Here is a 57671-nt window from a genome sequence, read left to right as displayed (position 1 = left end):
TTCCGTTTGATTGGTGTGCAATTTTTGTTGCCACAGCTTCATCAATTTGATAATTTTTTAGTAAAGCTCCCTTAATAACGTTTTCAGCCAAAGGGGGAAAATGTAGAATTTGACAACGAGACCTAATAGTATTAATTATTTGCTCTTCATCTTCGGTAATTAAAATGAAAATGGTCTTATTTGGTGGTTCTTCAATAAGTTTTAAAAGTTTATTGGCGCAGGGAACATTCATTTTTTCTGCCATCCAAATAATCATTATTTTAAAGCCGCCTTCATAAGATTTAAGAGATAAAGCTTTTATAATATCTAAAGCTTCATCAACCCCAATTTGCCCTTGTTTATTATCAACTCCAAGCAGTTTATACCAATCAAATAAATTTCCGTAAGGCTGTTCTTTTAATAATTGCCTCCATTCTTCAAGGTAATGACTAGAAACAGGATGACTTTTGGCTTTATCTGTTGTTGTTACTGGAAAAGCAAAATGTAAATCAGGATGTGATATATTTTTAAACTTAATATTGCAAGATTCATTTCCTGTATTGTTTTCTCCACTAGTGTTGCCGCATAAAAGGTATTGCGCATAGGCCAATGCCATGGGTAAAGTACCACAACCTTCTTTACCAACAAAAAGTTGGGCATGTGGAATTCTACCGTTATCAACACTTTGTGTCAAGTGGTTTTTAATATGGTTTTGTCCTAAAATATCTTTAAAAAGCATAGAACAAATATAGTAGAAAAGCTAAATGTTTATGTAATAGAGCTAATTAAAAGGTTGATTATCGAATTTAATAGGGCTTAAGAGTATTTTATAATAAGTTTGAGTCCCTCATTAATCTATTAGTTTTTAATTGTTTAACATTAAAACGCTATGAATAAAACTACTATTTCATTATTATTTATTATTGTGGGTGCGTTTTATTTAAGTGCACAATCCGCAAAGCAAGGCTTTGATGATAAAGCGGAGGATAATTGGAATTATTCGTCTAATATTCCTTTTTATTCTAACAACGGTAATACGGACATTTGGAGAAATCAGTCCAACGCTAATGGCAGAATAGCTGGTCCTTTTTCAGGATCAAATTATTTGGCTGGACGAGATTTAGATAATGAATACTCTGAACAACAAACAGGACAGGCTTCGCCAGAGCATATTCTTTATTTTGACGAAGTAAATATTGGCGGTATGGAAGCAGAACTGTCTTTTCAAGTTCAATATATAGGTTTAGATAAAGGTGATTATATATATTATGAATTAAGATACGATAATGCTACAGATTGGAATACCGTTGATTTCAAAGAAGATGTTTTTAAAACAGGCTCTAACGGTAATTTTAATTCCGTTGGCTGGAAAGAATTTAAATTTACCATTCCTACTGGTTATGATTATGTTAGAATGAGATTAGTAGTTTATCAAAATGGTAACGAGTATTTAGGATTTGATGATTTTAAACTAGAGACTTCAACCCTGTCTAATAAAGACAACTTAATTAGTGGGTTTTCTTTTGGACCCAACCCAACTAGAAATCACGTTAATTTTAGAGCAAATGTGATTTTAGATGAAGTTGCTATCTATAATGTCTTAGGCAAAGAACTAGTAAGAAGAAAGCTTAATACAAGAGAATCTTCAATAAACTTAGCAAATTACCCAAGTGGAATTTATTTAATGAGAATAGAGGCCGATGGTTTAGTCCAAACCTCAAAAATTATTAAAAAGTAGAGTTTTAATTAATTAGAGATATTATAAGAAACCGAATAGCTTCTAAAGTTATTCGGTTTCTTATTTATATTTGTAATCTAGGTTTTATAAAATGACTCAAAACGCTATTCTTTTTATTCCAGATATTTCTGGATTTACTGAGTTTGTTCATCATACAGATATTAGCCATAGTAGGCATATTATTTCTGAGCTTTTAGAACTTTTGATTGATAGTAACACCATGGGTTTGGAGCTGGCAGAAATTGAAGGCGATGCGCTGTTTTTATATAAGCTTGAAGAGGAAGTTGACGTAACCACAATTGAGAAGCAAATAGAAGCCATGTATTTGGCATTTCATTCGCATTTAAAGCGTTATGAGTACCAAAGAATTTGTCATTGTGGTGCATGCTCATCTGCTTATAATTTAAAAATTAAATTTGTAGTGCATTATGGTGAAATAGAGTTTATTAAAGTTAAAGATTCAAAAAAACCCTACGGAAGTAATGTAATACAAGTTCATAGGTTGCTTAAAAATGATGTACCAATTGATGAGTACGCTATTTTTACTGAAAGTGTAAAAGCTTTAAATGAAAATTCACAAAAATTAAAAGCTACTTACGATTTTGGCGAGATTGTATTCACTTTCAACCAGCTATCTCATTTAAAAGAAAATCTACCTGAGATTGACCCTATACCAAAAGATGTTCCAAAAACTTGCTTGCTTAAAGAAACCCTTGAGGTTAAAATTTCGGCTTTAGAGCTTTATGAAATTCTAAGTAATTTTGATTACAGACTACTTTGGGTAAAAGGAATAAATAAACTTGAATACGATAAGAATAAAGTTAATAGAGCAGGTTTAAAACATAAGTGCTTGGTTAATAATCAGGAAATTGACCAAACAACTGTAACTAAAGATGTCAATAAAAATCAGCTTGTATATGGTGAATCAACAACCAATTTTCCTTTTACAAAACGCATGAGTAATTATTTTGTTTTGGAAGAAAAAGAAACTGACTTAACTCAAGTTTATATAGAACTTTTTGCAGATTTTAAGCCATTTAGAATTATAATGAAGCCACTATTAAAGAAAAAACTTAAAAAGGCCATTTTAGAAAACTTCAATTACCTTATTTCTTTAATTGATTCTGGATTTACGTTTAAATCTGATGCCAAAAACTAGTTTTTCAAAAAATCTTTCCTACTTCAAACGTTTTCGTGAAAAAAGGCATTTTTTTATGCTGTTTTATTGGTTACTTTTGCTGGACTAAATAGTTAATACAATAAAAATGAAGACTCTAAACGATTTTAATTTCGAAAATAAAAAAGCCTTAATCCGTGTTGATTTTAATGTACCATTAAATGAAAATTTTGAGGTAACAGATGCTACCAGAATTGTATCTGCAAAACCAACAATCATAAAAATATTAGAAGATGGTGGAAGCTGTATTTTAATGTCGCATTTAGGGCGCCCCAAAGGATTTCAAGATGAGTTTTCGTTAAAGCATATTGTAGAAAAGGTTCAGGATGTTTTAGGAGTTGAAGTTAAGTTTGTTCCAGATTGTGTTGGAGCAGACGTTGAAGCTGCTGCTGCAAGTTTAGAACCAGGTCAAATTTTATTATTAGAAAACCTTCGTTATTACAAAGATGAAACTGCTGGAGATAAAGACTTTGCAGAAAAGCTTTCAAAACTAGGAGATGTTTATGTGAATGATGCCTTTGGTACTGCTCACAGAGCTCATGCATCAACAACTATAGTAGCTCATTTTTTTCCTGAAGACAAATGCTTCGGAAGCTTATTAGCTCAAGAAATTGATAGTATTAAAAAAGTAATGGAGACTGGAGAAAAGCCAGTTTTAGCAATTCTTGGAGGCGCTAAGGTGTCTTCAAAAATTACAATTATAGAGAATATTCTAGATAAAGTAGATCACCTAATCATTGGTGGTGGTATGGCATTTACTTTTGTTAAGGCACAAGGTGGTAAAATAGGAAATTCTATTTGCGAAGATGATAAACAAGAATTGGCTTTAGATATTTTAAAGCAAGCTAAAGAGAAGAATGTACAAATACACATCCCTGTTGATACTATTGCCGCAGACGATTTTAGTAACGACGCTAACACGCAAATTGTTGACATTAACGAAATTCCTGATGGTTGGGAAGGTGTAGATGCAGGACCAAAATCAAGAGTACAATTCCATGATGTAGTAATGCAATCTAAAACTATTCTTTGGAATGGTCCTTTAGGTGTTTTTGAAATGGAAAGTTTTGCCAATGGAACTATAGAATTAGGAAATTCTATTGCAGAGGCTACTAAAAATGGAGCATTCTCACTAGTTGGTGGTGGAGATTCAGTAGCAGCAGTTAAGCAATTTGGTTTCCAAGACAAGGTTAGTTATGTAAGTACTGGTGGTGGAGCAATGTTAGAAAGCTTAGAAGGGAAAACCTTACCGGGTATTGCTGCTATTTTGGAATAATTTGAATTAAGTTTTCAAATTCACATAAAAAATACGATTTTAGCCATACTATCATTCATATTGAATAGATATTATGGCTTTTCGGTTTTATATACTATTAATTTTTTTAGGCTTTTCGGTTTATCTATCTCAAGCTCAAGACGCTGTTATACCTTCGATTGAACACCCAAAAGACTCCATTGTTGATGGAGAAAACCTACTTCCGCCTATAGAGGCAGTAGCCGATAGCACCAACATTAAGAAATTAGAAGACCATGAATTAGCAGCTAGTTTTGATGAAAAATGGTTTCAAGAATTATACAGCAATAACCTGTTTGATTCAATCTACAAGACTGTTTCTGAACTGGATTATAAAGAGGTAGATTACCCAGAGTTACCAACAGATACTTTAAAAGCAAGGCTTGAAGCCCTTAATGCTAGAACACCTTTTAATGTTGAGTATAACCCTTCATTAGAAAGTGTTATTAAGTCGTATTTAAAACATAGAAGAGATCTTATTCAAAGACTTTTAAAATTGAGTGATTTCTACTTTCCAATGTTTGAGCGTGAGTTAGATAACAGTAACATTCCACTAGAAATTAAGTATTTAGCTATAGTAGAATCGGCATTAAAACCAAGAGCAAAATCTAGAGTTGGCGCTACTGGTTTATGGCAGTTTATGTTTAGCACCGGGAAAATGTATGGGCTTGATGTAAGTAGTTATGTTGATGAACGAAGTGACCCTATTAAATCAACAAAAGCAGCCACAAAATATTTGGCAAAATTATATGAGATTTTTGGTGATTGGGATTTGGCTTTAGCAGCCTATAACTCAGGACCGGGAAATGTTTCTAAAGCTATCAGACGTTCCGGAGGTTATAAAAATTATTGGAATATTAGGCATAATTTACCAAGAGAAACAGCAGGATATTTACCGGCGTTTTTAGCCAACATGTACATTTTTGAATATGCTGAAGAACATGGTTTTCATAAAACCAAGCCTGAGTTTAGGCTTGTTGAAACAGACACCGTGTTGGTGAAGAGCATGATTACTTTAGACCAAGTTTCAGAAATAACAGGTACGCCTGTTGAGCAGCTGCAGTTTTTAAATCCTTCATATAAATTAGACATTATTCCTGTCATTAAGGGAGAGAATTATTATTTAAGATTGCCTAGAGAAGCTGTTGGCACTTTTGTAAATAACGAAGAAAAAATTTACGCTTTTGTAAAAGAGGAATTCGCAAAAAGAGAAAAACCACTACCGCAATTTTTTAATGCTAATGATAGAGTTAGATATAAAGTTCGTTCGGGTGATTATTTAGGGAAAATTGCTAGACAATATGGTGTAAGGGTGAGCCAATTAAAAAGTTGGAATGGCTTACGGAGTAATAATTTAAGAATTGGACAACGCTTAACTATTTACCCAAGAAAGCCTTATACCCAATCAGTGGCCTCTACAACAACTAAAAAAACTTCTATTACTAAGCCAATTTCTGGTGATGTAATTATCTATACTGTAAAAAGTGGAGATTCCTTATGGAGTATTTCTCAAAAATTTTCTGGAGTTTCTATACAAAATATTAAAGATTGGAACGGTATTAGTGGTAGTAAACTAAAACCAGGAATGAAGCTTAAAATATCTAAAGGGTAAATTCCTTAATTAAATAAAATATTAGATGAAAAACATTCTTTTATCAACCTTAGTTTTATTGGTTGTAATGTCTTGTAAAGATAAAAACGCAACTAAAGAGAGATACCTTTATGATTCAAATGGTAGTATAAATCATGTTTCTGTAGTTGTTGAAAATGAATTGTGGGATGGTAGAGTTGGAGAAGCTATTAGAGATGTTTTAACCAAGCCAACTTATGGTTTACCTCAAGATGAACCTTTGTTTACTTTGAGTCAAATTCCTCCAAAAGTATTTTCTGATTTTGTTACAAAAAACAGAACAATTCTAAAGCTTGAAATGAATAAAGCCCCTTCAATAGTATTTAAGGATAATGTTTATGCAAAACCACAAAAAGTTATTGTTGTTTCAGGTAAAACGAGGCAAGATATTATAGATGTGATTTCTGAAAATGGGGATAAAATAGTTGAGGTATTTAGAGGTATGGAAATAGCTGAAAGGCAGCGTCAAATGGCAAAATCTCAACATAAGTACATCTCTATTAAAGAAAAGTTAGGGTTAACTGTTCAATTTGCTTCAATTTATGAATTAGCAAAAGAAAGAGACAAATTCTTCTGGTTTAGAAAAGATATTACCACTGGGCATTCACATATTATGATTTATGAATTGCCCTATGATGCCATAGAAAAGAATGACAGTACGGTTACTCAAATAATTAAAATACGAGATTCTATCGGGCAAGCCTATTTTAAAGGTAGGCTTGATGAAACTGTTGATGCTGATGGTAATAAAGTGAGCTCGTTTATGGTTACCGAAGATGCTTATACACCATTTCATGAAGAAACTATTATAGATAATAAACCAGCTTTTGAAACCAAAGGAATTTGGGAACTAACGAATGATTTTATGGGAGGGGCTTTTATAAACTATACTATTGAAGATAAAGTAAACAAGCGTTGGGTTGGTTTAGAAGGGTTTGTCTTTGCGCCATCTGTAGAAAAACGAAATTATATGCTGGAGCTAGAAGCTATTATTAAATCAGTCAAAATTGATTAATTACATAGAGAAATAATAAAAAAGACCAACACATTGTGTTGGTCTTTTTTTATGAATAAAATAAAGTGTTATTCCTTTTTGTTGTTTTCAGCTCCTTCTTCCTCTTTACTAGCGTCTTTAAACTCTTTAATTCCACTTCCAAGACCTCGCATTAACTCAGGTATTTTTTTACCTCCAAATAACAATAAAACAACAACAACAATTAATGCTATTTGCCAAGGTCCAATAGCTAATGGTAACATATATAAGTTCATAATAATTATTTTAAACAACAAAGTTAATAATTAAAGTTTAATAAAATCGTTTTGAACATAACTTTAGTATATACAAAAACTAGTTTGCAATTATTTTAATTAATTTTGCTTTCAATGAAGAAAAAAAAGGAACCTAAAAAAATAAAAAGAAAACTACTTGACAAGTACAGACTTGTTATACTTAACGAGCTTACTTTTGAAGAACGTTTATCTATTAAATTAACAAGATTAAATGTTTTTGTTTTAGGTTCAATCTCTGCTTTATTACTGATAGTTTTAACATATTTATTAATAGCTTTTACGCCACTTAGAGAATATATTCCTGGATACTCTTCAACCAGGTTGAAGAAGAGAGCTACTGAGCTTAGTTTTAAAACAGATTCCCTACAGCAAGTAATAGCCATGAATGAACTGTATTATGGCTCTATTAAAAAGGTGTTGAAGGGAGATGTAAGTACGGTAGACTTTAACAAAGATTCTATTATTGAGGCGGTAAAGTTAGAAGCTGGAGAAGTAGATTTAGCTCCCATAGCAGAGGATTCCCTACTAAGAGAAAAAGTAGATAAAGAAGATAAATACAATTTATTTGAATCTGCCACATCTGCTACTAATTTTGTGTTATTCCCTCCAGTGAGCGGAACTATTAGTGAACCATATAACTTGGAAGAAAAGCACTATGCTGTTGATGTTGTTGTAGCAAAAGACACCCCTGTTAAGGCAACCGCAGATGGAATTGTTATTTTTTCAGAGTGGACCGTAAGCACAGGTTATGTGATTATTTTAGAACACAGCTACGGCCTTATTTCGGTATATAAACACAATGCAGAACTTTCTAAATCTCAAGGAGACTTGGTGAAAGCAGGAGAAGTAATTGCCATTGCGGGAAATACTGGAGAACTTTCAACAGGCCCTCATTTACATTTTGAACTTTGGAACGATGGTTACCCCATCAATCCAACAAATTTTATCGATTTTAAATAATGCTATCCATAAAATCTGCCCTCGCTAAACCATTCGCAAAACGTATTTACAGAAGTGTTCAAAAATGGGCTAAAAACCCAGTTAAAACGCAAGAACAAGTATTTCAAAAATTAATTTCTAGTGCTACTTCAACACAATTTGGGATAGATCATGACTTTATCAGCATCAATTCTCATGATGATTTTGTGAAACGAGTTCCTGTTAGAGATTACGAAGGACTTAAACATTACGTCGAACGGGTTGTTGCAGGAGAAGAAGATATTCTTTGGAAAGGAAAACCCATTTATTTTGCTAAAACCTCGGGAACAACATCAGGTGCAAAATATATTCCCATTACAAAAGAAAGTATGCCTAGTCATACTGAGGCTGCTAGAAATGCTATTTTGCTGTATATTCATGAGACCGGAAATACAAAATTTATTGATGGGAAAATGATATTTCTTCAAGGAAGCCCCATTTTAAATGAGCAAAATGGTGTGAAACTTGGTAGGCTTTCTGGGATAGTTGCCCATTATATTCCTAAATATCTTCAGAAAAATAGGTTGCCTTCGTGGGAAACAAACTGCATTGAAGACTGGGAGACTAAGGTAGATGCAATAGTTGAAGAAACATTGCCTGAAAACATGACAATAATTTCGGGAATTCCTTCTTGGGTGCAAATGTATTTTGAAAAACTTCAGGAGAAGACAGGAAAAAAAGTAGGTGAAATTTTTAAGAATTTCAATCTGTTCATTTTTGGAGGTGTAAATTATGAGCCCTACAGAGCTAAATTTGAAAGTTTAATAGGAAGAAAAGTTGACAGTATAGAGTTTTATCCTGCAAGTGAAGGTTTTTTTGCATATCAGGATAAACAGAATGAGAAAGGGATGTTACTTCAGTTGAATTCTGGGATTTTCTATGAATTTATAAAAGCCGATGAGTTTTTTAATGACAATCCAAAACGAATCACAATAAAGGATGTTGCTATAGGTGTAAATTATGTGATGATAATTTCTACAAATGCTGGTCTTTGGGGTTATAATATTGGGGATACGGTTGAATTCACTTCAATAAATCCATATCGCGTTATCGTTTCAGGCAGAATAAAACATTTTATTTCAGCTTTTGGTGAACACGTAATTGGTAAAGAAGTAGAACAAGCCATTCAAGAGGCTACAGCAGACACCAATATTAGGGTTTCTGAATTTACAGTAGCACCTCAAATTAACCCTAAAGAGGGATTGCCATATCATGAGTGGTTTATTGAGTTTGAAAATGAACCTAAAAATCTTTCCGATTTAGCCAAAAAAATAGATGAGTCACTTCAAAAGCAAAATTCATATTATTTTGACTTAATTAAAGGCAGTGTGCTTCAAACACTTAAAATAACTCGGGTTAAGAAGGATGGATTTAAAAACTACATGAAATCCATTGGGAAATTGGGAGGGCAAAATAAGCTTCCAAGATTATCTAACGACAGAAAAATTGTTGAGGATTTTCCGTACACGTATTAAGTCAAATAGTATTATCTTTGGCAAGGAAAAAATGGCAAATGAGTAATAAAAAACATCATGAGAGAACAAGGGCTCAAGAGAGCTCCAATGCTATTGAGAGGATGTATATTACTATGCGCCATTTATTTATCCGTGGATTTTATAAACCAATGGGGATATCTGGAGAAATGCTCCGTAATTCCTTGTTGCTTTTACGTCCAGAAATTTATGGGTCAATAGGTGAAGAAAAAGCCGAATTAGAGGGCTTGCTATATGTTATTGACAGACTCCCTGAAGGTATTGAAGAATGTACTTTTATCAATTTAACAAGCGATGAAGGCTATTCAAACTCACATTTTAAGCCAATAATACCAGAAAAAAGACGCAGAAATTGTTACAGAATTGATTCTGAACAAATGAATATTGAAATTACCAGAGGGCGTTCTGAAATCTATGATATTTTAACACATCTTACATTTCTGTTTGTAGAATCTCATAAAATTAGCAATCGGGTATTAATAAATGAAGATGAAGGATTAACTACTAGAGATTGGGAAAAACTAGAAAAGGCAGTTTTAACTAAAAAAAAGTTAACCAAAGAAGAGCGTGAAATAGCTATTACTCATACAGCGAATATACTTGGTAGAACTTTTGACGAGCTCAGAGCTGTCTACAAAGATTTTGCTGCACCAAAACAACCAGAAAGGTTATTGCATATTGTTTATTGGTTGGGAAAACTAGCTATAGAAGAACAGGTAAACAATAATAAAAGAACCATTACTTTTAGTCCCGTATTACGCGAGCGTATAGGTCACCACATTCATGGTGAGATATGGGCAGACAATATTAAAGAGGTACTGTTTAAAAATAATTTATTAGATAGACCAATTCATATGATTAGTGCTAATATGCATAGTGTTATGAATACGCTTTTTGTTCCATCGGCTTTAAAGACATCTGCTGCTAAAAAGGATATATTTGAGGTTTATGAATCTTTAAGCAATAAAGAAAATGAACCTTTACGCAATAAAGTAGGTGCTGAAGCGTTGCGAAATGGAATGACATATATTAAGGATACTTCGGGTACTAATATTGATGTTCAAGTCTTTGATACAACAAAAATTGATGCTGCAAAGGTAGATATAGATATTGATGAGGTTATTTTAGTTGAAAAGAAACCGATTATTTTGGTAATGGATTATGCTTTTGGAGAACAGGCGTATGAAACAATTGATGAGTTGTTAAAACCTTATAATAGGAACGGAGAAAAAATCCATATAAACGTGGAGTCAATTTCTATTATGGGTAAAGCCGGTATATTGGAAGGAGGTAAAGGAGATATTATGATACCATCGGCACATATTTTTGAGGGGACAGCGGATAATTATCCTTTTAAAAATGAACTAAAAAAAGAACATTTAGACGACCAAGGTGTTGATGTTTATGAGGGATCTATGATTACTGTTTTAGGAACATCCCTTCAAAATAAAGATATTTTAAAGTTCTTTTACAATTCAACATGGCAGGTTATTGGCCTTGAAATGGAAGGAGCCCATTATCAAAAAGCCATTCAAGCGGCTTCAAAAGTAAGAGGAAGCATTAATTCAAATGTAAAAGTGAGGTATGCCTATTACGCTAGTGATAATCCTTTAGAAACGGGAGCTACATTAGCTTCTGGCGGTTTAGGAACTACTGGTGTAAAACCTACATATTTAATAACAAGAACTATTTTAAAACAAATATTAAACTAACACTATATAATTATGAGTAAGGATTCACAGCAATCTGAAGAGGTAGATTTAGGTCAGTTATTTCAGTTGATTGGAAATGCTTTTAACAGGTTGTTTTCATTTATTGGAAGCATGCTAAATAAATTATTTTTAGCATTTGTTTGGTTCGTATTTTTTATAAAAAAGCATTTTATAAAGTTTGTTATAGCTGGTGTTTTAGGGATTGGGTTAGGTATTATTAAAGAAAAAACCTCGGAACCTGTATATAAATCAAACATTACAGTTAAACAGAATTATCAAACGGGTGAAAACCTATCTAATTCAATTAATTATTACAATGAGTTGGTTGAACAGGGAGATGTTAATACATTATCTAGAGTTTTAAATATAGATTCTTTAAACGCCTCATCAATTTTAGGTTTGGAAATGGAGTCTGTTATCAGTGAAAATCAAAAATTAGAGAGATATGATGAATATTTAAAAGGGTTAGATTCTGTTTTAGCTTCAACTATTGAGTACAAAACGTATTTAGAAAATGAAAAGGACTATAATCATTCTATGCAACAAATAACAATTAAGTCTAGAGAAAGAAATAATTTCAAGGGGGTATTTAATGAAATTGTTAATAATATCAATTCAAACTCTTATTTCGTTAGGGAGCAACATAAGGATACTTTAGAACTTCTTAATAGAATGAGTTCCCTAAAGCAAGCATTAATTAAGTCCGATTCTTTACAGAGCACATATAAAAGGGTTTTGGAAATGAGAGAAACAGAAGAGGGATCTTCTCAGACAAGTGTGACCATAAAAAATGCCGATGATGTAAATAAAACTAGAGAGTTTGATTTGTATAAAAATGATTTGGAATTACAAAGAGAAATCGTTGAATTAGAAAGACAATTAGAGGATAAAAAATATGTTCTAGAAGTTATTTCTAGTAAACAAGATAGTGGTAGCGTTGATAATAGAATGAGGCTATTGAGTTTAGATTTGAGTCCAAAACTGTTTTATGCAATTGTTTTTGAATTAATACTATTTTTTGTTTTAATAGGCTTGACTTTTATTAAATTCCTTGAACGCTACAAAGACAAAGTGTTGTAAATGACAATTTTAGTAACAGGTGGAGCCGGTTTTATAGGATCAAATTTTATAGTTTATTTTCTTAAACAATATCCTTCTGTTCAAGTTGTAAATCTTGATAAGCTGACTTATGCTGGGTCACTTTCAAATTTAAGGGAGATTGAAGAAAACAGTAATTATACTTTTCTAAAAGGAGATATTTGTGATAGAAATTTAATTGAGAGTTTATTTAAAGAGTTTGACTTCCAAGGAGTTATTCATTTTGCGGCAGAGTCCCATGTAGATAATTCTATTAAGAGACCCAATGAATTTATAAATACTAATGTTTTAGGAACCTTTAATTTAATCGATGTAGCAAAAGACCATTGGATGGCATCTACAAATAAAATAAAAACGGAGTATAAGAATGCACGATTTCACCATATATCAACTGATGAAGTCTATGGCACACTAGGAGAAACTGGGTTATTTACAGAGAATACACCCTATGCGCCTAATAGCCCCTATAGCGCATCAAAGGCCTCATCTGATTTTATTGTTAGAAGTTATCACCATACTTATGGAATGAATGTTGTAACTACTAATTGTTCTAATAATTATGGACCAAAGCAGCACGATGAAAAATTAATTCCAACTATTATTAGAAAGGCTTTGGCAGATGAACCTATACCAATTTATGGAGATGGTAAAAATGTTAGGGACTGGTTATATGTAGATGATCATTGCATGGGAATAGATTTGGTTTTTTCAAAAGGAGTTCCAGGTGAGACATATAACATTGGAGGGTGTAACGAAAGAAATAATTTATATATTGCTAATACAATATGTGGGATTTTGGATGAATTAAAACCCAAAAGTAGATCTTATAAGGACCTAATTACTTTTGTTAAAGATAGGCCAGGTCATGATTTCAGGTATGCTATTGATGCCTCAAAAATTGAAAAACATTTAGGGTGGAATGCTGATGAAAATTTTGAAACAGGTATAGTAAAGACGGTCGATTGGTATATAAATAAATATTGTAGTTAATGAAAGGCATTATATTGGCTGGAGGTTCGGGAACAAGGCTCTATCCGCTTACAAAAGTGGTTAGTAAACAGTTGATGCCAATTTACGATAAACCCATGATTTATTATCCTTTAACTACTTTAATGGCTTCCGGTATTAAGGATATTCTAATTATTTCCACATCTAAAGATATTTTAAGGTTCCAAGAACTTTTAGGAGATGGATCTAGTTATGGCTGTCAATTCCAATACGCTATTCAAGAAGAGCCTAAAGGGTTAGCAGAAGCATTTTTAATTGGTGAAAAATTTATTGGAAAAGAAAGTGTAGCTTTAATCTTAGGAGACAATATCTTCTACGGCTCAGGTCTTCATAAAACCTTGCAATCTCTTTTAAATCCTATTGGAGGGGTAATTTTTGCGTATCATGTACACGACCCGCAACGTTATGGTGTTGTAGAATTTGATGACAGTAACAAAGTCATTTCGCTTGAAGAAAAGCCTACCAACCCTAAATCTAATTACGTAGTACCAGGTATTTACTTTTATGACAATCAGGTTATAGAAATTGCAAAAAGTATTAAACCAAGTAGTAGAGGAGAACTTGAAATAACCGATGTTAATAAGAAGTATTTAGAGTTAGGCAAGTTAAATGTTCAAATTTTAGATAAGGGTACAGCATGGTTAGATACAGGAACCTTTCAGTCTTTAATGCAAGCATCCCAGTTCGTTCAAGTTATAGAGGAGCGTCAAGGACAAAAAATAGGGTGTATTGAAGAAGTAGCCTATAAAATGGGGTATATCAATAAAGAGGAACTTAACAACTTAGCATTTCCCTTACTGAAAAGTGGTTATGGTGAATATCTTAAACAATTAATATAGCATTCATGATAGTTGAAGAGACCACTTTAGAAGGCTGTTTGCTTATCAAACCTAGTATTTTTAAAGATGATAGGGGACTTTTTCTTGAAAATTTCAATGAAATACTTTTTGAAGAGAAAACAGGAGTTAAACCTAATTTTGTTCAAGACAATTTATCTATATCTGCTAAAGGAGTATTGAGAGGGCTTCATTTTCAAACGGGCGAATTTGCTCAAGCAAAACTTGTTAGTGTCATAAAAGGTAGGGTTTTAGATGTATGCGTTGATATTCGAGAAAACTCTGAAACATTCGGCAAGCATTTTTCAATAATTCTTGATGATGTAGAAAAAAGGCAATTATACATTCCCAAGTGGTTTGCACATGGGTTTTTAGCCTTAGAAGAAGGTACAATCTTTTCATATAAATGTGACAGTTATTATAACAAAGCTTCAGAATCTGGAATACTGTTTAATGATGAAAAATTAAATATTGATTGGGGCGTATCGCATAATCAACTAATTGTTTCAGAAAAAGACAAAAATCTACCAACCTTAGAGACTTTGTTAAATGCCTATTAAAGTTTTAGTTACAGGTGCTGATGGACAATTGGGCAAGACATTCCAAGATTTAGCTCCAAAATATAAGGAGTTGATTGATTTTTATTTTGTTTCAAAAGAAGAATTAGATATATCTAAAACAGATAATCTTAAAAAGGACTTTAATTCTAATGAATTTGATTACTGTATCAATTGTGCAGCTTATACTAATGTGGAACAAGCTGAAAAGACACCTGATATCGCTTATAAGATAAATGCAGAATCAGTTAAGAATTTAGCACAGGTTTGTAAAAATTATAATGTGATTCTCGTTCACATTTCTACGGACTATGTGTTTGATGGTGCTAAAAAATCGCCTTATACCATAGATGATATTCCTAATCCCATCAATGAATACGGGAAATCTAAATTACTGGGTGAGCAACATATTCAAATGACTCTAGACAAGTATTTTATTGTTAGAACCTCATGGTTATATAGTAAAAAGTATGGGAAGAATTTTTATAGGTTTGTTTTAAATGAGGTTAGTAAAGGAAACAAACTATCGATTACCACAGACCAGAAGGCGAATCCAACGGATACTGTTGATTTGGCAAATTTTATTATTAAATTAATCCAGACAAATTCGTCTGATTATGGGTTGGTTCATTTCTCAGGATCAAAAAGCATGACTTGGTATGATTTTGCCAAATTAATAGTAATTGAGAACAAAATTGAAAATGTTGAATTAGTCGAAGTAGATTCATTTAACACTTTAGCAAAAAGGCCTAAATATAGTGCCTTGGGATAACAAGTGTTTTGCGCAAATTTGGTTACTTTTGAAATAGATGGAAATAAAAAACTTAAAAATTGCCGTAGTAGGTTTAGGATATGTTGGTTTGCCTTTAGGAATTGAATTTTCAAAAAAGGGATTTGATGTTGTAGGGTTTGATGTAAACGAATATAGAGTTAAGGAATTAGAAAAAGGGATAGATACTACTTCAGAAATATTGAAGAGCGATTTTTTAGAAGCAAAAGCAATTAAATTTTCCTTTAAAGAAAAGGATATTGAGGATGCGGATATTTATATTGTAACCGTGCCAACACCAATTGATGAGTTTAATAGACCAAACTTGAATTTTTTAATTGAAGCTAGTCGGACCGTTGGTAAGTATCTGTCAAAAGGGAACATAGTTATATATGAATCAACAGTTTATCCCGGCTGTACTGAAGAAGTATGTGTGCCGGAGTTGGTACAATCTAGCGGACTGAGGTTTAATATAGATTTTTATTGTGGCTATTCTCCTGAAAGAATTAACCCTGGAGACCCTGTAAGGAAGGTTCATAATATTGTTAAGATCACCTCTGGGAGTACACCAGAAATAGCAAATATAGTAGATAGTTTATATAAAAGTATTGTAACTGTTGGCACTCATAAAGCTTCAAGTTTGAAAGTAGCGGAAGCTGGTAAAATAATTGAGAATATTCAGAGAGATTTAAATATTTCTTTAATGAATGAACTAGCACTAATATTCGATAAGCTTGATATAGATACCCTAGAAGTTTTAGAAGCAGCCGGCACAAAATGGAACTTCTTACCGTTTAGGCCAGGTCTAGTTGGCGGCCATTGTATAGGTGTAGACCCTTATTATTTAACTCATAAAGCTGAAAGTTTAGGTTATCATCCTGATGTTATTTTATCAGGAAGACGTGTAAATGATAATATGGGAGTTCATGTGGCAAATAAGGTTATTAAATTATTGGTGGATAGGGGAAGTATTATTAAAGGTGCTAAAATTTTAGTACTTGGAATTACATTTAAAGAGAATTGTCCAGATATTAGAAATTCCAGAGTTATTGATGTGGTAAGAGAACTTCATGGTTTTGGAGTTGAAATAGATGTTTATGATCCATATGCAATTGAGGAAGAGGTGAAAAAGGAATATGATTTAGATTTGATTAAGAAGATAAACTATAGTTACGATGCTGTTGTACTTGCCGTGGGACATGATGCTTTTAAATCTATTGACTACAACCAATTTATTCAAAGAGGAGACTGTGTCATTTATGATGTAAAGAGTGTTTTGCCTCGAGATGTTATTACCGATAGGCTGTAATTGTTTATTAAAAACAACGAATTGAAAAAGAGAGACATTATATTGAAAAGGGTTTTTGATATATGTTTGTCTATACTAGGGCTGATTGTTTTATGGTGGCTCATTGTTCTTTTAGCATTTATTGCTTTTCTAGATACCAGACAAAAAGGAATTTTTAATCAGATTCGAGTTGGAAAGGAAGGAAGGTTATTTAACATTTATAAGATTAGAACCATTAAAACTAACTCTAAAAATTCTGAAAGGATATCTAGTTTAGGTAAATTTTTAAGAAAATCAAAGTTAGATGAATTACCCCAACTTATAAATGTTCTAATAGGTGACATGAGTTTTGTTGGGCCTAGACCAGACTTAAAAGGGTTTGCTAATAACTTGTCAGGAGAAGATCGAATCATTCTTACTGTAAGACCAGGTATAACAGGAATAGCTTCGTTATATTTTAGAGATGAAGAAGCTACGTTAAATCAGAAGAGGAATCCTGAGAAATATAATAGAACAGTAATTTGGCCTAAAAAAGTGGAATTGAATAAAGCTTATATAGAAAATTATAGTTTTATAAATGATTTGAGAATAATACTTAGAACTATTTTGGAAGTATGAGTTCAAGAATTAGATTGTCATCTCCTCATATGGGAGGAGGTGAACTTAAGTATATTAAGGAGGCGATTGACACCAACTGGGTGGCGCCAGTTGGAGCTAATATATCTAATTTTGAAAAAGATTTAGAAAACTATTTAGGAGAAGGAAACCATGTTACGGCCCTATCTTCAGGAACTGCAGCAATACATTTAGCTTTAATATTGGCGGGAGTTGAGAAGGGTGATGAAGTAATTTGCCAAAGCTTAACGTTTGCAGCTTCTGCTTTTCCAATATTATATCAAGGAGCTATACCAGTATTTGTGGATAGTGAAAGGGAAACTTGGAATATGTGTCCCAATTATCTCGAGGAAGCTATTAAAGACCGAATTAAAAAAGGAATAAAGCCTAAAGTAATTATTTTAGTGCATATTTTTGGTATGCCAGCAAAAATGGATGAAATAATAAGGATTTCTAAGAAATATGGTATTCCAATTATTGAAGATGCTGCCGAAGCATTAGGTTCAGAATATAACGGTCAAAAATGTGGTACGCTTGGAGATTTTGGGATATTCTCATTTAATGGTAATAAAGTAATTACCACTTCGGGCGGTGGAGCTCTAGTTACAAAAAGTAAGCCGCTTAAGGAAAAAACGATTTATTTGGCTACGCAGGCTAAGGATAATTTACCTTATTATCAGCATAGTCAATTAGGGTTTAATTATAGAATGAGCAATATTTCGGCAGGTATTGGAAGAGGACAAATGGAGGTTTTAGATGGTTATATTTCTATAAGAAGGTCGAATAATAAGTTTTATTATAATTTATTTAAGCCCTATAAATTTATAGAAGTTTTTTCAGAATATAATTCCAAAATAAAGTCGAATCATTGGCTAACGTGTATTTTATTAAAAAAAGATGAACCTATTGAGGATGTAAAGAGATTGTTTGATCTTTTCAAAACAAATAATATAGAGTCTAAATTAATGTGGAAACCTTTACATATGCAGCCTATTTTTAGTAGTTATTCATTTTATGGAAATAGGATTGCCGAGTCAATATTCGAACAAGGGTTATGTTTGCCGTCTGGCTCTAATTTAACAAAAACAGAGAAGGAAACCATTGCAGAGGTTGTATTAATGCATATAGATGATTAGGTATTATTAGTCTAGGATTATAAATTGGAGGAAGGTCTAAAATAAATAAAACTTGAATAACTTCCTTAATAGTTATGATGAGAATATTTAAGTATTGAAATAACCATTATTGTTTAGCTTGTCAACACGAACATTTATATTAGATTTGCAGGATATAAAAATTTATATTTATAAAATAATATGTTTGATTTAAAAGGAAAATCTATTTTAATAACAGGGGGTACGGGATCCCTTGGAAAAGCACTAACCAGTCATATTCTAAAAAATAATCCAGAAGTTAGGAGGCTAATAATTTATTCTCGCGATGAGCAGAAACAATTCCAGATGGCTCAAGAATACCCTGACACTAAATATCCTCAAATACGTTATTTTATTGGTGATGTAAGAGATAAGGAGCGACTGGTAAGGGCTTTTCAAGGGGTGGATTATGTAATTCATGCTGCAGCAATGAAACATGTTCATATAGCTGAATATAATCCTGATGAATGTATAAAGACCAATATAGGTGGTGCTGAAAATGTTGTAGAAGCATGTTTTAAGACTAAAGTACAGCGCGTTGTAGCACTATCTACAGATAAGGCATGCGCGCCAATAAATCTATATGGTGCTACTAAACTAACCTCTGATAAGTTGTTTGTCGCTGCCAATAATATTAAAGGAGAAAATCCAATAAAATTTTCGGTAGTCAGATATGGAAATGTAATGGGGTCTAATGGTTCTGTAATACCATTTTTTATCAATAAAAAGAAAGAAGGAGAATTACCTATAACAGACCCAAATATGACAAGGTTTAATATATCACTTCAAGGTGGTGTAGATATGGTAATGCATGCCCTAGAACATGCATGGGGTGGTGAACTTTTTGTTCCAAAAATACCTTCATATAAAATTATGGATGTAGCAAATGCCATTGGACCAGAATGCGAAAAGCCTATAGTAGGTATTAGACCAGGTGAAAAAGTGCATGAAGAAATGATAACACCTTCAGATTCTTTCTATACTTATGATTTGGGCAAATATTACACTATTTTGCCGGCAACCCATAACTGGAAACTAGATAATTATATTGAATCCTTTAAAGCAAAAAAAGTAGAGTTGGGATTTAGCTATAATTCTGGAGACAACACAGACTGGGAGACAGTAGATACTTTAAGAAGTTTGATAAAAGAACACGTAGATAGTAATTTCAAGGCATAATGCAAGCAATACCTTACGGAAGACAGAAAATTGATCAAGAAGATATTGACGCTGTGGTGTCTACTTTACAAGCAGATTTTTTAACCCAAGGACCTAAAGTTAATGAATTCGAAGATAAATTCGCAAAATATGTAGGCGCAAAATATGCTGTTGCTGTAAATAATGCAACATCAGGTTTACATATAGCTGTTTCTGCATTAGGATTAAAAGTTGGGGAGCGCGTTATAACTACACCTATTACCTTTGCTGCGTCAGCAAATTGTGTACGCTTTGTTGGTGGGGAAGTATGGTTTTCTGATATAGACCCGGACACTTTCCTATTATCCTTAGAGCACACTAAGAGATTAATTGAAAGTAAACCAAAAGGGTTTTTTAAGGGCATAATACCTGTGGATTTTGCAGGATTACCAGTTAATTTGGAAGGTTTTAGAGAATTAGCTGATAAACACGGGCTTTGGATTATTGAAGATGCATGTCATGCTCCAGGTGGTTACTTTACCGATTCTAAGGGTAATATACAAATGTGTGGTAACGGTAATTATGCCAATATTGGAGTGTTTTCTTTCCACCCTGTAAAACATATTGCCTGTGGTGAGGGCGGAATGGTGACTACAAATTCCGAAATGCTCTATAAAAAACTAGCATCATTAAGAACCCATGGTATTTCCAAGGATAACATGAGCGAAAACCATGGCGGTTGGTTCTACGAAATGCAAGAATTAGGATACAATTACAGATTAACCGATATACAATCTGCTTTGGGTATAACCCAATTGGCGAAAAACGATAAAGGAGTTGTTAGGCGAAACGAAATAGCAAACACCTATAAGAATGCTTTTAAAGGAAAAATTAACTATCAAGACCAGCCTAAAGGAGCCTATAACGCACACCATCTATTTGTTATAGAGGTAGAAGACAGAAAAGGGCTGTACGATTTTTTGAGAACACATCGTATTTTTGCTCAAATACATTACATACCCGTACATACATTGCCTTATTATAAAGATATAGGATATGAAAGTGCAGATTTAAGCAATTCTGAAATGTATTACTCTAAATGTATTAGCTTGCCCATGTATCCTAGCTTAACAGATGAAGAACAGAGATTTGTTATTGAGAAAGTGTTATCGTTTGTATATGGCTAATTTAGCAATAATTCCGGCAAGAGGAGGTAGTAAGCGTATACCTAAAAAAAACATTAAGTCTTTTTTGGGAACACCAATTATTGCATATTCTATTAAAGCTGCGATACAAAGTAATTTATTTGATGAGGTTATGGTATCTACCGATGATGATGAAATTGCAAAAATAGCTTTAGAACATGGTGCTAAAGTACCTTTTTTAAGAAGTAAAGCAAATGCCAACGATTATGCGGTCTTAGCAGATGTTATAGAAGAAGTGGTCTTTCAGTACAAAGAAAATAACCAAATATTTAATAATGTTTGCTGTATTTTGCCTACTGCGCCTTTTGTTACGCCTTCTAAAATTACCGAGGCGTATAATACACTTGCAAACAATAATTTTGACAGTGTTTTTCCCGTGCTTGAATTTTCGTTTCCAATACAGCGTTCGCTAAAAATAGAAAACCAAAAAGCAGAAATGGTATGGAGCGAGTATATGAATTCGCGATCACAAGACTTAGAACCAAGGTATCATGATTCTGGACAGTTTTATTGGGTTAAAGTTTCGTCTTTTATAAAAGAAAAAAAACTTTTCACAGCTAACTCAGGAGCTTTGGTCATATCTGAGTTATATGCACAAGATATTGATTCGGAAACTGATTGGCGATTAGCTGAAATTAAATATAAATTGATGCTTAATGGGCAAGAAAATAATCTTTAGGGCAGATGGAAATTCCAAAACAGGATTAGGGCATCTTTATAGATTATTCAGTCTGGTAGAAATTGTTAAAGGCACTTTCGATTTTGTGTTTTTAACACATGAAACTTCAACTAATTCTGTAATACCTAAATTATATAATATAGTAAATATTCCAAAATCCATTTCTATTAAAGAAGAACCTGAATGGCTTGCTACTAATTTTCTACCGCAAGCACATATTATTGTTGCAGATGGTTATCAATTTACATCATCTTATCAAAAACAGGTAAAAGAAAAAGGATTTAAGTTAGTATATATTGATGATTTAGCAAAAGAGCACATGTATGCCGATGTGCTTGTAAACCATTCGCCGTACATTCAGAAAAAAAACTATTCCAAAGAACCTTACACTAAATTAGCACTAGGCACCCGATATGCGATGCTACGACCCCTATTTTTAGAAGAAGCTAAAAAGGTCAGAACCATAAGTGTACTTGATTCTGCTTTTGTATGCTTTGGAGGTGCAGACCCTTATAATTTAACCTTAAAAGCCGTTAAGGACTTATTACTAATACCTCAATTCAAAAAGATTCATGTTGTTTTAGGGGGTGCTTATAGGCACAATGAAATTTTTGATTTGGAGGAATTCTATTCTGATAAAATAAATACACACAGGAACCTTTCAGAACAAAAGATGATTAATGTAATGCAACAATGTAATTTTGCTATTGCGCCGGCAAGCACTATTTTGTATGAACTTTCTTGTGTTAAAATGCCAATTTTAAGTGGATATTATGTAGATAATCAAGAATTAATTTACAATGGGTTTTTAAATAGCAAAGCAATCTATAAAGGAGGAGACATGCAAAACTATGAAGTTGGTGAGTTTAAAAGCCATATAAAAGCACTTCTTATTAATCATAAATTTTGTCATCAAATAAAAGCTCAAAAATCATTGTTTGATGACAAAATTGCCTCTCGGCATTTGAACTTAATTAATGATTTATGTTAACACTTGGCGTACTATGTAGTGGCGGTCTGGGATTGGATACGCTTACAAAAATTGCGAAAGAAAATAGGATAGAGTTTATTTTAACAGATAATAATTCCTCTGGTATTATTGATTTTGCTACTAAAAGCAATATTCCGTTTTATGCAGGAAACCCAAGAAAAGGCAAAGGGTTTAATTTTATAAAAGATTTTAACGTAGATGTAATAGCCTCAATTAACTATTTGTTTTTAATAGAAGAGGATATTATTTACCATTCTAATATCTTAACATTTAATATACATGGCTCCTTACTGCCCAAATATAGAGGAAGAACTCCACATGTATGGGCAATTATAAATGGAGAGAAAAAGGCAGGAATTACGGCACATGTTATAGATTCTGGTTGTGATACTGGAAAGGTTATCCATCAAATAGAAGTGCCAATTGAGCCTAATGATACAGGAGCGATAATGCTCGAAAAGTATGCCGAAAAATACTACCCGTTGGTTAAAAAAGTGTTTGATGACATAAAAAATAGTAATTTAAATTTAGTACTGCAAAATGAGGAAGAAGCCACCTATTTTGGAAAGAGAACACCGGAAGATGGCGAAATAAATTGGAATTGGACAAATGAAGCTATAAGAAATTGGGTAAGAGCCCAAGCTTATCCTTATCCGGGAGCTTTTACTTTTTATAATGGAAAAAAAATTATTATTGATAAGGTGTCCTTTTCAAATGAAAAAACCAAAAGCAGTCAATCCAGTGGCGAGATAATTAAATTAACCCCCCAAACAGTAGTAAAAACAAAAAACGGTGCGCTTGATTTACGAATATTAAGGACAGAAAATTGTACTTTTACTGTTGGAAATAGATTTGGCAATGAAAATAGGAAATAAAGAAATAGGAGGACATAACCCCTGTTTTATTATAGCGGAGTTATCGGCAAACCACAATGGAAACTTAAATGTGGCTATGGAAACCATTAAAGCTGCAAAAAAGGCAGGTGCCGACGCAATAAAGCTTCAAACATATACACCAGACACTTTAACTATAAATTGTGACAATGAATATTTTAAAATAGAAGGAGGAACACTTTGGGATGGCAAAACTTTATATGAATTATATGGTGAGGCTTATACGCCATGGGACTGGCATAAAAAACTTTTTGAAGTTGCAGCAGAAGAAGGTTTAATCTGTTTTTCTTCTCCTTTTGACTTTACTGCCGTTGATTTTCTCGAAACGCTGAATGTCCCTGCATACAAAATAGCCTCTTTTGAAATTCAGGACATACCTTTAATAGCTTATACCGCATCAAAGGGAAAACCTATTATTATATCCACAGGTATTGCCGAGGAAGTAGATATAGAATTGGCGGTTGATACCTGCAGAAAGGCAGGTAATGATGAAATTATTCTACTTAAATGCACATCTTCATATCCAGCTCCTTTAGAGCTGGCAAATCTAAAGACTATTCCAGATTTAAAAACACGTTTTGGTGTTGAGGTTGGCTTTAGTGACCACACTTATGGTTGGTTGGCTCCCTCAGTTGCCACAACATTAGGTGCTAAGGTAATAGAGAAACACTTTATTTTAGACAAAACTATTGGTGGACCAGATGCCGATTTTTCTTTAGATGTAAACGAGTTTGCTGAATTAGTAAACAAAGTTAGGGATACCGAAAAATTATTAGGAATAGTATCTTATGAAGTTTCTGAAAAAGTGAAAAATAATAGAAAATTTGCTAGATCCTTGTTTGTTGTTGAGAACGTTAAAAAGGGAGATTTTATTACCAGTGAAAACATTCGTTCTATTAGGCCAGGTTATGGTTTGCATCCAAAATTTTACCAAGAACTAATAGGAAAAAAATTTAGAACAAATGCTAACCGAGGAGAACCGTTAACCATAGAAATGATTAAAGAATGAAATGTTTTAATCAATAAAAAAAGAAACTTATTATATTGAAAACAAGTATTTATAATATTTTTTTTAGAGGCTTAACACTTTTATCTAAGTTTCTTTTTATAATTTTTTTAGGCAAGTTTTCAGTTGATGAAACTAATCTAGGAGTTTTCGGTATTTTCTCTACCTCTATTGCATTATTAATTTATTTTATTGGATTTGATTTTTATGTTTTTAACACAAGAGAAATCTTAAAAGCACCAAATGAAATTATTGATAAATTAAGGAATCAATTATTTTTCCACTCAATAGGCTACATAATAGTTTTACCGATCTCTTTACTTTTTATATTTAGCTTCGGATTTATTACCATGGAATATTTGTGGTTATTTATATTTTTGATTATTTCAGAACATTTAGGTCAAGAATTATATAGGCTTTTTACAACTTTAGAGAAATCTGTAAAGGCTAATATCATGCTGTTTTTAAGGTCCAGTGTATGGGTTTGGTGTGTTTTTATAGATTATTTCGTTTTTAACAATCCGATTAGTTTAAAAAGATATATTATAATTTGGGCTATTTTTTCATGGAGTACGTTTCTTATTTTTACTATTTATGCCATAATAGATATCGGTATAAAAAATATGTCTTTTAAACACCCTGATTGGAGATGGATAAAATCAGGGTTTAAAACAGCTAGTTTTTTTTTGATTGGTTCAGTGTCTTTTCAGATAATACAACTTTCAGATAGATTTATGATTGACTATTTTTTTGGAAAGAAGCTGGTTGGTGTATATACGGCTTATGCACAATTTTCTAATGCTATAGATGTTTTTACTTTTAGCGCAATTACTATGATTGCATATCCTAAAATGATAAAAACTTTTAGTGATAGTTCAACATACAAAAAAATAAAGAAAGCACTATTAATGAGTTTGGTTGGTATGTCTTCATTGTTAATACTTGTAACATGTTTTCTTGGGCCGATAATTTTCCGATTCCTTGAAAAGGATAGCATTTTGGATGAAATAAACACTTTTTATGTCTTGCTATTATCTGTGTTTTTACTGATTACTTCTAATGCATTTCATTATGATTTGTATGTTAAGAATAAAGACATATTGATAGTTAAAATTGCTGTTTTTAGCATGCTTATTAATGTGGTATTGAATTTAATTTTAATACCAAAACATGGTATTCTAGGTGCTTCAATAGCAACATTAGTAACTTTTTTGATAATTTTTATTCTTAAATTTTATTTCAGTTTTAAAACAAAAGTAGATGATAGTATTTGATTTAATCAATGACGAGGCTCCTTTATTTATTGAAGGGGTAGAGTACTTGTCTAATAAAGACTTAATAGCTAAAAATGAAGTAATAGGTATTACGGAAGGAAATAGGTGGCATGAAGAAGCAAAACGTTTGAAATGTACTAATAGATTACATTATTTTGATCAACTGGATTCGGAGAAGATTAATATTAAAAAAGAACTTAATAGAATTTCAAAAACATATGATAATTTTAATTTATACGCGTGCGACCGTTATTTAATTAAAAAAGACACTAATTACCAGCAAAAAATGGTGGTTTATACGTATCTTTTTTATGAACAGTTATTTACCCAAGGTGTTTCTCATTATTTCACAACAGGAATTGCTTACACTTATAATTTAATTTCTTATCAAGTAAGTAAACGTTTTAAGGTAAAACATATTTCCTTTTATGGAACAAGAATTCGAAATAAAACTGCAATTTCATTAGATGTATCAAATACCTTTAATTTTGTATCAATGCAATTTAAAGAATTTGATATTAGTAAAGTAACTCAAGAAATGTATAAGCCAATAGATACCTTTGTTAATAAACCAAAACAACCTCTATACATGAAAAATGCAATAAACGCATCAACAATAAAGGGAGTTTTTGTAAAGGAGTTTTTCATTAGGTTCAATAAGTTCTATTTCAAGGGAAAACATAAATATGACCTATTTACTAGAAGCCCTTTTGAGCTAAGCCTTTTTAAATTAAAAAAAATCTTAAATGCTAAGAAGATAAACTTACTACATGATTCAATCTTCGAAAAACCAAATTATAATGAAAAATATTTTATATTTCCTTTACATATGCAGCCAGAAGCAAGTACCTTAGTCTTGGCTCCCTTTCAAGTTAACCAAAAGACAACAATTATTAATATTAGTAAACTAATACCTCCAAACATAAAGATTTATGTAAAGGAACATAAAAGTGCTCTTGGGCAGCATACAATGTCTTTTTATAAGGAATTAAAGCAATATCCTAATATTAAGATGATTTCACATAATGAGAATATGTTTGATTTAATTAAAGGCTCTTTAGGAACAATTAATTTATCAAGTACAGTTGGTCTAGAGTCATTATTTTTAAAAAAACCATCAGTAGTATTAGGAAATGTGTTTTACAATGATTCGGGTCTTACTTTTAAGGTTAATTCGTATAAAGAATTAGGAGCTATAGTTAACCAGTTAAGTAAAGATGATTTTGATATAGAAGATAAATTTAAAAACTATAGTGCAAAATTAGCCTATTATATTTACTGTTTAGAAAGAAATTCTTATCCTTTTGAGTTTAACGTAGCTAAGCTTGACACGAAAAAGAGAGTGTTAGCTAGTGAAAATATTGAAGGATTTGCTAATTGTGTTAAGAGTTTTTTGAATCTATAAAAATTGAGAAATTTTGTTTGATAAGTAAGAGGGTATACTATATGTTCTGAAGGATGATTAAAGATAAATAATACTAATGATAATAGCTTTTATATTCTATACTTTATTTTCTTATTTTTTCATATCTAAAAGAATTATTAATATATGTACTTTATCCCTTATATATATTTTAGCAGGAATTTATGTAGGAGAAAGCACAATTAAATTTAGCTCTCAGTGGGTTAGATTTGATGATTTAAGTTTTTTTGATGAAAGTTTGTTTTATTTAAAGACAGGGTATTATATATTACTTTTGGTATTTCTTTTTCTACAAGTTATATTTAAGGAAGGGAAGCTAAAAAAGTCCAATAACATTAATGTTGAACCACTTTTTTCTATTAATGTTTCTTGGCTCTTAGTTCTTACATTAGCATTGCCTTTATATGTTGTTTATTTGAATATTTACTTCCCCGTTTTTCAAGAAAAGACATTTATATCCAAATATTTCCAAGATAGATTAGAGGATTTTATTCCCTTCAGGCCTTATTATACTTTGGCTATTAATGGTCTCTCTACACTGCTTTTTCTCCAGATTAATTACTTCCTTTTTTCCTACAAGAAAGTTAGCCCTATAAAATTGTTGTTGAACAAAAATTTCATAAAACTTGTATTTATAACAATGTCCTTGTTTTTTACAGCTAAGAGAGGGCAATTGTTTTTCCCAGTTTTTATATCTATAATTTCATACCTTATTTACAAGAGAAAAAGTTTAAGGCTTGCAATTGTAGGTAGTGGGTTTTTAATAATTGCTGCAATTTCAAGAAATTTTTCAAAGCTAATAAATGGGCAATTTAATTTAGAGGATATTACAATGTCCCTTTCAACATCATTTTTTGTTTCAGTTCGAGAGCTAACAAGAGTTCTTTATTTTTTTGAAAGTGGGAGCAATTCATTTTTATACGGAAAAACATATATTGCCGGATTATTTAGTTTCATCCCAACAAGTATTAACTCCTTGAAAGCAGATTACAGTTATATGAGATATACATCTATAATATCAAATCAAAACCCTGATGATTTTGGAGGAATGAGATCCACATATCTAGGAGAAGCATATGTTAATTTTGGTTTTTTGGGAGTAATTATTTGTCCAATAATTTTTGCTTTGATTATTTATATGTTTCATCTTTTTATCAAAAAATATACATTTAATAAGTTTGTCTACTTTCTTGCTACATTATGGATTTTTAAAATGGTTATTTTACCAATTTATGAAAACGGGAGTTCTATGTTTTTGTTCTTTTTGATAACAGTGATATTTATGGTAATCCCATCCCTAAAAATAAGTTTGAAACAAGACAAACTGATTTTACAAATTTTATTTTTAAATAAACGTAAGAATGCATAGAATATTGAGAATTAAGTTTGACGAATTTTTTCTTGGAATTATTCTGTTAACTGTCCCTTTTTCTAATGATTTTAATTCTAAAATAATAATAATTTCAGTACTGTTCTTCTTGTATAAGAATGTTAAAAATAATTCATGGCAGAATTTAAAATTTTTCTGGATATCCTTTATGCTTTTTGGTGTTCAGTTTTTGTCTTTTTTAAACAGTTCTAACTTTTATGAGGCAAGTAAAAAGATGGTATTGTTTATACCATTTATAGCTTTCCCCTTTTTATTTAGCTCCCTTTTTGAGAAAAAAGTAAACATATATATTATATTTAGTTTCCTTTTGTATGGATCTCTTCTAATTATTTTATATGCATGGGCAGGAGTTTTGTATGAAGTTTTTGTTTTAAATCAAAAATTTGACTATGGAAGAGGATTAGCCTTGTTTTTAAAATACGCGCCTCATCATGTTTATTTGTCTATATTCATTTTAATTACAATATATTCAAATATAAAGGGGGTTGCGAAGTATAATTTGAGGGAAGCAAACCTATTTGTTATTCCTATTTTGTATTTTATGATTTTTTTCTTGGGTTCAAGATTAGGAGTACTTATTGCTATTTTATTATTACCTTATCTTTTATATAGAGAATTAAAAAAAAGATACAGTAAAAACATAATTAAGAGAGTATTTGTATTATTCTTGATGATAACGATTTTAGGCTTTTTTAACAAGTTTACTAGGGAAAAAGTGTTATTTACATTTTACGAGATTGTAGATATATCTACAGTTGATAAATTCACAAACAAGAAGCCTTTTGATGGAGTAGGGTTTAGAGCCGCAATATGGAAATCATCTGTTCAGGCAATTAAAGAGTCTCCTTTTTTTGGCTATGGAATTGGAGACGCCCAATATGTGTTGAATTCAAAATACAGTAATAATAGTACCTACGATGTTATAGGAATGAATTCTCATAATCAATACTTACAATTTATGGTTTATTATGGAGTTATTTTGTTTTTGATAATTATGGCCTCATTATTTTACATCATTAAAAGAATAATAAAAATTAAAGATTTGTTTTTATTTTATGTATGGTTTGTGTTATTGTCCTTTTGTTTTACAGAAAGTATTCTTAATAGGCAATGGGGAGTAGTTTTATTTGCATTTTGCTTAAACATTTCAATTTATAAATTATATGAAAATCAAATACCCAATTAAACTTATTCTGCTTTTTTTTGTTATAAGTTCTTGTAATTTCAAAAAAAGTAATGTTGTTTACAATTCCTACCAAGGAGATAAAACGCTGGCTTTTTATTTAACATTTAATGGTGAAAGTGAAGATAAGTCTAGTTCAAATTATAAAAAGAAAACAGGAGAAACTCTGTTTGAAAAAGATAGATTTGGAAACGAGAATAGTGCGGCTATTTTTTCAGAAAAGAGTTTTATATCTTATGGAGATATTTTGGATTCAGTTTTTGCGGGAGAAAAAAGAAGGTTTACTTTTTCGTTTTGGATAAAACCATTAAAGAATGATAAAAATGTTTTTTTAATTGCTAAAAACTCAGATTCAAATTGTAATGAAGGGGAAAGGCAGTTTGGAGTTAAATTTACTTCAGAGGAGAGAGTTCAGTTTTTATGGTTGTATAACAACGAAAAGTATAATGGATGGAGAATGTTTGAAAGTGTAAATAAACTAAAACTAAACAAATGGCAAAGTATTATTATTACTTATGATGGATTTTCTAATGGAGGAGATGGCGCTTTTAGAACAAATCTTTATGTTAATGGTAAACATGAAAAGTTTAAATCAATAAATAAAAGAGGGAGGTTAGGGTTTATTGAAGATAAAAAGGCTCATTTTTCCATTGGAACCATGGTTAGTAGTTTAGGGGAAGTTTGTTCAACTAATTTTTTTTCGGGTAGTTTGGATGATTTAATGGTTTTTGAGCGAGTTTTAACTGGGAACGAAATTGAACATATAAGTTCATTAAAGAAATAGAAGTTTGAAATCAATTATTAGAAAAGAGAGTTTATTGTTTTATGGCTCAATTTTTACAGGAGTTTTTATTTGGTTTTTCTTCTATATAATTACACCTATTAGAATAGTAAATGATGTTTCTTTTTTTACTATATCGTTTATCTCATTGTCCTATTTATCTTTAATTTTGGGTTTTATTACATCATCATTAGTTTTAAATTACAAGTTTAAAGCTGGAGGACTTTTAAATAAATTAGAAATAAATAAATTTGTTGTAATAAAAACATTAATAGCACTCATTCTGATTTCATTTGCTTTCAGATATTTTGATTTATTCAGTAATAGAGAAGTAAAACTTACAAACCCAACACATGTTAATAGATATAACGCCTCAAATCCGGAAAATTTCTCACTTGTATTCATGGTACTCTCAGTATTTCGAGTTTTATTCTTTGTCCCACTAATATTTTATTTTGCCAATAGGATAAATAAAAAAAGATTGTTAATTGTCTGTAGTTTCCTCTTTTTACTACCCTTTTTAGAAGCATATTTACGAGGTTCGAGGAGGTTAATATTTGAATCTTTAGGATTGCTAATAGTCATCCTTTTTATATTTAATAAAATTAGCCTTAAATCCTTCAAAACCCTAACCACTCTAATAATTACAATAATAATTCTATTTGGTTTTTCGCTTTCAGTTCTTAAAAGTAGAGTCTCTGAAAACAACAAAGAATTTTTTTCAAAGATATTTAATTCTCAATACAATGAATTTATCCCGCCAAAACAGGAAGCTATTAAATTTATACAAGAGAATAATAATATTTTAGGTCACGTTTATTTTTCTGAAATACACTTGGGGCAATATATTACTCATGGTATCTTTGAAATGGACTACATGCTTTCCGCCCAACCAAAACACATGTATGGGAAGTTTAACTGTTATCTTTTTATTAAATTTTTCAACAAATTAGGAGTGTCCAATATTCCTTTAAATAGCCTTAACAATCCCACGAACAGAATTACCTATATTACATTTTTTGGAGGGATGTTTTTAGATTTTGGGTGGTTTTCAATACCATTCATGTTTTTATTTGGTGTTTTCCAGCATAAACTACTACTGTTAAGTAGGCATTCTTACATTTTAATACCGTTAAGTATATTATTATTGTTTTCAAATGTCTTTATGTTGATTTTTAATTTTTTTAGAACTCAATTCCTTTTTAGTATAACAATTTATGTCCTATTTATGGGTGTAATGTTAATAATGCCTAAAAGCAAAGAAGGTAATCTCCCATAACGCAATTATTAATTTCTGTTTTTGAGGTAATGTTTAGTCTTTAATTTTAAAATATTACAGTAAATTTGAATTCTAAATAAAGAAAGAATAATTAATGAAGGGAATTGCGTTAATTTTTGGTGGCTCAGGGTATATTGGAACAAATCTCCTTAAATTCTTCATAAAAAAAAATGTTTTTAATAAATACATTGTATGCGATATTAAACGATTAACTGGTTTTGAAAATGAAATAAAAAATGGATTAGTTGAATATTTAAAATTAGATGTAAGAGAACAAATTAATGTTGATGTTCAAAATGTTGACGGTTATAATAGTTGGATTTTCAATTTTGCAGCTATTCATCGAGAACCAGGGCACAATTACAAAGAATATTTTGACACTAATGTACCAGGTGCCGAAAATATTAATGAGTTCGCTAGAAAAACGGGTATAAAAAATATTTTTTTTACCAGTAGTATTGCTCCTTACGGGAAATCACTGAATCAAAGAACTGAAAACTCAACGTTATATCCGGAAACGGGTTATGGTATATCAAAAGCCCTTGCTGAAAAAATTCATCAAAACTGGTTGGTAGAGGACGTGTCTAGAAGATTGATAATTGTTAGACCAAGTGTTATTTTTGGACCTCATGATCCTGGAAATGTATATAGAATGATAAAATCTCTTAAAAAGGGAACTTTTATATTACCCGATGATGGAAAAGTGATTAAAGCTTATGGGTATGTATATGGGCTAATAGAAAGTATGTTGTTCACAATGAATAAAAAGGAAAGATTGATTGTGTATAATTATGCTGAAAACCCTATTGTTCCGTTAAACGAAATGATTAGTATTGTTAAAAGCAACCTTAATATAAAAAAGCCTACATTAAAACTTCCGGTAGTTGTTTTGGTATTTCTTGCGTTTATTATAAAAACAACCTTTAAGCTGATTGGTAAAACGTCAGACATTCATCCCGTGAGAGTTAGAAAAGCAGGTTTTCCAACCAATATAAAGCCAGATTACCTAATAAACAATAATTTTGAGTTTAAGTATAATTTTGAAAATGCTTTAGAGCATTGGAAATCAGTTTCTCCAGAGGATTTTAAATAATGAAAGTAGCAATAATACATTATTGGTTTATTACGCGAAGAGGAGGTGAAAAAGTTGTGGAAAGCATTCTAAAACTTTTCCCAGACGCTGATATATATACTTTGTTTTATGATAAAAACACTTACGGAAATCATTTAGGAAACCATAAAATATATACTTCTAGTCTGGACAAATGGGGATTTTTAAGAAAAAATTATCAGAAATTCTTTCCGCTTTATCCATATGGAATAAAATCTTTAAAACTTCTAGATGATTATGATTTGATTATTTCTTCTGAATCTGGACCAGCAAAAGGAATAGAAATCCCTAACGGAACACCACATGTTTGCTATATTCATTCTCCGATGAGATATTGTTGGGGGTTTACCCAAGAGTATTTAGTATCTGTAAACAGATTTTTGAGACCCATTCTAAGTTATTTTTTTAAAAGACTTAAAAATTGGGATAAGAATACTATCAATAATGTAGATTTATATATTGCAAATTCTATGAATGTTGCAAAAAGAGTTAAAAAGTTTTATAACCGGGAATCAAGTATCGTTTATCCCCCGATTAGTAATGACTTATTTGAGAAAAAATTGGAGATTGATAGTAATAGAGATATTTTCTTGAGTTTTGGAGCAATTACTCCATATAAAAGAGTTGATTTACTAATTGACACTTTTAATAAGAATGGTGAAAAATTGATTGTAATTGGAGATGGATCAGAGTTGGCGAAGTTAAGGAAAAAGGCCAACAAAAATATTGAGTTTAAGGGAAGCCTTAGGTGGCTTGATATTGAAGAAGTTCTATCGAGGACAAGAGCATTATTGTTTCCAGGGGAGGAAGATTTTGGAATGATTCCTTTAGAGGTAATGGCATATGGAATACCTGTTATAGCTTATAAAAAAGGAGGAGCATTAGAAACAGTTATAGAAAATGATAATTTTATACAGAAAAGTTCGGGGCTTTTTTTTGAGCATCAATCGGTGGACTCCTTACAAAGTTCAATTAACCAATTTAAAAAATTAGAAAGGAGTTTTGATCCTAGCTGGATAAGAGATCATGCCAAAAAATTTAGAGAACAAATTTTTCTAAAAAAAATATCTTCGGAGATTAATAACTTTTTAGATGCCAAATAGGAATATTTAGTGAGTATTATATTTAATTGTTGACATGAAAATAAAAAACATTTGTTGCATTGGTGCTGGTTATGTAGGTGGCCCTACTATGACGGTTATTGCTAAGCAATGTCCAAATATAAAGGTAACAGTTGTTGATATAAATCAGGACCGCATAGATGCTTGGAATGATAATAATTTAGATAATCTGCCAGTTTTTGAACCTGGATTAGCTGATATAGTTAAAGAAACAAGGGGTAAAAACCTCTTTTTTTCAACAGAAGTTGATACTGCTATTGATGAGGCTGAATTGATTTTTATTTCGGTTAACACTCCAACAAAAACCTATGGTAAAGGAAAGGGGATGGCCGCTGATTTAAAATTTATAGAATTATGTGCTAGACAAATTGCTAGAGTATCTAAGCAAGATAAAATTGTTGTTGAAAAATCTACTTTACCAGTTAGAACAGCTTCTGCAATTAAAAGTATTTTGGATAATACTGGTAACGGGGTGCAATTTCAAATTTTATCTAATCCGGAGTTTTTAGCAGAGGGAACTGCTGTTAACGATTTATTAAACCCTGATAGGGTTCTAATAGGAGGTGATAATTCATCTGAAGAAGGGATAGTAGCAATTCAATCATTAGTTGATGTTTACGCCAATTGGGTGCCAGCAGATAGAATATTAACAACTAATGTTTGGTCTTCAGAGCTGTCCAAATTAACGGCTAATGCATTTTTGGCTCAACGTGTTTCATCTATAAATGCTATGTCTGAGCTTTGTGAAAAAACAGGTGCAGACGTTAATGAAGTTTCTAAAGCCATTGGGATGGATAGCAGAATAGGGTCTAAATTCTTAAAAGCTTCCGTTGGATTTGGAGGGTCATGCTTTCAAAAGGATATTTTAAACCTTGTTTACATTGCTAAAAGTTATGGTTTAAATGAGGTGGCAGACTATTGGGAGCAAGTAATCTTAATAAACGAACATCAAAAAAATCGGTTTTCTGATAAAATTGTCAGTACTTTGTATAACACTGTTTCAGGTAAGAAAATTACTTTTTTGGGATGGGCTTTTAAGAAAGACACTAATGATACCAGAGAGTCTGCGGCTATAAAGGTTGCAGATAATCTTTTAAATGAACAAGCTAATGTAGTTGTGTATGATCCTAAAGTTCATTTAGAAAGGGTTTATTCAGATTTAGATTATTTAAAAACCCGTTCAGTTGAAGAAAACAGAGAGTTGTTATCTGTTGAAAGTGATCCTTATAGAGCATGTGAAGGAACACATGCAATAGCAATTTTAACTGAATGGGATGAATTCAAAGAATATAGTTGGCAAAAAATATATGACTCAATGAATAAACCAGCTTTTATATTTGATGGTAGAGGTATTCTTGATAAAAATAGCTTAGAAGAAATAGGTTTTACATACTATAAAATTGGTCTAGGAAAATAAACAATACTTAATGAAACGAGTTTTAATATCTGGAGCTGCAGGCTTTTTGGGGTCACATTTATGCGACAGATTTTTAAGTGAGGGTTATTATGTTATTGGTATGGATAACTTTATTACTGGAGACAGAAAGAACATTAGTCACTTGTGGAACGACTCAAAATTTGAATTTATTGAACATGACGTTTCTGAATTTGTTAAAATTGATGGAGGCTTAGATTATATACTTCATTTTGCTTCGCCAGCTAGCCCAATTGATTATTTGAAAATTCCCATTCAAACACTAAAAGTTGGGTCATTAGGCACGCATAACTTATTAGGTTTAGCAAAGGCAAAAAAAGCAAGAATACTTATTGCTTCGACATCGGAAGTTTATGGAGATCCTTTAATCCATCCACAAACAGAAGAATATTATGGAAATGTAAATGCTATTGGCCCTCGAGGCGTTTACGATGAAGCAAAACGGTTTATGGAATCTATTACTATGGCATACCATAGGTTTCATGGATTAGAGACTCGTATTGTTAGAATTTTTAATACTTATGGTCCAAGAATGCGTTTAAATGATGGTAGAGTAATACCTGCTTTTATGGGGCAAGCACTTAGAGGAGAAGATTTAACTATTTTTGGTGATGGCATACAAACGCGTTCATTTTGTTACGTAGATGATCAAATAGAAGGGATATTTAGGTTATTATTAAGTGATTATAAATACCCGGTAAATATTGGTAATCCTAATGAAATAACTATTCGAGATTTTGCCGAGGAGATCATTAAACTTACTGAGACAAACCAAAAAGTTGTTTATAAAGATTTACCGATTGATGACCCTAAGCAAAGGCAACCAGATATTACCTTAGCAAAAAAAATACTAAATTGGGAGCCTAAAGTTAAAAGAAGACAAGGGTTGCAATTAACGTTTGATTATTTTAAAAGCTTGTCAAAAGAAGAACTTTATAAAATGGAACACAAAAGTTTCGAAAATCATATAAAAAGATAAGTTTGAGTACATTTAAACAAGGGAGGTATTCCGGATTTATTAGGCCCATATCATATTTAGTGGATTTGACTATTATTAATGGTGCTGTTTATTTTTTTGACATTAATCTAATCCTAGTTTACCCTTTTCATCTTTATATTTCGTTATTATGGGTTGCCATAGCTTTTTATATTAGGTTTTATGAAGTTTATAGGTTTACCAGAATTATCCAAATCATATCTCTCTTATTTAAGCAAATTATTTTATTTTCTGTCATAGTTTATGCCTATATAGGGTTTTTTAAAGAACCTAGTATAAGTAGATTTAACCTAGGTCAATATTTGATTACTGTTTTTATTATTTTGACTTTTTTTAAGCTTTTACTTTATTTTCTTTTAAATAAGTATAGAAGTGTATTAGGTGGCAATATTCGAAATGTTGTTGTTATTGGAGATAATAAAAAAACAAGGCAACTTATAAAAACCTTCAATACGCGATCAGATTTTGGGTATTCATATAAACAGAAATTTGACGTAAATGATCATGATTTTTCATTAGATAAATGTTATAACTATATCATTGAAAATGATATTGATGAAATATATTTTTCGGTGGCAGAATTATCAAATAAACAGATAAATAACTTAATTGATTTTGCAGATAATAATCTTAGAGAATTAAAGTTTATTCCAGATAATAAAGATATATATTCTAAGAAGCTTAAATATCAATACTATGAATATACTCCTATTTTATCTCTTCGGAATATTCCGTTACAAGAACCAATAAATAAGTTTATTAAAAGGTTATTCGATATTCTACTGTCGTCTTTTATTATTGTATTTGTACTTTCTTGGTTGACCCCAATCTTAGCAATTCTTATAAAATTGGAATCTAAAGGCCCAGTGTTTTTTAAGCAGACTAGAAATGGATTTAATTATGAAGAATTTGACTGTTATAAGTTTAGATCTATGACTCCAAACAAAGACGCTCATTTACATCAAGCTACCAAAGGAGATCAAAGAATAACCGAAATGGGGGCGTTTATTAGAAAGACAAGTATTGACGAATTACCTCAATTTTTTAATGTACTTTTTGGAGATATGTCTGTTGTAGGACCAAGACCGCATATGGTAAGTCACACCAATAAATATGCTAGAAGTGTTGATAAGTTTATGGTGAGACATTTTGTAAAGCCTGGTATTACGGGGTTAGCACAAGTAAGTGGGTATAGAGGAGAGATAGAGGAAGATAAAGATATTATCAACAGAGTGAAGTATGATATTTTTTATGTGGAAAATTGGTCTATTTTATTAGATTTAAAAGTCATAGTCCAAACTTTTTTAAATGCGCTTAAAGGAGAAGAAAAAGCCTATTAAATAGTTTTAATTAAACTATCCAATTGTTTTTCTAAGTTAAATACTTGGAAAGCTTGTTTCCTAATAGAAGCTCTTATTTTTTGTAGTTCGGCTGTTGATATTTTATTAATAGTATTATTTAAATCAGTATAATCGCCAGCTTTAGCAATCCAGCCTAACTTATTGTTTTCGATTAATGTTTCTCCCTCTCCTCCTCCAAAGTATATTATTGGAATTCCTAATTTGGAGTATTCAAAAATTTTAGAGGGTACAGATCCATAAATTCTATTTAAAAGAGGAATAATAGTGAGATCGTATTGAATTATTGACTCGTGTAATTTATTTCTAGTCAATTCTCCATGGTAATATATAGGAAGATCAGTATTGCTTTCAATAAAATTTTTAATTAACGAACGCTCTGCCCCATCTCCATAAATATGAAATTCCACGCGCGAGTAATCTAATTCATGGCATAACTTGTAAATACCTTGAGCAACACCTAATAGTCCTGCATAGACCATTTTTATTTTGTTATCAGAGTTATGTTTTTGAAGAACTTTAGGAGCTTCAATTTGAGGATAGTTTCTATATAAAAAAGTGTCTTTTTTCGGAAATATGGATTGAATATGAGAGAGTATTTCTTCACTCTGCCCCAAAATTAGGTCAGCTTTTTTATAATTATAGTGTTCAATTTTCTGTAGTAATCTATAAATTGAATTTCTTTTAAAAGCACCTAGCTCTAATCCTGCCAAGGGCCAAAGATCACTTACATTCAAAATAAGTTTTCTATTTTTTGATTTTAAAAAAAGTATAGAGGTGAAGGCAACAAGTAATGGTGGGGATTGAATAATAACTGTTTTGGGTATCTTATTGAAACAAAAAAAGCAAATCAAGCTCAGGCTGTATGAAATCATAGCAAATAACCTTAGCAATTTACTTTTTGAATTATTAGCATATAACCATAATCTATAAACCTTTATATTGTTTTCAATTGAAGAAAATTTGAATCTACCTTTGTAATCATTAAATATTTCCCCTTTGGGATAATTAGGTAAAGGAGTTATTACTGAAACATTACACTCTCTTTTTTGTAAGCCTTCTGCTAAATGAAATATTCTATTAGATGCCGCTCCTATTTCAGGCGGAAAGTAATTAGTTATAATCAGGATATCCTTCATTATAATTGATAAATATCAATAAGATGTTTAACTATTCTTTGAGCTGATTTTCCATCCCATAGCTCAGGAATGGTTCCTGATCTCCATTCTCCAGATAACAATTTATTAAAGGCGTTAGAAAGCTTTTCAAGATCGTTCCCCACCAATACATTAGTTCCAACTTCACACGTTTCAGGGCGCTCAGTAGATTTTCTTAATGTAATACAAGGAATATTCAAAACGGTAGTTTCTTCTGTGATACCACCTGAATCTGTTAAAACAGCTAAGGAATGCTTGACTAAATAATTAAATTCTAAGTAACCTAGTGGATTTACAAACTTTAAATTTTTGAAGTTTAGATTTAGGTTATTTAAATGTTTTTTGGTTCTAGGGTGTACAGGAAATATTATTTTATAGTTTTCACTTAACACAGATATTTTGGTAATTAGGATTTTCAGTTTAATTTCTTCGTCAACATTACTAGGTCTATGAAGAGTCAATACTAGATATTTTTTGGGCTCTAGTTTAAAACTATTCCAAAAACTGGGTTTTTTAAACCGAGATTCATTTTTAAGTAAAGTGTCAATCATAACATTCCCAACAAAAAAAATGTTACTTGCTGATATACCAAGTGTTTTTAAGTTCTGATTGGCATAATCAGAAGTGGTAAAGAAATAGTCTGTTAAGCTATCCGTTACAATTCTATTAATTTCTTCAGGCATATCCATATCACCTGATCGTATACCAGCCTCTACATGCGCAACTTTGACTCGATGTTTTTTTGCTACTATAGTGCATGCCATGGTAGAGGTAACATCACCAACAACAAGAACTAAATCACAAGGATTCTGCTCAAGCTCTTTTTCAAATGCTATCATAATGGCACCAGTTTGTTCTGCCTGTGTACCACTTTTAACCTCTAAGTTAATATCTGGTAAGGGAATTTGTAATTCTTCAAAAAAAGTATGACTTAAGTTTTTGTCGTAGTGTTGACCAGTATGAACTAATCTATGTTTAATATTAATGCCATGTTTCCTTTTTGTTTGAATAGCTTCAATAATAGGAGCAATTTTCATGAAGTTAGGGCGAGCACCGGCTATAATAGTGATTGTCATAAAAATCAATTTAAGTAGGATGAAAACTGTTTTAATTTACCACTTTTTGAACGAACCAATTGCTCTTGCCTTTCAAAACTTATAGTTAGTCCTTTTTCCAAGTATTTTTCCATTTCAATTGTAATATTTTTTATTTTATCATTACTCAAAATATCATCGCTAACATATAAAATTTTAAAAGCATTTATTTCATGTTGTTCAATTATAAATTCTTTGACATTACCGTCATTCTCAATAATGCTTTTTGTAACATAGTAAAAAGTCAATCCGGGCGCTTTTTTCCCGCTTGGTAAAATTGCAATATCATTTGTTCGACCAATTAACTTTTCAAGAATTGGTTTTTTAATAGTACTTTCTTTTGATAGCACTCCTATATCCCCAATATCATACCGGATAAAAGGTTGTGATTTGTTAAAAAGCGAGGTAATTACTATTCTACCTTCTTCTCCAAAAGAAACGGGATTATTATTTTTATCAAGTATCTCTACAAAAAGCGTTTCGCCATTAACAATCCATTTCTTATTGATATTTTCAAAGGCAATTAAGTCTAATTCAGATGCGCCATATTCATTAATTACAGGTACACCAAATTGTTTTTGCAAAAGAATTCTATCCAAGTCAAAAAGAATTTCAGAAGTTACTATACAGACTTTTAGAGATGGGCAAATAGTTTTAAGTACTATTGTTTTTCTTTCTAAGAATTTAGCAAATTGAACAATAGAACTGGTATAGCCGTTTAGATATTCAAACTCATAAGTCTTAAAAGTTTTTAACCAACTCTCTAAAGCTTCATCGCTTAGGTCAAAAACATTAAATCTAATTCGGTTTCCAACAAAGTCTTTTAATTTTTCTATGTAGTACCCTTTTTTGTTTATAGGAATACCATAAAAGCGGGCCTGTTTAGATGTGTTAAAATTAATATGATGCCATCCAAATCTATTTTGAATAACGGCCCAGGTTAAAGCATGACAGTATTTGTCTTTTGAAAAAATAAAAGGCTGCCCTGAAGCTCCTGAAGTTTTATCTATATAAACATTTTTTTTAGTAAACCCTTCGGAAAAGAGAGATTCTAGAGGATATTGTAAATCTGCTTTGGTCATTACTGGAACACTTTTCCAAGCTTCAATATTGGCGTTTTTAGCAAACTCTTTATAAAAATTATTATGTTTTAAATGATAAGAAACAATATCTTTTTTCTTCTTTTCAATATAAGTGGCGTACTCCTTTTCATTGATATTTTGAATATCAATTAAATGTTGTTTTGCTTTTTCTAAAGGAAAGCCCTTAAGTTTTAATGAGAAGTCAAATAAGTTCACTGGTCAAACAAATATTTGTAAAGTAACTAAAAAATATTCGTGAATTAGAGGCATTAATTCTATTTTTGCATAATCAAAAAATAATACAATGAATATCTTAGTTTTAGGGTCGGGAGGAAGAGAACATACATTTGCTTGGAAAATAGCCCAAAGTCCGTTATGCAACGAATTATATGTGGCTCCTGGTAATTCAGGCACTGCTGAAGTGGCTACTAATGTAAATATTGGGGTTACTGATTTTGATGCTATTAAAACTCTTGTTTTAGATAAACAAATTGATTTAGTCGTTGTTGGACCGGAAGATCCATTAGTAAAAGGAGTTCATGATTATTTTTTGAATGATAACCAATTGAAAGATGTACCTGTTATAGGTCCTCAAAAAGCAGCAGCAGAGTTAGAAGGCAGTAAAGAGTTTGCAAAGGAGTTTATGTACAGACATAATATACCAACGGCAGGCTATGAAAGCTTCACAAAGGACTCTGTTGAACAAGGTTTTGCTTTTTTAGACACTTTACAACCTCCTTATGTGTTAAAGGCTGATGGACTAGCAGCTGGGAAAGGAGTGGTTATTTTAAATGATTTAGACGAAGCTAAAGCAGAACTAAAAAGTATGCTTGTTGATGCTAAGTTTGGAGAAGCAAGTACCAAGGTTGTAATTGAAGAGTTTCTAGATGGCATTGAATTAAGTTGTTTTGTTCTTACTGATGGCGAGAATTATAAAATACTACCTACTGCTAAAGACTATAAACGTATTGGTGAAGGAGATACTGGTTTAAATACTGGTGGAATGGGAGCTGTTTCCCCAGTTCCTTTTGCAACAGACGAGTTTTTAAATAAGATTGAAGAACGTATTGTAAAACCTACTATTGAAGGATTCAAAAAGGACAAGTTACCTTATGTTGGATTTGTTTTCATTGGCCTTATTAAAGTTGGTGATGATCCTAAAGTCATTGAGTATAATGTTAGAATGGGTGACCCGGAAACTGAAGTTGTATTCCCAAGACTTAAGAATGATTTAGTTGAAATACTTCAAGCTATGGGTAATGGAACGCTAGATACTATTGATATTGATATAGATGAGCGTGCTGCTACAACTATCATGGTAGTATCAGGTGGATATCCTGAAGCTTATGAAAAAGGAAAAGAAATTACTGGAATTGAGACCATTGAAGACTCTATTCCCTTTCATGCAGGGGCACAATTAAAAGACGGAAAAGTTGTAACCTCTGGCGGTCGTGTAATAGCAATAACTTCTTATGGTGGCACCTATAAAGAGGCCATAAAAAAATCTTACCAAAGTATAGAAAAGTTTAACTTTGATAAGATGTATTATCGTAAAGATATAGGCTTCGACTTATAAATAAGAGTGCGAAGAAATACTTTTATCTTCTTCGTTATTATCGTTAAATATTTTTAGTTCCTTCATCCAATAGATGATAGCAACTAGTCCAATAACAGCAAAAATCCACGAAATTACATTGGCTAACCACCAATTATCTAATTCTAATACTCTTAATGCATCATAAGGAGCAAATAGAACATCAACAAATAAATCTTGTATTGCGTAAAAGAAATCTTTCATAGTTAGTATATTTACAGGGCAAAAATACAAAAACAGTTAATGATAACAAGTATTTTTAGTAAATCTAAGCCAATAAATTTTATCATTGTTTTTTTTGTTATGCTTTTAGCTTTTTTAGTGGCTAGATTAGAGCTGACAAAAGAATCAATTACCATGCTTTTTATTGGTAAACAATTAGTACTTCTTTTTACATGTTACCTTTCAATTTTACTTTTAAATTTTATTGTTAGTAAGAACAGTTTAACTAAGCAAAACAACTACGAAATCTTACTGTTTAGTTTGTTTTTACTATTAATTCCTTCGACAACAATTAATGCGAATATTCTTTTTTCTAACTTTTTTGTATTGTTGAGTTTAAGACGTATTATGAGTTTGCGTTCTCAACGTAGTGAAAAGCAAAAATTGTTTGATGCTGCTTTTTGGATAGCCATTGCATCATTGTTTTACTTTTGGTCAATTTTATTTTTTGCATTAATTCCTATTGCTCTTGCCCTTTATACTGATAATAATATTAAACACTGGGTAATACCTTTTATTGGTGTAGCAACTGTTTTTGTTATATCAGTAGCGATATCATTATTTTTTTATGATAGTTTTTTCGATATTTTGAATATCTCTCCAGAATTAAGCTATGATTTTAATAGCTATGACTCCACCCGGTTTATTGTAGCAATAACCTTATTATTGTCTTTTGGAGTATGGTCTTCGGTATTCTATTTACAGAACATCAAAAAACAAAAGAAAGCCTATAGAGCTTCTTTTAAAATAATAATTTTGGCTGCTGTGTTTGCTTTTTTTATTGTATTTCAAGCCCCTAATAAGAACGGAAGTGAGTTCTTATTTTTATTTGCCCCATTGGCTATAATTATTACTAATTATGTTGAAACTATTAAAGAAAAATGGTTTAAAGAAGTCTTTTTATCAACTTTAGTGGTGATGCCAATTGTACTATTAGTGCTGCAGCTTTTCGCCAAAAGCTAAGTCGCCGGCATCACCTAAACCAGGAATAATATATCCTTTGTCATTTAATGTTTCGTCAATTGCGGCAATCCATAAATGGGAGTTGCTTTCAAAGCTATTTTGAACGAAATCAACACCATGTTGCGCACCAATTACACTTACTAAATGAATTTCTTTTGGTGTTCCAAAAGGTTTTAAAGCTTCAAAGGTAGCTACCATAGATTGACCAGTTGCAAGCATAGGATCTGCCAAAACAAGTGTTTTTCCCTCTAAATTAGGGCATGCCAAGTATTCAACTATAATCTCAAAACTTTCAGGATTGTCTTTATGATGTCTATATGCAGATATAAAGGCGTTTTCAGCGTTATCAAAGTAGTTTAATAACCCATTATGTAAAGGAACACCAGCCCTTAATACAGAACACAAAACAATGTCATTTTCCATTAGGTTAATATCAGAATTCCCTAAAGGTGTTTCAACTGAATTAGATTGATAATTTAATGATTTACTCAATTCATACCCCAAAATCTCACCTATGCGTTCTATGTTTCTTCTAAAGCGCATTCGGTCATTTTGAATATTAATATTTCTAATTTCTGAAAGGAATGTATTTAGGATAGAATTTTGCTGTGAGATGTTATGAATTTGCATAAAAACAGGGTATTGTTTGAATAGTAAAGTTATTAAATTAAAGTATATTTGTAGTTAAAATTTAGTACATCATGTTTACAAGTAAAGCCAATAAAATTTTTCAAGAAGTTATTGAAGAATACCATAAAATTGATTCAGTAGATCAGCCTTTTAACAATCCTTATACCAAGGATAGTTTATTAGAGCATTTGTTATATAGAAAATGTTGGATAGATACTGTTCAGTGGCATTATGAAGACATTATTAGAGATCCTCAAATTGACCCTGTGGCAGCATTAACTTTGAAAAGACAAATAGATGCTTCTAACCAAGATAGGACTGATATGGTGGAATATGTTGATGGTTATTTTTTAGAAAAGTATAAAGACGTAACTGTAAAAGATGATGCAACTATCAACACAGAAAGTCCAGCATGGGGAATTGATAGATTATCTATTTTGGCACTGAAAGTTTACCATATGAATGAAGAAGCAACACGTACAGATGCTTCTGATGCGCATAGAGGTGCTTGCCAAAAGAAATTAGATGTATTATTAGAGCAACGCGTAGACTTGTCTACAGCTATTGATACTCTTTTAAGCGATATTGAAAAAGGCGATAAGTACATGAAGGTATACAAACAGATGAAGATGTATAATGATGATGAGTTAAACCCTGTACTACGCTCTCAAAAGTAAATTCTTGTGTAAATACAATCTCATCTTAAGTTGAGATGCCTAAAAAACAACCTGAACATATATTAGTAATTCGTCTTTCTGCCATGGGAGATGTTGCTATGACTGTGCCAGTTTTAAGGGCTTTGGTTCAACAACATCCCGAAGTTAAGGTTACAGTACTAACAAGGCCATTCTTTGCACCATTCTTTTGGAGTTTATCTAAAGTTGAAGTCTATCCTGTAGATTTAAAAGGAAAACATAAAGGTGTTTTAGGGTTATTCAAGCTTTCAAAGGAACTAAGGAAGTTAAAAGTTGATGCGGTAGCCGATTTACATAATGTTTTAAGAAGCAATATTTTAAAGCTCTTTTTAACTGGGAAGCCATTTATTCAGATTAAAAAGGGGAGAAAAGAGAAGAATGATTTAATTACAGGAAAGTTTTTTAAACCATTAAAAACAACGCATCAACGTTATGCTGATGTATTTGGAAAACTTGGTTTAAAAATTGATTTATCAACCCCCAATTTTCCTGATAATGTTAAATTGAATGGAAAGCTTGAAGGTTTATTGGGTAATCTTTCTAAAAAGAAAATTGGGATTGCGCCTTTTGCAGCTCATGAAAGTAAGATGTATCCATTAGATTTAATGGAAGAGGTTATTGCGAATCTTTCTAAGGAATATCATATCGTTTTATTTGGTGGAGGTAAAAAGGAAATAGAAGTTTTGAGCAGTATGGAAAACAAGTTTGAGAACGTTGTAAACGTTGCTGGCAATCTATCTTTAAACGAAGAATTAGATCTTATTTCCAATTTAGACGTCATGCTTTCAATGGATTCTGGTAATGGACATATTGCTGCTATGTTAGGTGTTAAAACTGTTACTATTTGGGGCGTAACACATCCTTATGCTGGATTTGTTCCTTTCAATCAACCAGAAGATTATGCATTATTATCAGACAGGAAAAAGTTTCCTGAAATCCCAACCTCTGTTTATGGGAATAAGTTCCCAGAATCGTACAAAGAAGCAACTAGAAGTATCTCTCCAAAGGATGTGATAAGGAAGATTAAAAATTTAGTTTAGAGAATTCAAAAATTTATAAATATGAGACTTGTAAAACGATTATTAAAATTTGTTATTTGGGTAATTGTATTTGGTGGTTTTGCAACTTTTGTGGGATATCATTATTTAAAAAGCACTTCTGAAGATTTTATTTCTGCTGATGAGTTTGAAGAATTAGCGGGTAGGATAGAATTTGCAGACAATTTACCAGAACGATTTTATGAGTTATATGAAGAAGCTTACCCAAAGGTTCTATCTACTAGTTTAAATAAGCAATTAGTAAAAGGCTTTTTTGCAAAAAACTATGTTAAAAGCCCAAGTATATTGGCTTCAACCATTTCTAAATTTAGTAGAAAAGATGGTGATAGCACTAGCATTTCTAGAAAAAAAGCCTATGTATTAGCTTGGAAACTTGAGGATAGAAGAACCCAAAAAGAATGTTTGAACTGGGCGCTGCATAACTACCAGTTTACTATTGATTTTAAAGGAATAAATCAAGTAGCTCAATTTTATTTTGCAAAACCTCTTGAGAATCTTACCGATCAAGAATTTAAAGATATAATTGCTTTAATGAAAAAACCTAGCCTCGTAAGTCTTCCAAAAAGAGGACCATTAGGAACTCATTAAACTATTAATTAACAAAGGATTTCACTTTATTTTGAAATTGTAAATAAATCCTGATAGTCATTGTTATTGGCAATGAAAATATATTTGTTGTTTTTTCCATTGACTAAGACCATATTTCTTACATCCTTATCAGCGAAAAACCCTGATTCTTGATGAGTTAAATATGTATAATTACCTTTGCCGTCACTTAATAAAACATGGCCTGTTCCTGCATCAGCCTTGGTAGTTTCTACCTCGGACTGATAATTATTTCCAGCTAAAATTAAATCATCATTTCCATCATTATTCAAATCATATGATAAAATACTATTAATTGGTGACGCTTGAACGGAATTAGAAAAAGGCATAAATTCAAATCCTTTTTCACCATTATTTACAAAAATACCTGATCTAAATTCGGTAGCCTTATAGTTTAAAGCTACACCGAGTCTTTTTCCTAAAATGCCTTCAAGGTTTTTACTCGCGAATTCATTATAATTAGGTATTTTTTGAGCTAAATGAGGTATTTGTTGCGTCATACATGTTTTCCCTCTTATTGGAACTTCTTCTCCGTTATATTCTTTAGCAAGAATTACATCTTCTGTCCCATTAAAATCGAAATCTGTAGAATAGATTTGAAAAGGTTTTTCTGGTGAAGCATGAAACTTATAGTTAAGCCCTAAATTTCCTGCTATGATATCTATATCTCCATCATTGTCAAAATCTGTGGCCAGCAATCTATTCCACCAACCAACATGAGATGATAATTCTTCATAAGCTTTGTTCTTAACCAATTTATTGTCCTGATTAATAAAAACATCAACACCTAACCATTCACCTGTAACAATTAAATCGACTTTATTATCACCATTAATATCACTCCAAACTGCATCAGTTACTAATCCAATATTTTTTAATTCCGCACCTAACTCATCCGTTTTATCATTAAAAACGCCATTTTCATTAACCAATAAGTAGCTTAACGGAGGTTGAGGGTACTTACCAGGTATTACTCTTCCCCCAACAAATAAATCAATATCTCCATCATTATCATAATCAAAAGGAGCTACAGAACTTCCAGCAGATTTAATTTCAGGTAAGGCGTCAAATTTTTTTGTGAAAATTCCAGATCCATCGTTTAAATAAAGAATATCTTGAAGTGCTGAAGGATAACCATAATACTCATAGCTTCCATGTGAAACATAAAGATCTTCATCTCCATCTCCGTCAGCATCTAGGAAAGCTGCTCCCACATCTTCATATCTTTTATCCGCTATAAATGATTCATTCTTTTTAATGTTAAAAGTTCCGCCACTATTTCCTAATAATAATTTACCTGGCTGACCGTTTGCTCCACCAATGAAAATATCCTCAATACCATCATTGTTTACATCAGATTTAGCTAAAGCAGGACCTAATTGAGATAATTTATGAGGTAGTAAAACCTGTAAATCATAATCATTAAAGTATGGGTCTGTATGCTTGTAAGATGATTTTAGTTTTGTTAAAAGCGGCTTGCTTTTAGAAGTTGGTGCCGTATCTTCTTTTAGTGCAGCATCAGCATAGGATATTGATAAAAGTGCATTAGGCTTCACATTCTGTAAGGTTTGCGTCTTTCCGTCTAGCCATTTAATTGTAACTTGTTTAATAGCATTGTCTTTAGCTAAGCCAAAATGAACAATGTTTGAAACTGAAGATAAAAATCCCTTGGTATTGGTTAATTGCCTAGTTTGAATATTACCATCTACTTGTTCAAGTGTTATGGTAGACCCTAAACCATTCTTATTTTTATCTGGGCCATTTAAGTCAATTTTCAAATAGTTGCCAGAATTGAATTCTATTGCATTGTTTTTTAAAATTGTAGCCTCATCATTAATGTTGTTTACTACAATATCTAAGTCACCATCATTATCTAAATCGGCATAGGTGGCACCGTTAGAAAACGTTGGTGAAGAATCTACCCAATTATTTGAGGTGTTTTCAAAAGTTAAATCACCATTATTTTTATAAAAATAGTTTGTGAGTTTTTGTTGAGGCATCATTTTAGAAAATCTTAGAAAGTCTTCATCTGTTGGTTTTCTACCATTTTCTCTAAGGATTCTTAGAGTTTCATTATGAACATCTCTATCTAAAACATCTCTAAAAACGCCATTGGTAATGTACATGTCATTGAAACCGTCTAAATCAAAATCTGCTGATAAGATGGACCAACTCCAATCTGTATCTGCTACCCCAGACATTTTTGAAATTTCACTAAAAGTACCATTACCATTATTTAATTGGAGCATATTGTGCATGTACTGGTAGTGATAATCATTATCAACCATTTGCTCAAATTGACTAACCGATGTCATGGACATGGTGGTTTTTGACCTTACATAATCTTCTGGGTTCATATCTAAAGTCATTAAATCAAAATAACCATCATTATTAATATCGGTAAAATCACTGCCCATACTATTGTATGAAATGTGCTTGAACATCTCATTTCTAGATTCAGTGAACGTACCATCTCCATTATTAATATAAACTAAGTCAGGATAGTCAAAATCATTACACACATAAATATCTTGCCACCCATCATTGTTTAAATCACCCACTTGAGGGTTTAAGCCAAAACCAAGATCAAATTGTAATTTCGCTTTTCTGGATACATCAGTAAAATGACCTGTTCCGTCGTTCCTAAACAGCTTGTCACAGCCTTTTAATTCAAGGTTTTTAGCATCTTTATATGTAGGCCTTAAATCTTGAACTTTACTTTTTCCTTCAATATCTGGCGAGTTAGAAACATATAAGTCTAAATCATTATCATTGTCATAATCAAAAAATGTAGCGTGTATAGTTCTACTATCATCATCTAAACCTAATTCTTTTGCCTTTTCGGTAAATGTGTTGTTCCCGTTATTAATGTATAGTAGATTAGCGAATTTATTATCATCATCCTGCCATCCACCACGTGACACGTAAATATCAAGAAAACCATCATTATTTACGTCGGCCATGGTTACTCCTGTATTGAAGCCTTTAATATTCTTTATACCGGCACTTTCTGTTATATCTTGAAACTTAAACGAACCTTTGTTTAGGTATAATTTATCTTCATCTTGATTGGATGTAAAGTATAAATCTATTAAACCATCGTTATTTATATCCCCAGCCGCAACACCACCACCAATGTAGGTATACAAATATTGGAAGTAGTTTGATTCCAAAGTTTCTTCTAGTGTGTTTATAAAATCAATACCAGATTCAGAAGAATTAATTGTAGTGAATAATTTGGGTTGTTTATCTTCTAAAGTAGTTGTCTCCTGAGTTTGTTCTACGTCTTTTTTACAAGAGACAATATGGAGAAACAAAAGAGAAATTACTGTAAAGAAAAAAGGTCTTGATCTAAACGAAAATATTGAAGATGAAAGCATGATTTATAGGGTTCTGTAAAGAGAAAATTGTTTCAGCTAATTTACAAAATTGTTGTCGCTAATGATAATTAGTTTAAAACTAATATTTAAGGTTTTTTAAATTAAAAAAGCGGTTAGATTTTTAAAATCTAACCGCTTTTTAGTGTTATCTAAAATAATTTTTAGTTACCTAAACCTGGAAGTAATTCCACTTCTCTAATTGGAATAGGTGCAAAGTAATTATCAGTACCTGTAGAACCAATAACATCATTTTGTACCGAGATAATTCCACCATTAACAACATCTGGAGTTACCTGAGGATCTCTGTTAGCAAATGCATCAGCAACAAGCTCTAAACGAACTAAGTCATTCCAACGAATCCACTCACCAGCTAATTCCCATTTACGTTCTGTAACTGTTAAATCAGCTAAATTTCCACTAGTTACATCTTGATATGTTAAAGTTGGGTGGTCTTCCCAAGCAGTGTCGTCAACATTTCTAACACGTTGAGGAACGGCAGATGCGTAACTTGCATTATAATCAAGTCCAGCAGCTCTTCTTCTTACTTTGTTAAGAGCTTCCCAAGACGCTGCATTAGCGCTTCCTGCACGTGCAGAAGCTTCAGCATAAATTAATAGAACTTCAGCATATCTCATATAGTAGTCACTTCTGTCAGAGAAATGTCTTCCTAGCGCATAATCATCTTCTGTGGCTGGTCCAACAATTTTTCTAAACACAGGAGTTACTTGATCACTAAAGTTTACCCAATCAGCATCCATTCTGTATGTGGCATTTTTTCTAGCACCTTCTGGGAAATCTTCAAAATATCTGATTTCAGCAAAAGTTTCACCCCATCCTTGTTTATCTGATGGCCATCCTAATCTTGCAAATTTACCATTACGTGTTCCACATGACACACAATAAACTATGGTCCAAACAGACTCGTTAGTATATCTACCAGCCATACTCCACATATCACCAGGATTCTCATCTAATTGAAATCCATGGGCTGCAGCATTGTTTATAACATCTTGAGCAGTACTTGCTGCAAGCGCATATTTAGAGGTATCTCTTAAAGGAAACCCTGCCCAGTCCATATATAATCTAGCTAACATAGATTTAGCTGAACCAGAATTAGGTCTTGGAGCACCGCCATTGGCTAATCCAGGATAAATATCTGGTAATAAGTTTGCCGCTTGTAAGAAATCTGATTCTATTTGAGCATAAACTTCTTCTTGAGACCCTAAACCAATTTCAAAATCGATATCTGGTGTGGTAGGAATAGCAATTCTACCATGTTCACGTGCTAAATGGAAAAACATAGCCCCTCTTAAGAAATAAATCTCTCCCAAAAGTCTATTTTGTTCAGCTTCTTCACCAACAAATTGGGTGTCACCTATGTTTTTAAGTACCGTGTTGGCATTAAAAATCATACCGTAGATGTTTCTCCAGTTATCTTGGTACCTACTATTTTCATTAGTAATGGCTCTTTGGTCTGCTTCTCTAAAATCAGCCTTATTACTTGCTTTGTGTGTAGTAATATCATCACCAGACCAACCATTTACATAGAACGTAGACCATTGAGAGGCGTTTCTTAAACTAGCATAAATACCAGTTACCCCTAGTCTAAGTTCCGAAATATCTGTATAAGCTCCTGGTGCTAATTGCACTTCACCAGGGTTTTCTTCTAATGGCACGCAACTTTGAAAGCCCAATGCCAAAACCATAGAGGCTACTACTAAAGAAAATAGACCTTTTAGGTTTTTAAAATTTGTGTATTTTTTCATAATCTATCTTTTTTTTAATTTTTTAATCTAAATTTCACTCCTACATTATAAACGCGTGGATTAGGATAAGCCCCTATGTCTATACCAGGTGCCGCATCTACAGTTCCATTATTGTTTGCTGGTCTAGAAGTAAGCTCTGGATCATATCCTTCATAGTCTGTAATTAAAAATAAATTTTGACCACCAGCATATACTTTAATAGAATCAAATCCTTTAACATCGTTAAAAGTATAGCCAATATTAAGGTTTGCTAATCTAACAAAACCACCGTTTTCAATATATCTAGTTGATCCATAATCATTTTCACCTCCAGCAGGTATATCTGTTTCATTAGTCGAAGTCCATTGATTTAATTGCATTGGATGACCAAAACTTCTTTGGTTACCTGTGGCACCAACAATGGTTCCTTTAAATGCATTTAACATTTCGTTGCCATGAGACCCTTGAAAGAAGAAGTTTAAATCCCAATCTTTATAAGCTAAAGTATTGTTCCAGCCCCAAAGCATTGTAGGTGTACCGTTACCTATTACACTAATAACACGGTCTCCGTTAGCATCTCTTAAATACTTGGCATCACCAGGTGCTCTGTTAAATTGAGCAGCTTCAGCAGCTTCAGATGTTTTCCAAGTTCCTAAGAACGTTGAACCTTGAATTTGCCCTAATGGTTGCCCTAATTGGAAAACGTTCCAAGTTCTACCTTGACCATCGATACTACCAAACTGACCTTGTATTTCCTCAAGCGTGTTACCTAATGGATCAAGACCTAAGTCAACAATTTTGTTTTTAACAAAAGACATACTTAAATTAGAGTCCCAACTAAAGTTGTCATTTTTAACAATGGTTGCTCCAATTGCAATATCAATCCCTGAATTTTCTACTTCACCAACATTTTGTATTTGTGATTTACTAGGTCCTACTAAAGTGGCAGGAATAGGAACTGCTAATAATAAATCTGTAGTACTCTTTGTGTACCAATCTAAGCTAACATCAATTTTGCCATCAAGTATTCCAAAATCAACTCCAACGTTGGTTTGCGTGGTAGTTTCCCAAGTAGTATTAGCATTACCGATGTTACCTACTGTAGAACCAACTTCTCTTACTGCACCATCAAAGGCATAAACACTACCTAAACTTACAGAATCAAATGTACTATAAATACCTATATTTTGGTTACCTACTTGCCCCCATCCAGCTCTCACCTTTAAAGAACTAAATAAGCCGCTATCTTGAATAAAAGAAGAGTCGGTTAAATTATAAGACCCAGCAAATGAATAGAAAGTACCCCATTTATTGTCGCCTTGAAATCTTGAAGACCCATCACGACGAACGGTACCAGTTAAAAATAATTTTTCGTTAAAATTATATTCTAAACGTCCCATTACAGATTCTATTGAATTTTCAGTTTTATTGTTATTCCAGTCAATACCTGAATTTAACTCAGCTAAATAATAACTTAAAGGACCTGTTAAGTTATCTAAATTTAGATTAAGAACTTTACCAACACCTTCTTGGAATTCATAAACCCCTGTTAATTTGAAGTTGTGATTATTAAGAGATTTATTATAAGTAACAATATTACTCACCTGATGATTTCTTGATGTGTTACCATTGTAAGCGGCATCTGTTTCACCATAATCTCTAGTAATTCTCTCTTGCGTTCTGTTGTATGTACTAGCACCTGCAATTAACGTATAGTTTAAGTTTTCTAAGATATCATAGCTCACATTTACATTTGTATTTAATCTATCTTGAACTTCTTGAATATCACTTTGATGTAATCTAGCAATTGGGTTGTAATTTAAAGATGCTAAAGATCTTGTTGAACCTTCATTCCAGTTTCCATCTGCATCTCTTAAAGGAGTTGTAGGATCCCAAGTAACAGCATGTGCCACTAAACTTCCTTGAAAACGGCTAAATGAGTTAATGTCGTTTTCAGAAGTAGCTCTACTTCCAAAAATATTAACTCCAATTTTAAGTTTGTCTGTAATTTGAGAGCTCACGTTTGCTCTTATTGAATATCTTTCATAACCTGTAGTAATTACAATACCTTCTTGATTTGAATAGTTTCCAGAAACAAAGTAATTCACATTTTCATTACCTCCACTATAAGATAATTGAACGTTACTAGTCATTGCCGTTTGAAATAATTCTTTTTGGTAATCTACACCACCAATTTGATCTAAGGCTTGAATTTCTGATAAAGGGATAAACTCATTTCCTCTTAGCTGATTTTCAATTCTTGCAAAATCTCCGGCTCTAGAACCTTGTAAAGTTGGAAGGAAATCTGGCACTTCAGAAAAAGATGTAAACATGTCAACATCTAATTTCCCTTTACCAGAACCTTTTTTGGTAGATATTAAGATTACCCCATTTGCACCTCGAGAACCATAAATGGCCGTTGCCGATGCATCTTTCAATATGTCTAATGTTGCAATATCATTAGGGTTTAATGTTCTTAAATCTCCACCAATAATACCATCAATAACAACTAAAGGATCGTTGTTACCAGTAATAGAGTTTGTACCTCTAATACGAATTTTTACAGGGGCACCAGGAGCACCACTTTGTTTTGCAACCGTTACACCGGCAGCTCTACCTTGTAGGGCGTCTTCAACCCTAGTCATTGGTTGATCTTCGAATGCTTGTGAAGTCACCCTTGAAACCGCACCAGTTATATCACTCTTTTTAGCAGTACCATAACCAATAACTACAACTTCATCAAGTTGAGCAGCGTCCTCTACCAAAGTAACCGTAATTGATGTTTGGTCGCCAACAGTAACAGATTGCGTTACATAACCTAAGAATGAGATTTCAAGTACATCAGATGACGATGCAGAAATACTAAAATTACCGTCAAAGTCAGTCACAGAACCTTTAGAGGTACCTTTTACAAGTACATTGGCTCCTGGAATACCAACTCCAGATTCGTCAACGACTGTACCGCTAACTGTTTGTTGAGCTGAAGTTTCCTGAAAGCTCATTAAAGCTAAAACCAGCCCAAAAATAGAGCAAGCCCTTAGCAACTTAGAAAATTGTTTTTTCATAATTGTTTAGTTTTAGTTGAAAAAAATTGAATATTAAATTTAAGCTTTTACTCAAAAAAGTTAAATAAATAGGTTAATAGGTATGTAAAGTAAATTACACCCTAAGTCTTTATTTTAATTTGAAATAAGTTAAAAGTTACTCGGAAAGGTTTGAGTAAATTGCTTAATGCTACAGGAATCTGGCCTAGTTAAATGGCTGATCCTGAGAAGGATGCGTAGTTTTCGTTTCATAATAGTTTAGTTTTAGTTTTGTAAAGTTTCAGTTAATAAATTAATGATTTTTAGTTGGAAAAAGTATTAATTTGTTAATTAACTGGTGGTAAATATAGCAATGTGATTTAAAAAAACAATAAAAACTTCCTTTTTTATAATTACTGCTAGTTTTACTTTTCATTTGTTAGCAATATAGGTTTGAAGTTCCAAATATGAAACCAGTTTACCATTTTTAACTTAAAATTTCATTTATGTTATTTGAAATATTTATTCAAATATGAACGCGGGAGCCAAATTATATTTTAAAAAAAACAAAAAAGTACTCAATATTAACAAAAAAGTACTCAATTTTAACTTAGGAGCTTAATTTTGAAGGAAAAGTTAGAAATTTTGGTATAAAGGCTCCTTGTTGCCAGCTTTAAATGAAAAACTTAAAAATTGAAAGGTGATTTTAAGTAATGAAAAAAAGCGACTGTGAATTTTATCCACAATCGCTTTTAAAACTAAAACAATCTAAAACTGTCTATTAATTTGCTAGATTTGGATTTCTAGCTACTGCATCGGCAGGAATTGGAGCTAAGTAATTACTGGTTTCTAAACTTCCAATAATTGGATTATGCTCCGCAACTGAACCGCTAACATTATCTCTAACTGATAATACCTCAGCTACTTTTTCTCTACGCATTAGGTCATACCATCTTTTATACTCTCCAGCAAATTCCCATTTGCTTTCTTCAAACGCTAAATCTTCTATGGCCCCAGAAGTAAGATCAACTCCAGCATCAGGAGTCGCAAAAGGTAATCCTGCAGCTCTACGTCTAATTTTATTAAGAGCTTCCCAAGCATCAGGAGTAACATTTCCAGATAGACCAGAAGCTTCAGCATAAATTAATAATATTTCGGCATAACGCATGATAAAATCGTTTCTCTCAGTTAAAAAATCACCAGGATTCAAATCTCCTGGAGGACCAGTAATTTTCTTAAATACCGGACTTTTTTGAGCATTAAAAGTGGTCCAATCTAAATCTAATCTATAGGTAGCCTCTTTTCTTGGGCCTGCTGGGAAATCTTCGAAAAACTTAATCTCAGCGAAAGTTTCATTCCATCCTCCTAAATCTGCAGGAAGACCCAATCGGCTAAATTTTCTATTAGCAACTGAATTATTTGGACATCCTTTACAATATGCAATGGTGTACAGAGATTCCTTACTAAAACGTCCGTCCAATGTCCATAAATCTTCTAAATCATCAACCAATCCAAAACCATGAGATGCAGCATTGTCCATTACTTGTTTAGCGGAAGATGCCGCTAAAGCATATTTACTAGCATCTTTCATTGGGAAACCTCCCCAATCCATATATAAACGTGCTAATAAGGCTCTAGCAGAACCACTATTTGGTCTTGGTGCACCAGCTTTAACCCCAGGATAAATTGCCGGAAGCCTTTCTTCAGCAGCCAATAAATCAGATTCAATTTGAAGATAAACTTCATCTAATTGTGCTCTTGAAATATTTGGGTCTGGGAATTTTGTTAATGGTAATGGAATTCTTCCGTGCACACGTGCTAACTGATAAAATAATATACCTCTTAAAAAATATGCTTCTCCTATATATTGTTGTAATAGACCTTGATCAACAGCTTCTAACCCTACTAATCCCGCAGAACGTTCTAGTACACCATTAATTGCATTAACGGCATCAAAAATAGCATTCCAGTTTCTTAGTAATCTATTGTTTGATGATAAAACAGCTCTTTGATCAAACTCTCTAAAGTCAGCTTTATTAAGGGCACGATGCGTTGTCATATCATCACCTCCCCAAGCAGGAGCATAAAATGTAGTCATACGCGCCGCTAGAGTAACTTGACTATAAACACCTCCAATACCACTTTCCATTTCTTCTAAACTTCCAAAAGACTCTGGTGGCAAGTTAAACTCGGTTGGGTCTGGATCCAAATTAGCACAACTTTGAGTAGTTATGCCAATTATAGCCATTAAGAAGAACAAGCTTGTAGCTGTACTCTTTAACACCTTTTTTAAACTATTTGTTTTCATATTTAATGTTTTTTATTAAAGATAATTAATATTTGTTAGAAGGTTACTTTTACGCCAAATGTAAAAGAAACTGGGTTGGGAAATGCTCCTACGTCAACTCCGGAACCAGCATCTTCATTAGCGCCTCCCCTAACTATTGATGTAACTTCAGGGTCAAAACCAGTATAATCTGTTATTATAAATAAGTTTTGTCCACTACCATAAACTTGTAAGCTATTAATTCCCTTAATTAAGT

Annotated in this window: 50 protein-coding genes (2 of these 50 running past the window's edge); 38 read left to right on the top strand and 12 right to left on the bottom strand. The window is 31.9% G+C overall.

Going from position 1 to position 57671, the window contains the following annotated elements; translation table 11 throughout:
- Positions 1-718, bottom strand: the 5' portion of a protein-coding gene (locus FUA22_RS11480) for a DNA polymerase III subunit (protein ID WP_147768451.1). Its footprint begins 437 nt before the window's first position; 718 of the gene's 1155 nt are visible here — the first part of the coding sequence; it begins with the start codon at positions 716-718; its stop codon lies beyond the left edge, outside the window.
- Between the two features lie 150 nt (positions 719-868).
- Between FUA22_RS11480 and FUA22_RS11475 the strand changes: the two genes are divergently transcribed.
- The 5 genes from FUA22_RS11475 to FUA22_RS11455 all read left to right on the top strand — a co-directional run bounded on the left by FUA22_RS11475 (position 869) and on the right by FUA22_RS11455 (position 6833).
- Positions 869-1717: a T9SS type A sorting domain-containing protein gene (locus tag FUA22_RS11475; RefSeq protein ID WP_147768449.1), complete on the top strand. Its 849-nt coding sequence runs from the start codon at positions 869-871 to the stop codon at positions 1715-1717.
- 91 nt (positions 1718-1808) lie between these two features.
- Positions 1809-2876, top strand: coding sequence for a DUF2652 domain-containing protein (locus FUA22_RS11470; protein ID WP_147768447.1), 1068 nt, complete (start codon positions 1809-1811; stop codon positions 2874-2876).
- A 106-nt stretch (positions 2877-2982) separates the two neighbouring features.
- Positions 2983-4170, top strand: coding sequence for a phosphoglycerate kinase (locus FUA22_RS11465; RefSeq protein WP_147768445.1), 1188 nt, complete (start codon positions 2983-2985; stop codon positions 4168-4170).
- Positions 4171-4243: 73 nt separating this feature from the next.
- Positions 4244-5800 carry a LysM peptidoglycan-binding domain-containing protein gene (locus FUA22_RS11460; protein ID WP_147768443.1) on the top strand — a complete coding sequence of 519 codons (1557 nt, stop codon included), beginning with the start codon at positions 4244-4246 and terminating at the stop codon, positions 5798-5800.
- A gap of 25 nt (positions 5801-5825) precedes the next feature.
- Entirely contained in the window at positions 5826-6833 is a 1008-nt protein-coding gene (locus FUA22_RS11455) for a DUF4837 family protein (RefSeq protein ID WP_147768440.1), read from the top strand.
- A 68-nt stretch (positions 6834-6901) separates the two neighbouring features.
- On the opposite strand, the gene FUA22_RS11450 is transcribed toward FUA22_RS11455, so the two are convergent.
- Complete coding sequence (locus FUA22_RS11450; RefSeq protein ID WP_147768439.1) at positions 6902-7087, bottom strand: twin-arginine translocase TatA/TatE family subunit; 186 nt, start codon at positions 7085-7087, stop codon at positions 6902-6904.
- Positions 7088-7201: 114 nt separating this feature from the next.
- On the opposite strand from FUA22_RS11450, the gene FUA22_RS11445 reads away from it, so the two are divergent.
- From FUA22_RS11445 to FUA22_RS11310, 28 genes are all read left to right on the top strand, one after another.
- Positions 7202-8068 carry a M23 family metallopeptidase gene (locus FUA22_RS11445; protein WP_147768437.1) on the top strand — a complete coding sequence of 289 codons (867 nt, stop codon included), beginning with the start codon at positions 7202-7204 and terminating at the stop codon, positions 8066-8068.
- A complete protein-coding gene (locus FUA22_RS11440) occupies positions 8068-9561 on the top strand; it encodes a GH3 auxin-responsive promoter family protein (RefSeq protein WP_147768435.1) in 1494 nt (497 codons plus the stop codon). Before FUA22_RS11445 ends, FUA22_RS11440 begins: the two co-directional genes overlap by 1 nt.
- 38 nt (positions 9562-9599) lie before the next feature.
- On the top strand, positions 9600-11291 hold the full coding sequence (locus FUA22_RS11435; RefSeq protein WP_147768433.1) for a DUF6909 family protein: 1692 nt from the start codon (positions 9600-9602) through the stop codon (positions 11289-11291).
- A gap of 12 nt (positions 11292-11303) precedes the next feature.
- Complete coding sequence (locus tag FUA22_RS11430; protein WP_147768431.1) at positions 11304-12371, top strand: hypothetical protein; 1068 nt, start codon at positions 11304-11306, stop codon at positions 12369-12371.
- Positions 12372-13379: a dTDP-glucose 4,6-dehydratase gene (gene rfbB / locus FUA22_RS11425; protein WP_147768429.1), complete on the top strand. Its 1008-nt coding sequence runs from the start codon at positions 12372-12374 to the stop codon at positions 13377-13379.
- Positions 13379-14236: a glucose-1-phosphate thymidylyltransferase RfbA gene (gene rfbA, locus FUA22_RS11420; protein WP_147768427.1), complete on the top strand. Its 858-nt coding sequence runs from the start codon at positions 13379-13381 to the stop codon at positions 14234-14236. The genes rfbB and rfbA overlap by 1 nt, the downstream gene beginning before the upstream one ends.
- A gap of 5 nt (positions 14237-14241) precedes the next feature.
- The gene (rfbC, locus tag FUA22_RS11415) at positions 14242-14793 is read left to right on the top strand and encodes a dTDP-4-dehydrorhamnose 3,5-epimerase (protein ID WP_147768425.1); all 552 of its coding nucleotides are present in this window, start codon (positions 14242-14244) and stop codon (positions 14791-14793) included.
- Complete coding sequence (gene rfbD / locus FUA22_RS11410) at positions 14783-15562, top strand: dTDP-4-dehydrorhamnose reductase (RefSeq protein WP_147768423.1); 780 nt, start codon at positions 14783-14785, stop codon at positions 15560-15562. Before rfbC ends, rfbD begins: the two co-directional genes overlap by 11 nt.
- 37 nt (positions 15563-15599) lie before the next feature.
- A complete protein-coding gene (locus FUA22_RS11405) occupies positions 15600-16868 on the top strand; it encodes a nucleotide sugar dehydrogenase (protein ID WP_147768421.1) in 1269 nt (422 codons plus the stop codon).
- 21 nt (positions 16869-16889) lie between these two features.
- Entirely contained in the window at positions 16890-17465 is a 576-nt protein-coding gene (locus FUA22_RS11400) for a sugar transferase (protein ID WP_241664814.1), read from the top strand.
- Positions 17462-18598: an aminotransferase class I/II-fold pyridoxal phosphate-dependent enzyme gene (locus FUA22_RS11395; RefSeq protein WP_147768419.1), complete on the top strand. Its 1137-nt coding sequence runs from the start codon at positions 17462-17464 to the stop codon at positions 18596-18598. Before FUA22_RS11400 ends, FUA22_RS11395 begins: the two co-directional genes overlap by 4 nt.
- A gap of 180 nt (positions 18599-18778) precedes the next feature.
- Positions 18779-19795: a UDP-N-acetylglucosamine 4,6-dehydratase (inverting) gene (gene pseB, locus FUA22_RS11390; protein ID WP_147768417.1), complete on the top strand. Its 1017-nt coding sequence runs from the start codon at positions 18779-18781 to the stop codon at positions 19793-19795.
- On the top strand, positions 19795-20940 hold the full coding sequence (gene pseC / locus FUA22_RS11385; protein ID WP_147768415.1) for a UDP-4-amino-4,6-dideoxy-N-acetyl-beta-L-altrosamine transaminase: 1146 nt from the start codon (positions 19795-19797) through the stop codon (positions 20938-20940). The genes pseB and pseC overlap by 1 nt, the downstream gene beginning before the upstream one ends.
- Positions 20888-21637, top strand: coding sequence for a pseudaminic acid cytidylyltransferase (gene pseF, locus FUA22_RS11380; protein WP_317132099.1), 750 nt, complete (start codon positions 20888-20890; stop codon positions 21635-21637). Before pseC ends, pseF begins: the two co-directional genes overlap by 53 nt.
- Positions 21615-22628, top strand: coding sequence for a UDP-2,4-diacetamido-2,4,6-trideoxy-beta-L-altropyranose hydrolase (gene pseG / locus FUA22_RS11375; RefSeq protein WP_147768413.1), 1014 nt, complete (start codon positions 21615-21617; stop codon positions 22626-22628). Before pseF ends, pseG begins: the two co-directional genes overlap by 23 nt.
- The gene (locus FUA22_RS11370; RefSeq protein WP_147768411.1) at positions 22622-23503 is read left to right on the top strand and encodes a methionyl-tRNA formyltransferase; all 882 of its coding nucleotides are present in this window, start codon (positions 22622-22624) and stop codon (positions 23501-23503) included. The genes pseG and FUA22_RS11370 overlap by 7 nt, the downstream gene beginning before the upstream one ends.
- Positions 23487-24530, top strand: coding sequence for a pseudaminic acid synthase (gene pseI / locus FUA22_RS11365; RefSeq protein ID WP_170309900.1), 1044 nt, complete (start codon positions 23487-23489; stop codon positions 24528-24530). Before FUA22_RS11370 ends, pseI begins: the two co-directional genes overlap by 17 nt.
- A 35-nt stretch (positions 24531-24565) precedes the next feature.
- Positions 24566-25801 (top strand): MATE family efflux transporter, encoded by a 1236-nt coding sequence (locus FUA22_RS11360; RefSeq protein WP_147768409.1) that lies wholly within the window; start codon positions 24566-24568, stop codon positions 25799-25801.
- Positions 25788-27206, top strand: coding sequence for a capsular polysaccharide export protein, LipB/KpsS family (locus tag FUA22_RS11355; RefSeq protein ID WP_147768407.1), 1419 nt, complete (start codon positions 25788-25790; stop codon positions 27204-27206). The genes FUA22_RS11360 and FUA22_RS11355 overlap by 14 nt, the downstream gene beginning before the upstream one ends.
- A gap of 76 nt (positions 27207-27282) precedes the next feature.
- Positions 27283-28593, top strand: a complete 1311-nt coding sequence (locus FUA22_RS11350; RefSeq protein WP_147768406.1) for an O-antigen polymerase — start codon at positions 27283-27285, stop codon at positions 28591-28593.
- A gap of 562 nt (positions 28594-29155) precedes the next feature.
- Positions 29156-29800, top strand: a complete 645-nt coding sequence (locus FUA22_RS18450) for an O-antigen ligase family protein (RefSeq protein WP_170309899.1) — start codon at positions 29156-29158, stop codon at positions 29798-29800.
- Positions 29778-30581, top strand: a complete 804-nt coding sequence (locus tag FUA22_RS11340; RefSeq protein ID WP_147768402.1) for a LamG domain-containing protein — start codon at positions 29778-29780, stop codon at positions 30579-30581. The genes FUA22_RS18450 and FUA22_RS11340 overlap by 23 nt, the downstream gene beginning before the upstream one ends.
- 166 nt (positions 30582-30747) lie before the next feature.
- Positions 30748-31857, top strand: coding sequence for an O-antigen polymerase (locus FUA22_RS11335; RefSeq protein WP_147768400.1), 1110 nt, complete (start codon positions 30748-30750; stop codon positions 31855-31857).
- A 94-nt stretch (positions 31858-31951) separates the two neighbouring features.
- The gene (locus FUA22_RS11330) at positions 31952-32950 is read left to right on the top strand and encodes an NAD-dependent epimerase/dehydratase family protein (RefSeq protein WP_147768398.1); all 999 of its coding nucleotides are present in this window, start codon (positions 31952-31954) and stop codon (positions 32948-32950) included.
- A complete protein-coding gene (locus FUA22_RS11325) occupies positions 32950-34071 on the top strand; it encodes a glycosyltransferase (RefSeq protein WP_147768396.1) in 1122 nt (373 codons plus the stop codon). Before FUA22_RS11330 ends, FUA22_RS11325 begins: the two co-directional genes overlap by 1 nt.
- A 34-nt stretch (positions 34072-34105) precedes the next feature.
- Positions 34106-35506, top strand: coding sequence for a nucleotide sugar dehydrogenase (locus tag FUA22_RS11320; RefSeq protein ID WP_147768393.1), 1401 nt, complete (start codon positions 34106-34108; stop codon positions 35504-35506).
- Positions 35507-35516: 10 nt separating this feature from the next.
- Positions 35517-36503: a UDP-glucuronic acid decarboxylase family protein gene (locus FUA22_RS11315; protein ID WP_147768391.1), complete on the top strand. Its 987-nt coding sequence runs from the start codon at positions 35517-35519 to the stop codon at positions 36501-36503.
- A gap of 2 nt (positions 36504-36505) precedes the next feature.
- A complete protein-coding gene (locus FUA22_RS11310; RefSeq protein WP_147768389.1) occupies positions 36506-37861 on the top strand; it encodes an undecaprenyl-phosphate glucose phosphotransferase in 1356 nt (451 codons plus the stop codon).
- Here the strand turns inward: FUA22_RS11310 and FUA22_RS11305 are convergent.
- Genes FUA22_RS11305 through FUA22_RS11295 form a run of 3 tightly spaced genes read right to left on the bottom strand, consistent with a single transcriptional unit; the run spans position 37858 to position 41428 of the window.
- On the bottom strand, positions 37858-39018 hold the full coding sequence (locus FUA22_RS11305) for a glycosyltransferase family 4 protein (protein ID WP_147768387.1): 1161 nt from the start codon (positions 39016-39018) through the stop codon (positions 37858-37860). The genes FUA22_RS11310 and FUA22_RS11305 overlap by 4 nt on opposite strands.
- Complete coding sequence (gene wecB, locus FUA22_RS11300) at positions 39018-40112, bottom strand: non-hydrolyzing UDP-N-acetylglucosamine 2-epimerase (RefSeq protein WP_147768385.1); 1095 nt, start codon at positions 40110-40112, stop codon at positions 39018-39020. The genes FUA22_RS11305 and wecB overlap by 1 nt, the downstream gene beginning before the upstream one ends.
- Positions 40113-40117: 5 nt before the next feature.
- Positions 40118-41428: a phenylacetate--CoA ligase family protein gene (locus FUA22_RS11295; RefSeq protein WP_147768383.1), complete on the bottom strand. Its 1311-nt coding sequence runs from the start codon at positions 41426-41428 to the stop codon at positions 40118-40120.
- 88 nt (positions 41429-41516) lie between these two features.
- Here FUA22_RS11295 and purD point away from each other — a divergent pair, with 88 nt between their 5' ends.
- Entirely contained in the window at positions 41517-42788 is a 1272-nt protein-coding gene (gene purD / locus FUA22_RS11290) for a phosphoribosylamine--glycine ligase (protein WP_147768381.1), read from the top strand.
- Here the strand turns inward: purD and FUA22_RS11285 are convergent.
- Positions 42783-43010, bottom strand: a complete 228-nt coding sequence (locus FUA22_RS11285) for a DUF6341 family protein (RefSeq protein ID WP_147768379.1) — start codon at positions 43008-43010, stop codon at positions 42783-42785. The two genes, purD and FUA22_RS11285, sit on opposite strands and share 6 nt — an antisense overlap.
- A 39-nt stretch (positions 43011-43049) precedes the next feature.
- Between FUA22_RS11285 and FUA22_RS11280 the strand changes: the two genes are divergently transcribed.
- Positions 43050-43991: a DUF6427 family protein gene (locus FUA22_RS11280; protein WP_147768378.1), complete on the top strand. Its 942-nt coding sequence runs from the start codon at positions 43050-43052 to the stop codon at positions 43989-43991.
- Here the strand turns inward: FUA22_RS11280 and upp are convergent.
- Positions 43962-44621: a uracil phosphoribosyltransferase gene (gene upp / locus FUA22_RS11275; protein ID WP_147768375.1), complete on the bottom strand. Its 660-nt coding sequence runs from the start codon at positions 44619-44621 to the stop codon at positions 43962-43964. The genes FUA22_RS11280 and upp overlap by 30 nt on opposite strands.
- A 71-nt stretch (positions 44622-44692) precedes the next feature.
- On the opposite strand from upp, the gene FUA22_RS11270 reads away from it, so the two are divergent.
- Genes FUA22_RS11270 through FUA22_RS11260 form a run of 3 tightly spaced genes read left to right on the top strand, consistent with a single transcriptional unit; the run spans position 44693 to position 46962 of the window.
- On the top strand, positions 44693-45298 hold the full coding sequence (locus FUA22_RS11270; RefSeq protein WP_147768373.1) for a DUF4254 domain-containing protein: 606 nt from the start codon (positions 44693-44695) through the stop codon (positions 45296-45298).
- A 35-nt stretch (positions 45299-45333) separates the two neighbouring features.
- Complete coding sequence (locus FUA22_RS11265) at positions 45334-46356, top strand: glycosyltransferase family 9 protein (protein ID WP_241664813.1); 1023 nt, start codon at positions 45334-45336, stop codon at positions 46354-46356.
- Positions 46357-46377: 21 nt separating this feature from the next.
- Positions 46378-46962, top strand: coding sequence for a transglycosylase domain-containing protein (locus FUA22_RS11260; protein ID WP_147768371.1), 585 nt, complete (start codon positions 46378-46380; stop codon positions 46960-46962).
- 26 nt (positions 46963-46988) lie between these two features.
- On the opposite strand, the gene FUA22_RS11255 is transcribed toward FUA22_RS11260, so the two are convergent.
- From FUA22_RS11255 to FUA22_RS11235, 5 genes are all read right to left on the bottom strand, one after another.
- Complete coding sequence (locus FUA22_RS11255; RefSeq protein WP_147768369.1) at positions 46989-50360, bottom strand: VCBS repeat-containing protein; 3372 nt, start codon at positions 50358-50360, stop codon at positions 46989-46991.
- A gap of 161 nt (positions 50361-50521) precedes the next feature.
- A complete protein-coding gene (locus FUA22_RS11250; RefSeq protein WP_147768367.1) occupies positions 50522-52126 on the bottom strand; it encodes a RagB/SusD family nutrient uptake outer membrane protein in 1605 nt (534 codons plus the stop codon).
- Positions 52127-52140: 14 nt separating this feature from the next.
- Positions 52141-55170, bottom strand: coding sequence for a SusC/RagA family TonB-linked outer membrane protein (locus FUA22_RS11245; RefSeq protein WP_147768365.1), 3030 nt, complete (start codon positions 55168-55170; stop codon positions 52141-52143).
- Positions 55171-55909: 739 nt separating this feature from the next.
- Entirely contained in the window at positions 55910-57436 is a 1527-nt protein-coding gene (locus FUA22_RS11240; protein WP_147768363.1) for a RagB/SusD family nutrient uptake outer membrane protein, read from the bottom strand.
- Positions 57437-57471: 35 nt separating this feature from the next.
- On the bottom strand, positions 57472-57671 hold the 3' portion of the coding sequence (locus tag FUA22_RS11235; protein WP_147768361.1) for a SusC/RagA family TonB-linked outer membrane protein. The gene runs 2830 nt beyond the window's last position; the window shows 200 of its 3030 coding nt (coding positions 2831-3030); its start codon lies off the right edge, out of view — the gene reads right to left on this strand; it ends in the stop codon at positions 57472-57474.

Source organism: Seonamhaeicola maritimus, assembly GCF_008056315.1.
Taxonomy (GTDB): domain Bacteria; phylum Bacteroidota; class Bacteroidia; order Flavobacteriales; family Flavobacteriaceae; genus Seonamhaeicola; species Seonamhaeicola maritimus.
Note: the sequence above shows the minus strand (reverse complement) of the source record. Positions and strands in the feature narration are given on the sequence as shown.

Excerpts from the sequence above, each read along its gene's own strand:
- FUA22_RS11475 (WP_147768449.1), top strand. The coding sequence starts at position 869 with ATGAATAAAACTACTATTTCATTATTATTTATTATTGTGGGTGCGTTT.
- FUA22_RS11470 (WP_147768447.1), top strand. The coding sequence starts at position 1,809 with ATGACTCAAAACGCTATTCTTTTTATTCCAGATATTTCTGGATTTACT.
- FUA22_RS11465 (WP_147768445.1), top strand. The coding sequence starts at position 2,983 with ATGAAGACTCTAAACGATTTTAATTTCGAAAATAAAAAAGCCTTAATC.
- FUA22_RS11460 (WP_147768443.1), top strand. The coding sequence starts at position 4,244 with ATGGCTTTTCGGTTTTATATACTATTAATTTTTTTAGGCTTTTCGGTT.
- FUA22_RS11455 (WP_147768440.1), top strand. The coding sequence starts at position 5,826 with ATGAAAAACATTCTTTTATCAACCTTAGTTTTATTGGTTGTAATGTCT.
- FUA22_RS11450 (WP_147768439.1), bottom strand. The coding sequence starts at position 7,087 with ATGAACTTATATATGTTACCATTAGCTATTGGACCTTGGCAAATAGCA.
- FUA22_RS11445 (WP_147768437.1), top strand. The coding sequence starts at position 7,202 with ATGAAGAAAAAAAAGGAACCTAAAAAAATAAAAAGAAAACTACTTGAC.
- FUA22_RS11440 (WP_147768435.1), top strand. The coding sequence starts at position 8,068 with ATGCTATCCATAAAATCTGCCCTCGCTAAACCATTCGCAAAACGTATT.
- FUA22_RS11435 (WP_147768433.1), top strand. The coding sequence starts at position 9,600 with ATGAGTAATAAAAAACATCATGAGAGAACAAGGGCTCAAGAGAGCTCC.
- FUA22_RS11430 (WP_147768431.1), top strand. The coding sequence starts at position 11,304 with ATGAGTAAGGATTCACAGCAATCTGAAGAGGTAGATTTAGGTCAGTTA.
- rfbB (WP_147768429.1), top strand. The coding sequence starts at position 12,372 with ATGACAATTTTAGTAACAGGTGGAGCCGGTTTTATAGGATCAAATTTT.
- rfbA (WP_147768427.1), top strand. The coding sequence starts at position 13,379 with ATGAAAGGCATTATATTGGCTGGAGGTTCGGGAACAAGGCTCTATCCG.
- rfbC (WP_147768425.1), top strand. The coding sequence starts at position 14,242 with ATGATAGTTGAAGAGACCACTTTAGAAGGCTGTTTGCTTATCAAACCT.
- rfbD (WP_147768423.1), top strand. The coding sequence starts at position 14,783 with ATGCCTATTAAAGTTTTAGTTACAGGTGCTGATGGACAATTGGGCAAG.
- FUA22_RS11405 (WP_147768421.1), top strand. The coding sequence starts at position 15,600 with ATGGAAATAAAAAACTTAAAAATTGCCGTAGTAGGTTTAGGATATGTT.
- FUA22_RS11395 (WP_147768419.1), top strand. The coding sequence starts at position 17,462 with ATGAGTTCAAGAATTAGATTGTCATCTCCTCATATGGGAGGAGGTGAA.
- pseB (WP_147768417.1), top strand. The coding sequence starts at position 18,779 with ATGTTTGATTTAAAAGGAAAATCTATTTTAATAACAGGGGGTACGGGA.
- pseC (WP_147768415.1), top strand. The coding sequence starts at position 19,795 with ATGCAAGCAATACCTTACGGAAGACAGAAAATTGATCAAGAAGATATT.
- pseF (WP_317132099.1), top strand. The coding sequence starts at position 20,888 with ATGAAGAACAGAGATTTGTTATTGAGAAAGTGTTATCGTTTGTATATG.
- pseG (WP_147768413.1), top strand. The coding sequence starts at position 21,615 with ATGGGCAAGAAAATAATCTTTAGGGCAGATGGAAATTCCAAAACAGGA.
- FUA22_RS11370 (WP_147768411.1), top strand. The coding sequence starts at position 22,622 with ATGTTAACACTTGGCGTACTATGTAGTGGCGGTCTGGGATTGGATACG.
- pseI (WP_170309900.1), top strand. The coding sequence starts at position 23,487 with ATGAAAATAGGAAATAAAGAAATAGGAGGACATAACCCCTGTTTTATT.
- FUA22_RS11355 (WP_147768407.1), top strand. The coding sequence starts at position 25,788 with ATGATAGTATTTGATTTAATCAATGACGAGGCTCCTTTATTTATTGAA.
- FUA22_RS11350 (WP_147768406.1), top strand. The coding sequence starts at position 27,283 with ATGATAATAGCTTTTATATTCTATACTTTATTTTCTTATTTTTTCATA.
- FUA22_RS18450 (WP_170309899.1), top strand. The coding sequence starts at position 29,156 with ATGATTTTTTTCTTGGGTTCAAGATTAGGAGTACTTATTGCTATTTTA.
- FUA22_RS11340 (WP_147768402.1), top strand. The coding sequence starts at position 29,778 with ATGAAAATCAAATACCCAATTAAACTTATTCTGCTTTTTTTTGTTATA.
- FUA22_RS11330 (WP_147768398.1), top strand. The coding sequence starts at position 31,952 with ATGAAGGGAATTGCGTTAATTTTTGGTGGCTCAGGGTATATTGGAACA.
- FUA22_RS11325 (WP_147768396.1), top strand. The coding sequence starts at position 32,950 with ATGAAAGTAGCAATAATACATTATTGGTTTATTACGCGAAGAGGAGGT.
- FUA22_RS11320 (WP_147768393.1), top strand. The coding sequence starts at position 34,106 with ATGAAAATAAAAAACATTTGTTGCATTGGTGCTGGTTATGTAGGTGGC.
- FUA22_RS11315 (WP_147768391.1), top strand. The coding sequence starts at position 35,517 with ATGAAACGAGTTTTAATATCTGGAGCTGCAGGCTTTTTGGGGTCACAT.
- FUA22_RS11305 (WP_147768387.1), bottom strand. The coding sequence starts at position 39,018 with ATGAAGGATATCCTGATTATAACTAATTACTTTCCGCCTGAAATAGGA.
- wecB (WP_147768385.1), bottom strand. The coding sequence starts at position 40,112 with ATGACAATCACTATTATAGCCGGTGCTCGCCCTAACTTCATGAAAATT.
- purD (WP_147768381.1), top strand. The coding sequence starts at position 41,517 with ATGAATATCTTAGTTTTAGGGTCGGGAGGAAGAGAACATACATTTGCT.
- FUA22_RS11285 (WP_147768379.1), bottom strand. The coding sequence starts at position 43,010 with ATGAAAGATTTCTTTTACGCAATACAAGATTTATTTGTTGATGTTCTA.
- FUA22_RS11280 (WP_147768378.1), top strand. The coding sequence starts at position 43,050 with ATGATAACAAGTATTTTTAGTAAATCTAAGCCAATAAATTTTATCATT.
- upp (WP_147768375.1), bottom strand. The coding sequence starts at position 44,621 with ATGCAAATTCATAACATCTCACAGCAAAATTCTATCCTAAATACATTC.
- FUA22_RS11270 (WP_147768373.1), top strand. The coding sequence starts at position 44,693 with ATGTTTACAAGTAAAGCCAATAAAATTTTTCAAGAAGTTATTGAAGAA.
- FUA22_RS11265 (WP_241664813.1), top strand. The coding sequence starts at position 45,334 with ATGCCTAAAAAACAACCTGAACATATATTAGTAATTCGTCTTTCTGCC.
- FUA22_RS11260 (WP_147768371.1), top strand. The coding sequence starts at position 46,378 with ATGAGACTTGTAAAACGATTATTAAAATTTGTTATTTGGGTAATTGTA.
- FUA22_RS11255 (WP_147768369.1), bottom strand. The coding sequence starts at position 50,360 with ATGCTTTCATCTTCAATATTTTCGTTTAGATCAAGACCTTTTTTCTTT.
- FUA22_RS11250 (WP_147768367.1), bottom strand. The coding sequence starts at position 52,126 with ATGAAAAAATACACAAATTTTAAAAACCTAAAAGGTCTATTTTCTTTA.
- FUA22_RS11245 (WP_147768365.1), bottom strand. The coding sequence starts at position 55,170 with ATGAAAAAACAATTTTCTAAGTTGCTAAGGGCTTGCTCTATTTTTGGG.
- FUA22_RS11240 (WP_147768363.1), bottom strand. The coding sequence starts at position 57,436 with ATGAAAACAAATAGTTTAAAAAAGGTGTTAAAGAGTACAGCTACAAGC.